Origin of the sequence: Metabacillus sp. 22489, assembly GCF_052044855.1 — a bacterium.
Classification (GTDB): Bacteria; Bacillota; Bacilli; order Bacillales; family Bacillaceae; genus Metabacillus; species Metabacillus niabensis.
The window spans coordinates 57672-112411 of sequence record NZ_JBQENT010000014.1; the positions used below are offsets into that span (position 1 = coordinate 57672).

Below are 54740 nucleotides of genomic sequence, written 5' to 3' on the forward strand. Positions count from 1 at the left end.
TTTTAAAGGACTTTTTTGCCCTTCCCAAAACCGACGACTTAACCTGAATGACATTTGAACTTGACAATGTCTTATTTGTTACCTCAACCTTCAATGTAACCACTCCTATCCAATTTGCAAACGCTGTCATTTACTGATTGCTTAAGCTGATAAGAATGTATCATGAGCTCTTGCCTTTTTGATAGGTACAATTGAAAATGAATGGTACAATCTAGAGTTAATGTGATATCAAAGAAACTACCTTTCTTTGCGTTATCATTTTTTGAGCTTGCAAGGTTATAATTGAGGGAATAGAGACAAAGGTACAATTGAAATTAAAAGGTACAATTCGTTCTTTTCCTTTCAAATTCAGGTAAAAATGAAAAATTCTTCGCAAGGTGCTCCCACTGTATGTAAAGGTTAAACTTTATTGCCTGAACAAAAAAATTCCATAAAGAACAAATAGCTTATCTTCTACTTGTATTTATGGAATGTTCTTACTTCTGTAAATTTACTTCTTCCCTATTGAATTTTCCAGCTTGCCTATAGCCCTTAGGTGTCATATCTAAAACTCGCTTAAAAACTCTGCGAAATGAGTGGGCAGAATTGTATCCGACCTCCATCGCAATCTCCTCAATTGTCATTTCGGTAGAAACGAGAAGTTCTGAAGCTTTATGAATTCGGATTTTTTCAATATAATCCGAAACATATTCCCCTACATGCTCTTTAAAAAGTTGAGAAACAAACTTCTCTGGATGTCCTATTTCTTCTGCGATTCGATACAAACATAGATTTGGGTCACCGTAATTCGCTTCCAAAAACTCAATAATTAATTTAATATGCTGATGATTCTCCTCTTTTTTCCTTTTATTAACATGCGCGCAATATTCAGTTGCTATAAATTCAAACTCTTTCCATACTTGTTGAATTCCAAACTTCAGTTGAACTTGTAATACTTGATTCATTAATCTTCGTAATTCATTAGAATTTTGGTACATCGTAGAGTGTAAGGTTTTTATTAACGTAGATTTAATTTCCATAAGGAATTGCTCAGCTAATATTGGGGATAATTGTCTTTCACAAAAATTCTCATGAAAAACTTGGTTCAATATTTGTTTTACATCACATAATTCACCAATTTTTAGTGCATTTACTAGACGAAGTTCTAGATTCATTGGATAATAAAAAACAGACGTTTCCTTTATAATGTCTTCGTACCAATGAATCTTGCTTTTATTTGATTCAGAAAAATTATAATCTGCAGCTAACCTTGCTTCATGATAGGATTGGCTAATTTCATGATAATTGTGAAATTGGCGTCCCATAAAAGCTGATATAGATATTCGAAATAGATTTGCTGATGAGATAATAAGTAAATTTAAAATATGTTTTATCTCATCAACGTTACTTGAATTCTCTTCTTTTTTAAAATGAAAGATGGCAACAATTTTATCTGAACCTAAATCAGACATCATCATATCCGTCTCTAATTCTGCAAGTTTACGTTTTACAATGAATCGAGCTGCGCTTAACTCATTATGAATCTCTTTATTCTCCAAATCACCATAACCATTTATCTTTAAAACACAAACATATCCATACTTTCCTCGAATGGAGACATTTAATTGGTTAGCCTTATTAATGATTCCTTTTTGGGAATAGAACTCTCCATTCAATAAGCTCTTTACAAAAGAATCCTTTAACAACTCCTGCTGATTTGCCAACTCACTTTTCAATGTATCGTTATTTGCTATCAGTGTTGCAATATTTCCATGTAAAAAGTCATATTCGTTTTTGTGTTTAGATAAATCTGTTCCGATTTGCTCCTTCACCACATTTATTAAGTTATGAATTGGAGTACTATTTCGGTAGGCAAGAAATAAACAAAGTAACATTCCTATCATTAGAGTGGTACAAGTTACAACGAACGTGATTTGTTTAATGGTTTCTGCTTTTTCCATTAAAGCCTGCTTCGGTATGCCCGCTACATAACGCCATCCGTTGAAGTCTGAGTGTAAAGATAATAGGATGGTTTCATTTTCTTGATTTACTGACCGGCTATTCTCATTTAATTTTTTAACTACTTTTTTCGTACTATCCTCACTAATCCCCATCATTGTAAGAGGATTTCCTTCTTTATCTGCAATAAATGTCCATCCTCCATACTGCTTCGATAACTCTTCTAAAAGATTTCCAATTTTCTTCTGATTAATTGTTATCACTACAGTTCCCAACGGTTCGTTAATACTATTTAAAGGTAGTGATTGTACATAGGTTACTACAGAAAGTTCTTTACTATCACTAGTATATTGGCGAACAGGAATAACTTCTCCTTGATGATTTCTCTCCAAGCTTTTCTTCCATTGGTCAAAGGAAAGATCATGATAATGATAAAGATCATAGAAATGATCTAATCTAAAAAAAACGTAACCATCCTTTAAAATAACTTGATCATTTTTTAAATAGATATAAAAGTCCTCTATAAAATCATTTGTATGTGCATAGGTTGAAATATAGCGTGATGTCTCACTCAGGCTATAGAGATTTATAGAATTAGGTTCTGTTCCTGCTATTAGATGTTGATTAAAATCGTCAACGAGTGTTAGTTGTTTTGTAAATCTTTCAACCTCCAACAATCTGCTTTCTAAAATATCTTTACTCTTCTTTAAAATCAACATGCTCGACTCGATTGAACTTTTCTTTGCAACATCCATCGATACTTGGTAAGACACTATTCCAGTAATAAGTGGCAATAAAAGAATAACCAAATATGATAGTAAGAATTTTCTAAAGGTTTTAGTTGTTTTACTCATTAAATGCAAGAACGTCTCCTCCTATCATAAAGATAGCGCTCTCGAAAATATTGCTATATTAAGTTAGTAATCCTAAAAAAGTCAGGGCCATTACCGTTCTGCTATGATAGTCTTTTTCATGTGACTTAGAATGTAAGAATGCTTATTTTGGTCCAAATATATCCTTTTCACTGTAAAATAAGGGACCATATCGTGGTCCCTTTTTGTCTAATTAAAGCAGTGAATTTTAAAGAATTCTTTTTCCCTTTCAGGTAACAAGGTGATGGATAATTAGGAATTTTTTCGTGAAAACCTAACTCTTTTCCAAATTCTAAGATACTTGTCATTTTATGTTCTTTTAATAAAATACTTTTTCCCTTCTTGTGTATCGAATGAAATCCTGTTATTAGTACTTACTTTAATAGGTATAATCTGTCCATCTACTGTCACTTCAATGGATGGTCCAACCACTAAGTGACACGGTCCTCCTAAATGGGAGTAAATTTCACCACTTTCAAATTCATTATTTTCCCACTTAACATTCACTTCAAATCCTCCACGTGCTCGTAATCCCTTCACATATCCATTTGCCCATCCAGAAGGAAGAGCAGGTAATAAATGAATTTCACCGGTATGTGATTGTATCAGCATTTCAGCTAGACCAGCTGTAAATCCAAAGTTTCCATCAATCTGAAATGGAGGGTGTGCATCAAAGAGATTTGAATAAACACCACCCTTTTGATAGTTGAATTCATCCTCTTTCACGAGCTGAAGAAGATTAGAAATTAATTGAAAAGCCCTATCACCATCCTTAAATCGTGCCCACAAGCAAATTTTCCAGGCTAGACTCCACCCTGTACCATTATCCCCCCTTCGTTCAAGAGATTTTCGAGCAGCATTGAACAGTTCACTACTTTCAGAATCATTCAGCTGGCGACCAGGATAAATTCCAAAAAGATGTGAAACATGGCGATGATGGTTATCTTCATCTTCCCAATCATTTACCCATTCTTGAAGCTGTCCATAGCTACCGATTTGCATTGGCTGTAATTTATCACGAGCAGAAATTAATTCATTACGAAAATCCTCATCTATTTTCAATACTTCTGCTGCCTCAATGCAATTAGTAAACAAATCCCAAATTAAGGACATATCCATTGTTGTTGCCATACTTACTGCAGCAAGTTTTCCCTCTGTCGTCATAAATTTATGCTCAGGCGAGGTAGATGGAGCAGTAACCAAAATTCCGTTCTCATCTTCGATTAACCAATCCAAACAGAAAAGAGCTGCTTCTTTCATAATCGGATAGGCAGTTTCCCGAAGATAAGAATGATTTTTTGAAAACGTAAAATGTTCCCAAAGGTGCTGTGATAACCAAGCTCCTCCTAATGGCCAAATAGCCCAAACAGGGTCACCATATCCGTAGTCACCGGCTGGAGCAGATTGACGCCATATATCTGCATTATGGTGTGCTGTCCACCCCCTGCACCCATAATTAACGGATGCTGTCCCCCTTCCGTTTTCTGCCAATTCTTTAATATAGTTCAATAGAGGTTCATGACATTCGGATAAATTACAGATTTCAACTGGCCAATAATTCATTTGAGCATTAATGTTTAAAGTATAGTTGCTACTCCATGGAGGTCTTACCTCTCGATTCCAAATTCCTTGGAGGTTAGCAGGCTGTGTCCCTGGTCTTGAGCTTGCAATCATTAAATAGCGTCCATACTGAAACAACAATTCCACCAACTTTGGATCATTTGCACCATAATGCAATACCCATTGATCTGTGGAGAGATTTTCCGGAGCAATTGCGGGTCCTAAATCGAGCTCAACCCGATCGAATAATGACTTATAGTCTTCAGTATGAGAATGTCTTAACTCTTCAAAAGATTTCGTCATTGCTTTCTCTAGAAATTTCTTTACGGCCAAGGAAGGGTTCTTCCCCTCTTTCCCTGGAGATTTTTCATGGCCGTTAAAGCTAGTCGCAGCACTGAAGTACAGTGTGACTGCTGTAGCTGCAGTCACATGAAGACCGTCATCATCAATATGAATAGAACCATCTTCCAAATTTACACCTAAGCGTCCTTCAAATTTCATAGCATTCGAAGTATCTATGTCCCCATATATGATAGGATGATCCGTGCTATAATAATTAGGATCAACATGCTCTGGACAAGTTCCGCTAAGCACAAGCTGATTTTTGTCTTGAGCAGTATTAAATCTTAACGAACTCCCAAGATTTGCTGAAAAACTTAAAAAGCCTTGTTTACTCGATTTAAGTTGAATAGCAATAACTTGATCCGGAAAGGAGGCAAACATTTCACGTGTATAGTGGACATCACCAATCTTATATTCCACATGACTCGTGCCTGTTTTTAAATCGAGACTTCTCTGATAGGATCGAACAGGTTCTCCATGATAAAATTGAAGGTACAAATCCCCTAATGGAAGATAGGATTGTGTGAATGGCCCCATCATCTCTCTACAAAATTGATCTGCTTCTATATATTTCCCAGCAAAAATCAGCTCTCGAACCTTAGGAAGCACTTCCTTTGCCTTTGAATTATTAAAATCTTTTGGTGATCCTGACCATAATGTATCCTCATTTAATTGCAAATGCTCTTTCTCAATTCCTCCAAAAACCATGGCACCGAGACGCCCATTACCGAGCGGAAGTGCTTCATTCCATGACTTAGCTGGTCGATTATATTGTAGTTTCATAAATAAATCTCTCCCTTTAGCCTGCTACAATCTTTACTATTGGATATTTTTCATCAATCATTTTCATAATTTCTAGCGTATAGTTCTTTGCAGTTAAAACCCATTATGTGTTATGGAGTGCAACTTCATCATCTATTGAATAAGAGAAGACCTGTTTAAAGTACTACTCCCATACAGAATAGCTAGAGATAACATTAGATATGGACATCAACCATTATTTCATACTGTACCTCACTTATTTCACCATCACTGTTAACGCTTACAATATTAACTTAAAAAAACTAGTATTCTTTTAAAATACGTCAGCAAACATAACCTCTTGCTGAAAAAACCAAATTACTTTTTAGTTATCTTCCTTGATATCAATCCTCAATAAATTAATTAGGCTAAGTTTTTGTCAGACAAAGGATGTTTCTGCTCTCCTAATTGTTGATTAATTGTATAGTACCTTCATAATTGCTTCACCTCCATAAGTATATAACAAAAAGTTATCATTATGTTATCGATAACACGATATTAACTCGAATTATTCATTCAAGTCAATTAAAATTGGGCAAATACTCAAAAAAATATAGAAATATACTTTATAGAAAGTAATCTTTAAAAACTATTGCTGAATGGATTGCTTTTAGAAGTTTGTAATCATTGCATTTTATATTTATGTTATCGATAACACAACTATCTTGCCTATTTAGGTTAAATAATCTAAAATATGTAGATAGTCAAAGTAATGATCGGGAGGATTCCTATGGTAACGATTTATGACATCGCCAAAAAAGCGAACGTATCAGCTATGACCGTATCAAGGGTTATTAATAAATCAGGAAAAATCAGTGATGAAACGAAAAAAAAGGTGGAAGCTGTTATTAAAGAATTAAATTATATTCCTAATAATTCAGCAAGAAACCTAATTACGAATAAAACAAACATCTTGTCGTTAATGGTTACAGACATAACAAACCCTTTTTTCACAAATGTTGCCCGTGGTGCGGAAGATAAAGCTATGCAAATGGGCTACCAGCTGCTTTTATGTAATAGTGATGAAAATGTTGAAAAAGAATCAAAATATATGGAAATGCTTATTTCTACTCGAACAGATGGAGTTCTGATTGCACCTGCTAATGACTCCTCAAAAAGAAACATTAGGAAATTAAGTAAGCATGGTATCCCGTTTGTATTAATTGATCGCAACATTCAAGACTTAGAGTGTGATCAAGTGCTTAGTGATAATGAAACAACCACGCGAAAGTTAATGGAGCATCTCATTTCCCAAGGGCATAAAAACATTGCGATCATTAATGGCCCTTTAGAGGTGTCAACTGCTCGCGAAAGATATCAAGCATATACTGATACATTAAAAATACACGGAATTCCACTAAACCGTAACTTAGTGATGGAAAGCGAATTTCGAGATAGTGATGTTTCTAGTGCACTACATCACCTACTAGAATTACCAGAATCTGAACGTCCAACCGCGATTTTTGCAACTAATAACTTTATCGGAATGAGTACGATGAAAACACTAAAGAAACTGAAAATAAAAGTCCCAGAAGGAATAGCTATCGTATCCTACGATGGAATACCAAATTATACAGAAAGTGAATCAATCCTAACAGTTGCAGAACAACCGGCATATAATTTTGGATATCTTGGTATCCAACTGCTAATAGAACGAATTGAAGGAACTGCTCCAGAGAAGGCAAGGAAAATTGTCCTCCCTGCAGACATTCATATCCGAGCATCTTCCATTCATAAAATCGAGTAATACTTAGTCACTCCCACAAGCATTAAGAACACTTTTTGTTAAACTACTGGTTTATAAGTGCTTTAATAGAAAGTGTTTTTTTACCTTCTCATTAGGTTAATCGTCATCTAGTCTAACAAAAATACATGTAAATCCTTACTTTACATACTCGTTGTTTCCACTTGGCCAGGTTTTATTATGAATAGGTTTTAGAATATCTAACACTTTTTCTACTAATTCAACATCCATTGGTTCTTCAGTCCAAACAATATTTTTCATCATATTTTCCTCACTCGCAGTACTTACTAGTGTTGTAGGGATTTGTTTATTTTGGACGGCAAATTGAATCGCAAGCTTCGAAATATCTACTCCATTTTCTAAACAAAAATCCGCAGCTTGTTTACAAATCAACCGAATTTCTTTATCAGCGGGATGCCAATCCGCTACTGGCATCGAACTCAAAAGTCCCATTGATAAAGGAGAAGCATTCATCAAACCTGTTTTTTTCTCTTCCAACAATGGAATAAGAGATAGTAAGGAAGTATCATTTAAACAATAATGGCAATATGATAATATAACATCTACTTCTGATTGATGAAGCACTCTTTCAAAAATTGATAAAGGTAGTCCTGATACACCAAAGAAGCGAATTTTCCCTTCCTGTTTCAATTGCTGTAATGCTGGAATTGCTTCCTCGATAATTTGATCAAATGAGCCAAACTCAATATCATGCAGGAGAAGAATATCTACATAATCAGTTTGTAATCTTGTTAGGCTCTCTTCCAAGCTTCCCATAATACGCTTCTTAGAAAAATCAAAATGTTTTTCCCCGTAGCGTCCAGCTTTCGTCGATAAGATAAATTTATCTCTTGAAATTTCATTTAACGCTTTACCTAATACTGTCTCGGCTTTAGTTAAGCCATAATAAGGTGAAACATCTATTAAATTAATACCATTATCAATAGCTGTATGAACAGTTCTAATTCCTTCTGTTTCATTTATCTCTCTAAAAACAGATCCTAAAGAAGATGCTCCATAACTTAAAACCGACACATCTAAACCGGTATTCCCTAATTTTCTGTATCTCACTGAATATTCCTCCGTTTTATGAGTATGCGTTGCAAAACCACCATATCTTTCATTCTAGGGTTAATCGATAAAAATCGATCGCGTTCTCCCCAAAAATCCTCGCTTCTTCACGTTCTGTTAATTTAGGAAGTGTTTGCAGCAATAGTTCATACACTTCATCATAACTTGCTGCTAGTAAACAAACAGGCCAATCGCTTCCATACATGATGCGATTAATTCCAAAGGTATTAACGATGTGATGTACATAGCTTATGAAATCTCCTTTTTCCCAGTTTGAGTGGTCTGCTTCCGTAACCATACCAGACAGTTTACAATACATGTTAGGATATTTGGCAATTTGTTCAATTTGGCTTTTCCAAGGTTCCATAGTTCCAGCTTTGATATCCGGTTTCGCAATATGATCGATAACTCCATGTATGGGGACTTGCTTTAATAAATTCAATACAGCTGGCAATTGATCCGACTTTACTAAAAGATCTATAGGTAAATCTATTTTTGAAAAATAAGAAAAGGCATCTAAATAGATTGGTTCTAAAATCTTAGTTGCATCCTCCATATCTTGAATCATAATCCGTATGCCAACAAACTTAGTGTTTTCTCTTAATCTATTAAGTTGTTCTTTATAAAATGGATTTTCTATATCGACCCAACCAACGACACCAGCTATCGTTTCCGACTCGTTACTAAGCGCGAGGATAAATTCTGTTTCTTCTAATGTTGGTGCAGCTTGCACGACAATAGTTTTATCAATTTTATGTTTTTCAAGATATGGTTTTAAATCCTTTTCGAGATAATCGCAATATAGTTTCGGAATATCTGGCGTTATCCAGCCATAATCATTTCTGCTTATTTTCCAATAATGCTGGTGAGAATCAATTCGCATAATTTGTTATCCTTTCTTTAAGGTAATCTTTCAATAAACTGATTTGAGCAATTGATGTATTTTTACAGTTCCACGATAGCTTTTATAACACCCTCTTCAGGCTTTAACCATTCTTTAAAGGAATCTATTATTTGATCAAACCCTGACCGATGAGTAATGTAGTCACCTACATCGATTTGCCCGTTCTGAATAGCATTTATCACATAATGAAAGTCCTCCTTTATAGCATTGCGACTTGCCATTAATGTCAGTTCCTTTGCATGAAAATCCGGATCCGAAAAAGAGATATCTGATTTTACCAGGCCTACAAAAACCAATTTACCTCCATTTGCTGGATAACGGAATGAATCTGTCATCGATTTACTATTCCCAGTTGCCTCAAAGACAATCGTCGGCATATCTCCACTTGTAATATCCTTTAATGCATCCATTGGAGATTGTAACGCATTGATGATGTAATCGACATTTGCCCACTTTTGGCAAAATTCTAATCGTTCTTGATTAATATCCATAGCAATTACTCTTGCACCTGCCTGTTTAGCTAATGACATAACCCCTAAACCAATAGGACCTGCCCCAACGACAAGCACAAATTCACCATTTTGAATTTCTGCACGTCTTACAGCATGTGCACCAATACTTAGAGGTTCAATAACAGCAGTCTGATCCAATGATAACCCTTCCGTTTTAATTAAATGACTGTACGGTACAGATATTTTTTCACACATCCCCCCATCTATATGAACGCCCAAAACGTTCATATGTATGCAACAATTTGTCTTTCCTTTCCGGCAAGCAATACATTGCCCGCACCCTAGATAAGGAATAATTGATACTTGGTCTCCCTCTTTTAATCCAAATGAATTTTCATCAATTGAATCAATAATTCCTGCTAATTCATGACCAAGAATCCTTGGGTATTGAAAAAAAGGCTGATTTCCCTTAAATGCGTGTAAATCTGTACCACAAATACCAATTCGTTTAATTGCAACAATTGCTTGTCCTGGTTTTTGAACAGGTAATTCTCTTTCGGTTACTTTCAAAACATTAGGCTGTTCACAAACAATAGATTTCATGTTTTTCCACCTTTTTAGTAATTTTAGAAATAATTTACCCTATCTCAAACATCGTGTTACCGATAACATTAAGATAACACCCGATAATTCAATAAGTCAATACAAATTAAACAGGATAATGTTTATTCAAACCATTTCAAATTTATAACTAAAAAAGCGACCACGAAGGGTCACTTTTTAGCGAAAAATATTATTTTGGAGAAGTAGTTAGCATCAATAAATTGGTATTTCTTTGCTAGTCTTATTCTTACTATTAAAATGACTTTCTGTACCAAGGTAACCTAAAAGTGGAACACTATTAACTGAATAAGGCCCTTTGAAATTGCTAGTGTAAATCCCCGTTCTAGATTGTTAGAGAAACGACTTTGTAACAGGTTCTTGCTTCTTGAATAATCATTCCTCTGGCATCCATATTTTAAAATTACCGCTCAATGCCAACAAACTAAAAAAGTACAAACAATTGTCATAGTATCTACGATTACCGGTCCGTACAGGAGTATTCCAAAATAGCTCTACACATTTCTTTGCATGATGACCTGTTGTAGCAAGTGATGCCATAGCATTTGAAGCGATAAGACCGACAGGATGAAGTGATTTCTCTTCAAACGGTTCTCCGGAAATTTTATAGCGACGATAATCGTCAGGATCTTTATCTACAAAAAACTGTTGAATTCTTTCATTTATTTCTATCGGACATTGTTCATCTTTAAACCATTCATAATCTAAGCCAATGTTGCAAGCTACTCGGTAAGAATCACTGAAAAAATGTCCATATCCATTTTCATTATTTGGAGTTCCATCATAATATGCATACTCTGGTGCTAATCCTGTAACAGGATGACAGGCAATTTTTAAGTATTTTCTACTTGCGTCTGCTGCTTCTTTCCAAAATTGTCGATCTTCTTGATATGCCCATAATGAAAACAGCTCATAAAAATGTGGTAAATGATAGGAAGGATCAGTAAATTCTACATTTGGAATAAACTTTATCAATTTATTCTCGGGATTCCACATCGGAAACCCTTCTCCTGCTTCTCCCTTGTGAATACAGGTTCTCAGTAAGTCCCTTGCTTGTTGTCCGTAATTAAATATTCCTTCACCATCACCCCAGCGATGGGAAGCAAAAAATAATGACAACGCGAAATATTCTTCTCCATCTGGTGCTGGTCCATACGAACGCTTTGAACCATCTGGGTTACAAGACCAAGCGAAATAACCAGCATTCTCTCCTTCTGACATATACATGTTTTTATATGTCCATTTCCATAGACGGTCAAATGTGTTTTTTTGATCCATTTGAACAGCCATCATCATTCCATAAGACATACCTTCTGTTCAGACATCTAAATTTCCAGTATCTAGTATGTATCCTTCATCTTTTCCAACTTGATAATAGATTTGCGTATCAGGATGCTGCTCTGAAAAAAGTTTATTCCATGTATCTTGTACTCTTTCATTAATAGCTTCATCAGAAAATCCATATTCTCGCAAAACGTTTCGATAAGTTCTGTTATATAATAATGACGTGTTCAACATTTTAATTCCTCCCATCTAAACTTTATTTATCACATAAACAAAGTATTTGCAAATTTATCCCTTTTTTACAAGTTCACTAGCTAATAGATGACTAATTTCATTGTCCCCTTTATATTGAACCCAATCAAAAAATGCAGGTGTACTACTCGCTTTTCCATTTCCTGTTGCATATAGACCAAGACATACTCCGGTAAATACACTTCCATATCCGCCATTTTCCTCTTTAGATAAGGATGCCAACTGGCTTTTCCCTAGACACTTCCATTCTTCTCCTTCTTCTGCAAATCTAAAATGGTAATCCTCATCATCAGACATTATGCTTAATTTAATTCTTTTATTTTGAAGTAAACTACGTGTCATTTCTTCTGTATGTCCCTGAATTGTTTTTAATGCAACAACTACTCTCTCTCCATTTATTTGTTTAACCGCGATTTCATAATGTGCGTTTTCATTTAACCTAACTGATAAACCAGCTTCTTCACCATCATTTTCAGGTTCAAACTCAAGCAATGCACTCAATTCCATCTTAATGTGTTTCTGTGGTTTACAAATAAATGTCGGCGTGCCTTTTTCATCACTTAAATTATCTGGTCCACCATGCAAACTTAACCACCCTTTGCGATCAGTTAAGGAGTAGTTTTTCTCACATTTAGCTCTAAGATGAAACCAAGTTAAATCAAGCCTATCCTGTTCAAAATCATCTTTATCTAGAAAGCATTCCTCTAATTTATAATTTCCAGTCAGATTCGTTGTTTCCATAACACCATTAACAATCCCCTCATTGTTATCAATCATTGGCCATCCATCTTCTGTCCAATTTATAGGGGCTAAAAACGTCTCTCTTCCTAAAATCGTATATTTTTGGTTAACAGGGCGTGTCCCAAGAAAAACAGCCCACCAATTCCCATTAGAATCTTCAACAAAATCAGCATGCCCAATGTTTTGTATTGGATGATCGTTCATTTGATTATGTGTCAAGATTGGCGTATTTAACATTTCAAAAGGTCCATAAGGCTGGCTACTTTTCGAGATGATCGCTCTGTGATCTTCTCCTGTTCCACCACATGCACAGAGTAGATAATAGATTCCCCGTATTTTATATAAGTGTGGGGCTTCAGTCCATTGACCACCATCTCCATTCGATATGACAACCGGAGAAGTTAAAGCCTCACCTGTCTGAATATTGATTTCATATTGAATAATATGTGATTCATATCCAGCACCATTTTGAACCGTTACATAAACCTTTCCATCATCATCGAACATGATAGATGGATCAATATTCCCGTATGGAATTTTAATCGGATCTGACCAAGGACCTTGAGGGTCTGTTGCTGTTACATAAAAATTCCCCGTACCTGATACGTCAGTCGAAATTAAATAAAATGTACCATTATCATATCGCAAAGTCGGTGCATATAAACCGCCAGAGCTTCTGCTATTTCTTAGGTTAACTTGACTATCTCTTGTTAGTACACTACCGATTTGCTTCGAATTAAGTAAATCTTTACTGTGGAAAATTGGGATTGCAGGAAAATATTCAAAAGAGCTAGTTACTAAGTAAAAATCATCTTCTCCTACTTTGACGATACTTGGATCTGGATAAAAACCAGGTAAAATCGGATTAAGATATTTCATCCTCCACATCTCCTTCATTCATTTGTACTAAATAAAATCGTTCAAAATTTTTCTTGCCTCTTATCTATTAATCACTTGCCAAAAGGATTGCTTAGGCTGATGATGTTCATCGAATAATAAAGGCCAGTTTTTTCTTCCACGAACAGGAAAATCATCGAGCCATGTGTAATCATCCGCTGCTCCCCAGAAAGTAACGGACGTAATGACGTCTGAATACTCTCTAAATAATTCAAAAAAGCTGTTGTAGCGCTCGGTTTGCTTGATTATCATTTCTTGTGTAGGAACTTTCACATCTGTTCGTTTATCGTCCACATCATATACAGAAACATCCATTTCAGTAATATGAATTTGTAAGCCTAAAGAAGCATAGCGCTCTATGGCTACTCTAATATGATCCAAACTAGGACTATATATATTCCAATGTGCCTGTAAACCAATTCCGTGAATCGGTACACCTTTCTCTACTAAACTTTTTGTCAATGAATAAATTTTTTCTCTTTTTTCTGGATGTGATTCATTATAATCGTTATAAAACAGCGCTGCATTAGGGTCTGCCAAATGAGCATATTCAAAAGCTTTATCGATGAAATCTTCGCCAACAATGTCCTTCCATTTAGAATCTCTTAAAAGGCTAACTCCAGTATCAGCAACAGCTTCATTCACAACATCCCAGCTATAAATTTGCCCTTTGTATCTTTCCATTACGGTAGAAATATGGGTATTCATACGTTCTAAAAGGGTGTATCTATCAGCGATTGTTCCTTTTTTAGTTTTGAAGACCCAATCAGGTGTTTGATTATGCCAAACAAGAGTATGCCCCCTAACACTTTTATGATTTTCGTTAGCAAATGATAGAAGCTGATCTGCTTTATCAAACGTAAAAGTCCCCTCTTCAGGTTGCAAGCTTTCAAACTTCATTTCATTTTCTGCTGTTAAACTATTAAAATGTTTAATAATTAACTCTTTTTGAGAATGTAAAGTTATTGGATTTACGGCTGCACCAACTTTAAAATCATCTTTGTATACTTCGGATAATGATGGGACTACTTTTTGAGCAGAATGTGTCGTCATCTTTTTCTCTCCTTCAATTATAGTTGAATACTATCCTTTACTTAACTGCCCCTAGCGTCATTCCTTTCACAAAATATTTTTGTAGAAACGGGTACACGCAAATAATTGGGAGACTCGCTACAATCGTCATAGTAGCCTGAATGGACTTAGGTGTAACAGCTTGGACGGCACGTTCACCACTAGCCTGAGCAGTATTCCAATCTCCATTTGAAGTTGCCGTATTTTGAAGAATTTTCATTAACTCATATTGTAAGGTTGTTAAATTCGGATTGCTTGAATTATACAAAAATACATCAAACCATTGGTTCCACTGACCAACAGCAACAAATAATGCTACAGTTGCTAAAACCGGTAAGGATAGAGGTAACACAATTTGGAAGAACATTCTAAAGTCTCCTGCACCGTCAATTCGTGCTTGCTCAAATAGACTTTTTGGCAGACCTTCGATAAATGACCGCATAATAATGAGATTGAAGGCACTTATTAAACCAGGTAAAATATAGACCCAAAACGTTCCGATTAAATGTAAATCTTTTATTAATAGATAACCTGGAATTAACCCTCCATTAAAATACATCGTCATAATAAATATGATTGTCACTGATTTTTTTAAAACAAACTTCTCTTGAGCTATCGCATATGCCACCATTGCTGTACATAATAATCCAATCCCTGTACCAACAACAGTTCTAGCAATCGAAACAATTATGGCCTGAATGATCGATGCTTGGCTAAATACATATTCATAGTTTCGCCAAGTAAATTCTCTTGGCCATAAATAGATTCCACCTTTCATCGAATCTGTTGCCGCATTTAATGAAAGGGCAATTTGGTTTAGGAAAGGGTATAGCATAATCACACTAAGCAATAACATAAAAATGATATTAAACGTATCAAAGATTACATCTTCTCTCGTTCTCATCAAACTCTTTCTTTTCATGACTCTTAACATTTTTTCCCCCTCCTAATATAGTCCACCTTGACCCATTTTTTTCGAAAATGAATTAGCAGCTACGAGGAATATCAAGCTTATAACGGTTTTAAACACTCCTGCTGCTGTTGCCAATGAAAAATTGAACATGGAAATTCCATAGTTGATAACAAATACATCAATATTCTCTGAATACTCGATGTTCTGTCCATTACCAAGCAAATATTGTGGTTCAAATCCAGCTTCAATAATGTATCCAATATTCATAATTAATAGGATGACAATTACTTGCTTCATTCCAGGAAGGGTAATATATCGAATCCTCTGTAATCGAGAAGCACCATCAATTTTTGCTGCTTCATATTGCTCTTGGTCAATCATCGATATCGCTGCTAAATAAATAATTGTATTCCACCCTACATTTTTCCAAACCTCTGAGGCACCTAAAATCCCCCAAAAATACTCAGCTTTTCCTAACCAAAGAATTTCATTGTCAATAATATTCAGTCCCATTAATAGTTCATTAATGATTCCATCAATAGACAATACAGAGGAAATAAGCGCAGCTGCTACAACCCAAGAAAGGAAGTGAGGTAAATAGCTAATGGTTTGGACAACTCGTTTAAATTTTAGATTTGTTAATTCATTTATTAATAGAGCTAATCCAATGGCAGTAACAAAGCCTAAAACGAGATTAATAATGCTTTGAGCTAAGGTATTTCTAAGTACTCCTAAGAACCGATCATCTGTAAAGAGAAAGATAAAATGTTTAAAGCCTACCCATTCCTGTTCGGTAAATGAACGAGCTGGTTTGAAATCCTGAAAGGCCATTGACCATCCCCATATTGGGAAATATTTAAAAATAAATACCCAAATAACAAATGGCAATGTCATTAATAATAATGACTTTTGACTACGGCATTTTTTTATAAATGCTTTCATGCCCTTTTCTTGATTTAGCTGAACAATTAAAGGTGCATCTGTTTTCGCCTTTGATTGTGCTTGCATATTTTGACCTCCTTTTCCTATTTGATAAACTCCTTTTAGAATGAAAAGGGCTGAACTTCTTCCTATCGATCATTCAGCCCTCTCATAATGCCTCTTATTTACTCATTAGCTCTGCTTCTTTTTTAACGGATGCCTCGATCACATCTTCGTAGGCTTCGTAAGGCAATTTATCAAATTCCTTTTTAAATTTATTCCACTCTTTTTCAAAGTTAGCTGGATCTGCGAGGATGATGTCAGGGTACGAACGCTTAATAAGATCACGAGATTGTTGGTCATATAGCTGTGCTTCAGAACCAGTCTCAATCGTTGCATCCCAGAATGGGAACCATGGTGCTGGATCTGGCTCTGTAAATAAATCAGTGAACGTTTCTATGTTGTACGCTTTAAGAAACTCTTTATCAACTTCATCATAGGCAAGCTGAGCAACTTCAGGCTGAACAGCTGGATCAACAGAGTTACCGTCATCAAAAGTACCGCTCATGATTGGCCAATACCATCCAAGTGCAGTAAATCCAAATTCGTCTCTAAACTCTTCTTTGCTAACTAAATCAATTTGTTCTTGTGTCCGAATAAAACGACCTTCCTCATTTACTTCATAGGTTTCGCCTTCAATTCCCCATGTAATGAGCTTTTGCGAATCGATTTTTGCCATGTGATCTAAAAATTTTATAATTCTTACCTGATCTTCTTCAGGAGTACCTGTCGTTAGTCCCATTCCTGGAGAGGTTACGAAGGATTCTGGATTTAAGTATTGATCTTTAATTCCATCCTCGAAAACAATAGGGAAGCCCATATAATCATTATAAGGATCATCATCTTGCTCAAGTGTATCTAGAGCTGTACCAGATTCCCAACGTGGCCCAAACCATCCAACAACACGCCCTGAAGATATTTTCGCTAAATACTCATCATAGTTTTGGGTAAACGCCTCTCTATCAAAAAGTCCTTTATCATTTATTTCATTTAATATTTTCAGCCATCTCTTTGTCATGTCTTTATTATGATAAACAGATACCTCTAATGTTTTATCGTCAACAATAATTCCTTCCTGTTCACCTGATAAAAAGGCTGGTGGGTCAAATAGCTGACCAACATGCCAATCATACTGTAATAATGTATATGGAATCGTATCTGCACCATTTGTTTTTGGATGTGCTTTTGCATATTTTTCAACGATTTCAAAAAACTCATCAATTGTTTTAGGGTGTGGATAACCTTGCTCTTTTAATGCGTCCCGTTTAATCCAAAATGCACTTTGTCCAACATTTGGAGGCTTAATATATCCATTTGATACACCAGAAGGAAGAATATAAATATTTCCATCCTCATGTTTCATTTTTTCCCAAATCGGATCATATAATTTTCTAAGGTTTGGAGCATGTTCCTCAATCAGATCATTAAGTGGAACAAATCCACCAGCATCAATTACATCATTTGTTGCGTTTTGCGCGTTTAGTAATTCTGGATATTCTCCACTAGCAATCATTGTACCTATTTTTTGGTTACTATCTCCCACGATATGTTCGATGTTAAAGTTAACCCCTGTTGCTTCCTCGAACATTTTTCCGATTTTTGTATCACCTGTATTGACATCTTTACCTGTAGAAGATGCATTAAAGAATGTGTAAGTAAAAACTTTACCTTCTTCTTGTCCTGAACTTTCTTTGTTTGAACAAGCAGTAACGACGAACAACAGTAACATGAGACTCAAAAACAAAACTAGAGACTTCCTATTTACCACCTTAATTCCCCCTTTTTCGAAGTTAATGATTGCTTCACCCTATTGTTGTAAGCACTTTCATTATAGCTTAGACACCTATTTTAAGTGACCTTACAAAGTATAGTTTTTACTTTGTAAACTATAGTCCTCCTTTCATATAAAGAAAAACCAATGTACACCGTTAAAAACGATACACATTGGTTACTGTTTTTATCGTAATAACTTAAAGAAAGAATAATTAATACTTATGTTCAAAAAATGGGACTTGAATTTTTACAGTTGTTCCGATTCCTTTTTTACTTACGATACTAAAATCAAATTGATTAGAGTAATGTAACTTAAGACGATAGTAGACATTTTTTATCCCCACATGTTCGCCAATGCTGGAAACCTCCTCTAATGATCCGAGAAGCTGTTCATATTCATTTTTTTCCATCCCCTGGCCATTGTCGTTAACCTCAAATACTAATCGATCATTTTCGCGCTTTATTGAAATGCTGATCATCCCTTTGCCTTTAATCGGTTCAATACCATGAATACTAGCATTTTCAACAAAAGGAATGAGCGACATGTTTGGGATAAGACACTTAGAGGCTTCTGGATCAATATTTATTTGATATTGCATTTTATCGTCAAATCGGTAATGCTGTATTTCTAAAAAACATTTAATTAAATAGATTTCTTCGTCAACAGTAACCCAATCCTTCCCCCAAATAAATGACTTTCTAAGCATTTTTGCGATATTTTCGATAATCTTAGCTGTTTCATCTTCATTTTTTAGAATGCTTCTCATTCGAATTGTTTCTAAAACATTAAATAAGAAATGTGGGTTAATTTGGCTTTGTAAAGCACTCAACTGTGCTTGCTTTCGTTGTAATTCTAAATCTTTTTTTTGAATATCAGCCACATACACTTCCTTAATCAGTCTCTTTATTTTAGATGCCATTCTATTAAATGCATGGGTAAGTTCACCTATCTCATCCTGATAATTAACACCTTCTATTAGTTCAAAGTTTTGATCCTCTACTTTCCTCATATGCTTTAAAATACGCAAAATCCGCATATGAAGGGAGCTTGTTATATAAATGATAAAAAGAGATGGGAAAACTAAATTAATAAGTGCTAAATAAAGGATGAAATTACGTGATCCTTTAATATCCTCAAGTAAAACTTGCTCTTCTGTAACAGCAATAACCTTCCACTTATTTAAATATGGAAGATTATATGATTCCTCAAATATGATCTTATCACCAGGCAATGTAACAGAGTCGTATGGAAATTTCCTTTCAGACCAATTTATCGTTGTATTTGTCGTATACTCAATTGTTCCTTTGTCATTTACTAAATATAGCTCTCCAGGAAACGTCACATCATGAAAAATACTAGACATTAATCCTGACTCCAGATTAATTTCAAGGATTTTTTGCGTTGAATTTTTAGAAACAAAATTATCCATCTCTCTGATTAAACTGAACATATCATGTTTCCCTGAATCCCCAACCGTACGGATTAAAACTGGGTAGGAGCTTCTTATTAACTCTGATTCCTTATACCATGTAGAATCTTTAACAAGTGTGTCAATTTTATTAATCCCACCTGCAAAAATGACGGTATCATTATCGGTGTATAATTTTATCGAATGAACAGATGGATAAAGTGACACTTCCTTACTTATATCACCGAAATAATCATGATAGGCGTGGATAAAATCAATCGTTGAGGTGTATTTCGTTTCTAATAGATTGTATAGTTCATAGTCCGTATATATCATAGAGGAAATTCCAACCGCATCATCTATCGCTGTTTGAAAATCGTTAGCTATTTCCTTTACAGTAAGTGATAAATCATTCATTTTCTGATTTCTAACATTATTTGTCGTAACATGATAAAACACAATATGCGTTAATGTGATTGGAATAAAAACAGTAAAAATATAAATGATAAGTAGTTTGTTTCTTAAACTTAAATTATTAAACTTGTAGACCCTCATGGTAGCTCCATTTCATCCATTTTTCTCAATATTTTTTTTCGGTATTGAGTTGGTGTCATACCAGTGATTTTTTCAAATTGAGTGACAAAATAATCCGAATTAGAAAACCCAACGACTTCAGCTACCTGATAAACACGCATATCTGTTTGTCTTAGCTTTTTCTTCGCTTCCTTAATACGAACTTGTAAAAGGTAATCTTTAAAATACATGCCATATGTTTTTTTAAATAGCTGTCCCATATAGACAGGATTCATAAAAAATTGATTTGCAATACTCTTTAATGTAATGTCTTCTTTGTAATGCATATCAACGTATTTTTTAATTCTACGAATATGGACTGTTCCAGATTCTTTGTTCAATTGATTGATTAATGCTGCAGCTTCTAATATAAAATCCAAAAATATCCCCTTTATCACTTGCAACGTTCGAGGCTGATTTTCCCAATTTAACATGATTTGAAGGAAGGATAAATTTTTCTCATCCCCCTCCATTGTCTGAATCGTTTTTATTACTTCATGTACCACCCGATTAATGGATGTTTTTACCGCATCTTTTGCAAACGCCTTGTCTTGAAATTGCTCAAACATTTTATCAATTGCATTTTTTATCTGCGAAGGCTGATTTTCCTCAATGTACTCAAAAAGTGTTTGATAGATAGTTTGGTCAAGCTCGATGTAATTAACATTGGACACTTTTGTTTTACCATATATAATTGGGCTTTCTAAAGATTCCAAATATTTAAATTGTAAAGCTTTTATCGCAGTATCATACGTTTCCTTGATATCATTGGGATTATTGATGATTTTTCCAATATAGAGAGAAACTTCTGTATTCAAGCTGTTCGTTAACTGCTTTTTTAATGCTTCTGAAAAGTGAATGATATTTCCATTAAATTGTTCCATTTCCTCACTTTTGACTAATATGCCGATACGATTATTCCCATGGTCCCGAAACAAAGTACTAGAATGATAATGTTCACCATGGAGCATTTTACTTATAATATCACGCAATTTGGCAACGTTTACAATAATATTATTAATCTCAATAATCATGTAAGCCATTCCTGTTGTTTGGTTGATATTCAACTTTTTCATGCAATCATGACGATGTGCTTCTTCTAATTCTTCGGTTAACAATTCATTAAAAGCAGTAGTAGCAAGTATATTGTTTCTATTTCGGTCAACCTGTAGCTTTCTCTTTTTCTTTTCCGCAACCTTTTTAAGCGTTTCTTCAATCTCATCTTTATCAACTGGCTTCAGTATGAAATCATCCACACTATACTTTACGGCTCTTTGAGCATACTTAAAGTCACTATACCCTGTTATAATGATAAAGTTAGGTGGAGATTTCTTCGTTTCAACAGTCTGCTTAATCAACTCAAGACCGTCTAACACTGGCATCTTAATATCAGTTATAACTAAATCGGGATGATTCGTTTGGATATACTCTAAGGCATCCTCTCCATTATCTGCTTCTGCACAAACTTCAAAGCCACAGCCTTCCCAATCAATTAGATTAATCAATCCTTTGCGAACAAATCGATCATCATCTACTAAGAATACTTTATATGCCATAGCTATTTTCCTCCAATCATGCGACAAATAATGTATGACCTTAAATGCAACACTCTCATTTCATCATATCACACTAAATTCGCGGGTAGAGTCACATTCTTTCATTAGATGTTTGCTGCTTCCCCTCTAATCTCCGAAACCCAACTAAAGCACAACTCATCATGATTAACGCAACTGTGCTGGAAGTTACTAAAGGAATCAAACCTGGTATAAGAAATAGTAGAAAACATAGGAAGGATAATCCAATGACAATTAGAAGTGTCATCATTGGACTAAGAATGCCGATTAAAACAGCATGTTTAAAATATTGTAGAAGTTTCAAATGATAATGTACATACACTGGAATAATATATAAGAAAGAAATAACGTAAATAATCGTTATGAAAATCATCCCTGTTTGAAACACATAAAATGATGCACCTGTCATATTTTGAATAAATTGAAAATCAAGATATAACAAATAACCGATAACTAGGTAGATTACTCCGATAACATTAGACTTGAAAAATTCTTTCCTATAAGTGATAGCAAAAGTTTTCAAAATTTGTTTACCAGTGCCATCCTTAAGAAGTAAGTGCCGAATAACCGCAAACATTGCAACCGTTGCTGGAAATATACCAAAGACAATGAACCCAGCAAGTACACTCCCTATCCAAAGTAAATTTATATAAGCTAACCACATAATCCATTCTAATAAATGATAAAACTTCGAGATATTGAGAACTTTCCCCAATTTTTATGCTCCCTTCACTACATGATCATATGACTTTAAAACTTGCTTTCATAGTTTATAAACAATAGTTCACTCATTATTTTTGTGATAAGCTCAAAATTAATAAGAATACATTTTTACTGAAAAGAAGGTTGAAAAATCGAACTCAACCTTCTTACCTCAGTAAAATTTTAGAATCTTAAATATCAGAGTTATAAATATATATAATAGAAATTTTTGTAAGCACTTTCATTTTAACTTTTAGTTTTCAACTAGGTTACCCTACAAAGTAAAGATTTTACTTTGAAAAACTTAGTCGGTTAGCAAAAAGGAACTATAATCATGTCACTAAACCTCTTATTGTGAAATTGAAGGAAAATAATTTTAGTCCCTAATATAAAAAACTCCAATACCATATAAAGGAATTGGAGTTTCTGAATGTTTTGTACCAAAGCGTACATACCATATATTCATTTTTATAACATAAAGAGGAAAAAAATTAATTTTAGTTAGAATTGCAGATAAACAGAATGCTGTTTAATTAAATAACTAGGCAATGAATCTATCAGCTTTTTCTCCCCCTAATGAGTCCCCGACACATCCAAATTCACCTTACCGACAGCCCTTTTCTGAAATGTCGAATTTCTTATTTTCTCTTGCAGCTTCTCGTAAAAAAGCTCCGCATCAATTGGCAGGTCCACTGGCTCCTTTAACCAGGAGGACAAATAAATCGCATTGGAGATTTCCAGTCCCTTGATTCCCTCTTCCCCTGGAGCCAATAACGGTGTTCCTTTTGTAATCGAATCAATCCAATTTTGCATGATTCCTTGATGTTCGGTATGTCTACCTTTAATCGGGATATCAATTGTCCAGCATTCGGGTCTTCCAAAGCCACCGGTATAGGTTGCATTGAATTCACGCTCAGATTGAGTTAAGCGGTGAAAGGTAAGCTTGCTGTTCTCAACAACTAGCTTTCCGCGGTCACCAGTGATTTCAAAGCGGTTTGTTCCAGGTGCTTCACCAGTTGATGTGATGAATACGCCTGTTGCTCCATTTTCATATTCAACATAGGCGGTAAGATCATCCTCAACTTCAATATCATGATATTTACCATAGCTGCAAAAGGCATGGACCTTTTTCGGCATAAGTCCTGTTGTCCATTGCCATAAATCAAGCTGATGAGGTGCCTGGTTTAATAAAACCCCACCGCCTTCTCCCTGCCAGGTTGCTCGCCACTCACTTGAGTCATAATAGCTTTGTGAGCGGTACCAATCTGTGATAATCCAATTCGTTCTTTTGATTTCTCCTAGCTCACCTGAAAGAATAAGCTCGCGCAGCTTTTGGTAAATTGGGTTACAGCGTTGATTATACATAATCCCAAATACCTTCCCACTTTCCTTTGCCGCAAGATTCATTTCCGCTACATCCTTCGTATAAACACCAGCAGGCTTCTCAATAAGAACATGCAGTCCTTTCGCAAATGCCTTCATTGCCAGTCTTGGATGATCATAATGTGGCGTTGAAATAAGGACTGCATCAAACACAGCTGTGTTAAAAAAATCATCCTCATCTCGAAAAATCTTCACATTATCATCTTGACCCATTATCGATTCAAGCTCGTTTTGAAAAGGATCACATATAGCAGTTAGAATAGCTCCCTTTATTTTCCCTTCACTTAATGCCCTTACATGCGATCGACCCATATTACCAATTCCAATCACGCCAACTTTAATTAAACTCATTTATCTCACTCCATATTATTTAGATCATTTCTCAAAGATGAACCTCTCTACCGACTAGTACTACCGCTTATTTTTTCAGCAAATTGGGTAAGATTTCGTAAACTTGTTTCTAAGCATCTTAATGGCGGACCCTCACAAATATCCTGCTCTACTACATACCATTCGATCCCATTTACTTCCCCCCATTGAAAGATTGGGAGAAAATCGATAACACCTGTGCCGACTTCTGCAAACGTTTGTCGTTCATCATCCGTCATGTCCTTTAAATGAATAATCGGCATCCTTTTCGCATATCGCTTGATATATTCCAACGGTTCGATGCCTGCCTTTTTTATCCAAAACACATCGATTTCAGCTAAAATGCGATTATCATCTAATGGATCAAGGATATAACTTAGTGCATCTTGCCCCTCTATATCAATATCAAACTCAAATGCATGGTTATGATAGGAAAACCGATACTCAGGCTCATCCTTTGCCAATTGGTTTAATAATTTTTTTATTTCCTTGTATTGCTCGCAATTTCTAAATTCAGCTGCTACATGGGGAAGAATAAGATCCTTTGTACCATACAAATTTGCTTCATTTAATACTGCCTTGAGATCATTCTTTAAACGATTCAATGAAACGTGCATTCCTGCTGCTAGTAAATTATTTTCTTTTAATCCCAACGCAATCTCGTTTGGATCATAATCCTTAGGCAGGCCAGATATTTGCACACCTGCCCAGCCCATCTCCTTAATGTTTTTAAAAATTGGACGGATTCCCGTTTTTAATTCTTCTCGTAATGTATACAATTGGACTGCAAATTTATGCTTCAAAATTGACCATTTCCTTTCTCCAAATCGTTTATCAGCTTCCTCTTTCTCATTGCTGTGTTATATTGTTTTATATTGAAACTCGATTCAGATTACCCGAATTTTTTAGACTATTCCAATCTAACTTCATATAATTTGATTAATTAGCAATATTATAGATTGATAGAAGGATCGAATCATGGCTTCATATTGCTTTGTTTTCTCAAAAAAATAACTGATGCTGCCATTTCGTCATCGTAGTGATCCGCTTTTGATTCATAAATAGATTTGTTTCCACATTTTGTTTTAAAGTTCCCACATTTCCCTTTCATGCCACCATATATTTCCCTTGAGTTAGAGGATGAGCATTAACCTCACCAACCGACTTCACAGCTCATTTGTCTATTTGCTTGCTTCCTTGTATAGTTTATTGATTTCTTCAATATAATCGTCTCCACCGGTGCTACGCCATAATTCAATTGCTTCTTTAAATCCCGTTTCATCGATTTGCCCAACGATAAATTTAATTCGTGCATCATTGATAATGTTGTCTAATTGCTGACCTTTTTGGGCATATACTTCAGAAACAAGCGATTCAGTTGGATTTGGAACAACGATTTCTTCATTCTCCTTCATGACCTGTGCTTCTTTGTCTCTTAAAGGTGTTTGGATTGGTTTGATAAAACGTTCTTCTGGGATGTATGGTTGGAATTGGTTAAATCCTGAGCCTTCTTGAGTAAGCGCTTCATTGTCTTTCTTTAAGTCTACATATTGACCGTCTTTTATTTCGTAATGACGCCCTTCAACCCCATTATTTGCTAGCATTTGTGCTTCCTCGTCATTTAATTTATCAATAAACGTTAATACCTTTTTTAGCTCTTCCTCTGTTTTTACACTTGATTTAGGGATGGCAAGCATTCCAGAATATCCTGAAGTTGGAAGGTTATGAAGTCCTGTAGGTCCTTCAACAGCACCAATCACATCGATTGCATCTTTCATATTCGGATCTGCAGCGAGCATATCCTCTTCGGCACGATGGGCATGGTCAACAACATCTACAATCACCCCAGCCTTCCCATTTAGAAGCGGGTCTACCCATTTTTGTGGATCCATGACAGCAAAGTCCTCATTGATTAATTTTTCATCATAAAGCTTTTTGAAAAATTTAAGCGCATTGACATATTCTTCTGTCATAAAATCCGGTTGGAGGTTTCCATCAGCATCCTCTCCCCACTTATTTGGAGCACCGAACCATGTTTGCATAATATCAAATGGACCTGTGTATTTTGAAATAACCATTCCGTAAGTGTCATCCTTGCCATTTCCATCTGGATCCTCTTCTGAAAATGCCTTTAACATCTGATAAAAGTCGTCAATTGTTTTTGGTGTTTCTAGTCCAACCTTCTGCAGCCAATCCTTTCGAAATGTAATGCCGTGTCTCCCTAAAGGACGTGAGCGATAGATCCCGTAAATTTTTCCATCAATTGAGCTATTATTTAATATCATCTCATTTGCTTGACTTAAATTAGGATAATCCTTTAAGTAAGGTCCTAATTCCCAAAACGCCCCATCCTTAACTGCACTGATGAAGCTAGGCTCCTTTCCTGGAATCATCATTATATCTGGGAGATCTCCAGAGGCTAACGTAATGTTTAGTTTTTCTTGATATGAGCTATTCAATGCCCATGTGATTTTTATATCGGTATCTGTATATTCTTCAAGTGCCTTTAAAACCGGATTGTCGTCACCTGGAGGGTCTGTGTCAAATGTTGTTGTCATAATGCTAATCGTATTATTATCCGAACCGCCTTTTTTCGAATCACTGCTTGACGATTCTGAATTGCTGCATGCGACTAATGATGAAGAAAGAAGCACCGTTGAAAGTAAAGGTAGGACTATTTTTTTCCTTAATTCTTTTTTACCTTTTCTCATTTCGATCAATCCCCCTGTAAGTAAATAAATTTATTGGAAACAAGCCATCACTGTGTGAATGGTTTTGCTTCTTCAATCATTTTTTAAGTACCAATCAACCAAACAATCAATTCCATCCCCCGATAAAATTTGCCGTTCATCTGATTTTTCGCTATAATTATATTGGTAACTTATGGGCAAAAATCAGTTAGATATAAACTGCTAATAAATAGCAGCCCAACTTATGTTAGTTGATTCATATTATCATGATCATGTATCTTTAGATTAGAAGGTAAATAATCACCGATTAACTCCAAGGCGATTATCGTATTTAAACACCATTGTGATGTGGTATTCGTCGTTATCGTAGGAACCTCTGTTAACTTTCTCCATGCGTGTATTTCATTTTCCTCCATTGGCAGCTTTACCTGATTTACTTCTTTATTGAGTAGTAAATTCCATGCTTTCGCAGCAATAGACGGGCTCTTTTTCTTTGCAGCTGCATAGGCGACGATGTCAGCGGCTAACATACGATTATTAAATAATTTGTTATGCAGCTTTCCATTGCTTCTTTCTAGCTTTTCCTCCTGACTTAATTCATAAAATTCGCCGAACTCAGCAAGCATCTCTTCCCATTCTTTGTCTTCTAAAACTTCAGCTAGCTCCATCCAAACTTGTGGTCCACCAAAAGCGATAATCATATGATAGCCACCTGCAATGCCATCCCCAATATGATAGAGCTCATTTGTCTTGGGATCATACCGAAAGGTTGGTCCTGACAGCAAACGTAATGGCAATTGTTTGAACGTTTCAATTCCTTTAATGATTTTATTTCGATAATCGATATTCCCTGTTCTCTCCCATTCAGATAACCAATTTGAGCAAAACGCCGCCCAATCCGGCCCTACACGAACATGTGTCTTATATTGATCATCCGGATAAAATTCTCTCATTGGGTCTAAGTTTGCAAGAGCAAATTCTGCATCTTTCACTTCTATTAATAAATCTCTCGTCCGTTCATCTGTTGTGAGAAAATAATAATATTTATGGAGGCCAGCCATACTTATCCTCGCTTCCTTACAGCCACATCCCCAATGGACGACATTATGTCTTGAGCCAAGTCCAGCATATTCTCCAAAATGATAGACATCGACCTCACTTGTATGGCGGGTCATCGCCTCAGCCATTTTGAAGATATCTTCCCGCCCTGAACGTAAGAAGGAAATCCATAGCCACATATTCGGCACGAGCTCAGTATTTTGCCAAGCAAAGCCACCTAAATCATATCTCCATTGATGACGGATCGGGTCATATGTATGCATGACATCTCCATAATTCCAGAATCCATACCATCTACGTTGATCAATCTCACGTTTATAAAAGCAAATCGCTTTATCAAGCTCTTTTTCTAGCTGTGCTTTTACTGGATGACTTGTATCAGGTAAACTCCAAACTCCTAACGCTTTTGTCTCATAATAATATTCCGGCTTACAAACTAAGAGGATTGGTGCTTGCCATTCTTCTACCTTTTCAACGAGCTCTTCGTCTGTTGGAATTGCGCGATAGCATTGCAAAAATACTTCACTAGTGTTAGCAATTCCATATGGGGTTGCCCGCATTTCGTCAAAGCCTTCATAAGCACTTACAACATGCGTTTCTTCACTATAATGCCTTAAATCCATTGCCTCACTGTCAGGTGACCAAAACCATACTTTTAATTTTGTTGCTGCTTGATTTAAACCAGTAATTTCTAAAGTGGAAGGGAACTTCTGCCAAAAGCTTTTTACACCAATGCCAATCCCACCCTTTTCTCCACCTGTATACATCATTCCTTTTGCTCTATTGCCATGTGTTGATTCAATCCATGAATAGCCATTCTTTGTACGTTTGACAATCCGGTAATGGTCTGCTGAATCCTGGGTTAGTTTAAAATCATTCCAAATGGCGTTTTGTTTGACATGCTCAAGGAAATTTTGATCTTTTTGCTCCGAAAAATCGATTACTTCTCCTCTTATTTGTTTTTCATATAGTCCATCAGCATTTCGATGTCTTCTTGTTAACAAAATTTGAGCAGGCTCTGAATAAATTCCTTCATCACAAGCAAATCGACAATGGCGGTTCCACGGTTCACCGCTTAAAGGTAGCGAAAATTCCATTCCTAATCCTTTAATAAAATCTATTTGAGGGTCTCCATCATAGAAAAAGGTATGAACCATTCTTATTGAAGGAGATTGTGCATAAAAGTAGATACGTAAATGGAAAGGAAGCCATGATTTCTTAAGATTTTTTGAGCTACTTACATGCTCACCTTCGATTTTAATGACACATCTTAATGGACCATCTTGTTCAATTTCCACATGGGTAATCTTACTTTCAAATGGGACTTGTTGGATCGACTTTATTTCTGAAGTCTCACCCCTTATCTCTTGAATGGACATCAATCTCCCCTTTTCCCCTAATACAGATGAACCGCTAACAATTTTCTCGATAAAATGGCTGCCTTGCTTGTTTATCGTCCATTGGATTTCTTCTGTATCTACGATTATCTGATTTTCAAGATCTATTACACGCAATGGATTTTTCGGATGTTGATTTTCGCCAACTTTTAGTTCATACCTATTGCCGTTTGGTTGAAAAACAGCGCTGTGACCTGTCCATTTAACACTCCCATCAGGCCAATAAGCCATCGGCCAGCTTTGAATTGGAATTTTCTTACGATCCTCTTCAATGAGCGTTATGTTGTCTTCTTTTTTTAGCTGGCCTTTTTTCCATGGAACTCCCCATGAAACACCCGCTTGTGCTTTAGGACGATGCTTTAACCATTTTAATTTCAAAAAACCACAACCCTTCATTTTGTTTACACAAATGTTTACGACAATTAGAGATCATAGTTGAAAATGAAATCATATTTTATAAAACGCTTACATTTTATTTCATAAAGTAAAACGTAACTTTTCTTTTAAACCTCTACTCTCAATATCCAATATTTCTACTATCAGCTTTGCAAACGCATTTTTCGATACTCACGAGCTGTTACACCAATTTTCTCATTGAAGTATCGACTAAAATGGGAGGCACTTTCAAATCCACACTCATAGGCAATTTCATGAATGGCTTTATTAGGCTCCATTTCTAGTAAATATTTCACCTGTGTTAGGCGACATCCCATAACATATTCCATCACGGTATATCCTGTCATTTCCTTAAATACATGGGAGACATAGGACTTACTCAAATTAAGTGCTTCAGCAATTGTGATGAGTGTTAATTTTTTCATATAATTGTGTTGAATATAATTTGCGATATTCTCTGCATGCTCGATTTTGTCACCCTTTTGATTCGGGATTTTCAGTGAGACAAGCTGTCCTAGCTGATACACTTTGATTAATATTTGGATAAACAAAACCTTCATTTCTGTTTCTGCTAGCTCATCATGATCATCCGTTTTATTCTTAAGCTCTGATAGTTGATAAATCAATCCTTCTAATTTCTTTGATTGGTCACTCTCATATGTTCGAATTAAACAATGATGCAGCTTTTGAAAAACTTCAATTAAATACATACATCCTAGCTCTTCCAATAATCCTTTAATCCACTCTGGTGAAAAATGAAGCAGGCTTCGGACATAATCCATATTCGGATCAAAATTTGGCCTATGCATTGTCAGGCCATCCATAAGCAAAATATCACCAGGCTCTAAGTCATAAATTTTATTATGGATTAAATAGCGGCATGATCCCTTGTGAAAAAAGTAAATTTCATATTCTGGATGGGAATGAAAGTCAAAAGAATAATCATCCTTACCTTTAATCCTATGTTTTACCCGTAATACTTCCTCCTTCAAATCACCATTCCTCCCAGTGAAGCTATTTTCATTTTATCTTAAAAATGTCATCATTTCGTTACCTGAAACTGTCTTGATTATATAGGAAATTGACTGAGAGTGCTTTAAAAAATTGAAGAAAATCTATTATACGAGAAAAGGTTGATTTTCGTAGATTGCTAATGATGAAGTTATTTTTAACAAATTATATGGGAAAACCTTAAATGGCTTTTGCTAAAGAAGTTGTTTACATCTATAAACTCCCTTTGAAGTAGATTCCCTATTGTGAAAAACTTTTCAAAGCGTGCAAAGCCACTGATTATTGCACCCTTAAAAAACACCCACTATAGTAGTAGGTGTGTCTGTTACATATCCAATCCTTATTTAGTTATTAACGAATTCCATGTATTCGCCTCTCGAATAAGAATATTTGCTGCTTCCTTCTTTATCTGTTTTCCTGCTTGAGCCTTAATCTGATGGATAAAAGAAGATAGATTGCGATTTTTTAGTTTCTTTTGGAGGCTGTTCGCAATTCCAACATGATCGATTGTGCCGTCATCGGTAAATGTAGTCACGAGATCCTGTAAAGATAAAAAAGGATCTTTTTGGTCAGCGAGGTAGCCTAACTTATATTTGTAAAGTGGACTAGTTGTTATAGGACGCATAAAGGTTACATCAGGTAAACTGCCATCAGGCTTTCTAGGTGCAGATAATTGGCTTACATCAAGACTATAAAAATCAGTCGTATTGATCTTAATCCCACCATAAGTTGTCCAAGAATTATTCGCTACATTTTCTGGCTGATGATTATCATTTAAAATGGTTGTCCCGATATATGCAATGTTATTGTGTAAAACTTCTCTATAACCAGGGATGTCTTCCACACTAGTCGGACTAACACGCTCAAGCATATTGAAGTTAGCACCATAGGATAAACCATTATTATAGGCTGTGTTATTTATCCAATTAGCTGCTTTTCCTGGCTGATGATTCGCATAAAAGCCGTTAGCTCCGTTATTAACGGCTAAAGAATATCTAACAGTATGAACTGGTATTGGATCTGGCAGACCAGATGTTCGATACGAATATCCACCGACCTTAAAGCCATTTTTGTCACCTATCCCGTTCTGATTACCCCTATTATTGAAAGCCCAACAATGGTCATAAACAACTGCCCCAGTTGAACTAATACTGTCAAATCCATCATCACTATTATTCCATGCCCTGGAGTTAAAGAAGGAAACTGGACCTCCATGAACACCAAAACCATCTGTATTTCCAGCTGATATGTCAGTTGGTCCAATGTTGTTATAAGCATCAGAATTTAATACAATACCTGTCCCTCTTCCAGTATAGTAGAAACCATTTGCTTCATTATCATGTGCAGCCATATTTTCGAAATTGGCTTCACCCCTAATTCGAAACGCTTCAGATTGCTTTTGATTCCCTACTTTAACCCCTACCACATCAAATCCCTTAAATGTGATATCTGTTACACGATCCTCAACGTAAAAGGCTGCCACACGTAAATTCGTTGGCACATGTTTAAAATCAAAGACAGGCCGTTCTCCAGGATATGCCTCATAGGTTATTCCACTCTTCGTCATCACATGGACATAATTATAATTACTATCCGTTTTTGCAATTTCAAACTCATCATAAACCCCTCCCCGTATATAAACGGTATCCCCTGAGGAGGCTACTTCTTGTGCTTTCATCATGCTTTTGAAAGGCGCACTTTTCGTTCCTGGATTGCTATCATTACCAGTCGGAGAAATATAATAGCTTGTCGAGCCTGTCCCTTCTTCAGCATAAACAGCATTTGTCAAAAACAATGCAAAAACGATACAACCGAACACAAACAAACTCCCGATCTTTTTCAACATGATTTCTCCCCTTTCCTTGCATTAAAATAGTTCAATGAATACTTATCTTCGTGAACAAGTAACAATAGATTACAAATAATGTCACCTCCTTTAATGCGTAACGAAAAAGCAGACGTTCTTCCCTATCCTCTAGCCCTTTTGAATTTATTTGCTTCTAGTTCATAAATGAGCCAAATCATATCGTAACCACACTCTTTCTCCCTCAATACACATGATGGACACATCCCCTATAAGATGCTATTGGACGAATTGGAATTTCGTAAATTTAGTTACGGTAGCGATTTTATTAATGTTAGTTTAGGGCATACGCTTAGGAATTTCATGTTCTGATAATGTCTAGTTTTCTTTTAAAATGATCTGAGAATCTTTAAGGCTACTAACTCACATATTTATTGCTATAGTATTTTTGTCTGTAAATATATGAGAGATATTGCCAATCTATGAATGCCCTGATAATCCGAAGGTATGACTATCCCCTAACGAATCAAAATCTGGTAGATTGACAATGTGCTCCAGAACATTATTTTTACCAGAACCACATAATACCACCATTCTCCGCACGATTTATCTATGTCATGTACTTTCCAGATAATCAGGTTGAATGACAGTATCGTTAAGTTGCTTCTCTTCCTTCATCATGGTTCCTAAGAACGCTTCTTCGGCAAATGCTCATTCCTCTTCACCAGCCGTTATGTCAAGCACAAAACCACTAGGAATCGCTCGTCCAGCAGGAAAAGAATTTGTAGATTGCTTGAATTTTTGGAGAGAACGTTCGTTTTCTTGGTTGAGATCAATTTCTTCAACAGTCAGCAACGACTCATTCTCCCAGTTCCTAAGGATCCCAGCTACATAGTTTAGCCTTCGCTTATTATTAGCACAGGCTATTTCCATCGCCTTTAAAATCACAGCTTTTGGCTGTAAAAAGCTAGAATTAGTTAACCACAACAACAACTGCTCTTTTGCATTTAGGTTTGAAAGACCAAATCCATTTTTGTCCCAAAACTCAATAATTTCCTTCACATCATCTGTTTGTACGGTATGCCCTTGAACCACTATGCTTGGAGTGGTATCTAAATCCTGCTCCTTCTCTATAGTTGGCGCAGGTGCTTTTTGTTTTTCTTTTTGTTGTTGTTTTTCTTTTTTATTTTCTTTTTTATTTTCTTTTTGTTTTTCTTTTTCCCCACGTATCGTAAAAAGTTGTAAAGAAGCCTCTTCAGGATCTTCACATTCTGACTCTTCAAAGATATTTTCTTCATTTTGGTTGTCCTCTTCGTTAAGAGATTCTTCAGGCTCACAAAACGAATCATATATATTGCGTATCTCTTCTTTTTCTATTGATTCTGCCACATATTGAATAAGCGAGATGTCCTTGACATCCTTTAATTCCTTCGTTATGCAATCCATCACAGCCTTTCCGCATTTATGTAGGTTTTCTTTGCCCCAGTTTTTAATCGCAAGTTCTCTTGTTTCAGGATTGTAGCGAATGAGCTTATAATGATGGATGAATCGTTCCATTAACAATTGAACACTATCAATTGAGTATCCTAATTCAAACGCAATTTGTTTTTTCGTTATACGATAAATACCAGTTTGTGTCGTACATGGACCCGTTAGAAGATAAACATAAAATAACTTATCCTCAGGAGTCATTTCTTCTAATACAATCGGATCGTTCCATAAATTTGTCCATATCACTCGATATTTTGCCATTTTCATCACTACCCTTTCTTCATAGAAATGTTATCTCATATGTTATATAGAGAGAATTGATGAAAGAGTAGCGTGTGTTTTGTATAAAAGTAAAAAAAGCACAGGATCGGTTTTTCTGCATTTTTAAAGCAAGAAAACCAACCCTATGCTATTCGATTAAAAATGATTGCTAATCTTCACTAAGAGCTTATTCTAAATACACGTAACCTTCATTCAAAGTATAGTAATACAATACACATCGTTATTTGACGATAAACGTATCCATTTCATTTTTCAATTCAATGGCCACACTACTTAGTAGTTCTGCAGAAGAGGCAATTTCTTCATTAGAAGCGGATTGTTCTTCTACGGATGCTGCAACATTTTGTAAGCTTGATGAAACTTGTTCTGTACCACTCGTAATAACTCCAATGATTTCTCTAGTCGTTTTAGCTTTCTCATTCACTTCTAATGTCCTACTAATGACATTTTTGGACTGAATACTTATCTGTTGAACATATTCTCCTATAAGGTGAAAGGCTTGACCACTTTTATTCATCATATTCGTTCCTTCTTCAACGATCGTTGTTCCATTTTTAATTGAACTTACTGCATTAACCGTTTCCTTTTGGATTTCTGTTATCAGCTTACTAATGCTAGCAGCCGCCTCTCTTGATTCCTCTGCCAAATTTCGCACCTCATCCGCTACGACAGAAAAACCTTTACCTGCTTCACCAGCACGTGAAGCTTCTATAGACGCATTTAAAGCGAGAAGATTGGTTTGTTCAGCAATCGATGTAATAAGTGAAACTATTTGACTAATTTTCTTCGATTTATCACCAAGCGAATTAATAATTGCCGACGATTCATTAACAGCTGTCTGTGTTAAATTCATTTTAGAGATGGTATTTTCAATTAACTCAATTCCCGAATTCGCTTGATCATTTGTTTCACTCACTAGTCGATTAACGGATTGAATTGAATCTGTAACGTTATCCATTTCACTCACCACTATTTGTGCTAAGTGTTCTAATTCTGAAATTTTATTTACTTGTTCTTCTGAGCTTGAGGCAATTTCTTGAACAGCGTTTGAAATTAGATTAACTGCTTCGCTTGATTGTTCAGTACTACTTTTTAACTCCTCAGAGTGTGTCGAAACGTGTGTAGTTGTATCATTTGCTTTTTTAATTGCTGAATTTAAGTTGCTTGTCATACTATTAAACGATTTTATTAAACGTCCAATTTCGTCATTGGTATTGTTATCAACCTGAACAGTTAAATCTCCTTGTGATGCTTGTTTGATTGCACTTGATAATCTATTAATTTTGTTAATCACTAAAATCCTTACAACTAAAACAATAGCGAAAGTTGTAAGGATAAAAGAAATAAGATTACTTACAATAAGCCCAACATTACCGTGTATAAAATTTGGTAAGTATACTTTAATCAATACCTCAGAGATTAGCGAAGTAATCATTAAACTAAAGACTACTCCAAGTATAACCTTCACAATTAAACTACTTCGTAAATTGACTTTCTTCGTTATTTTCTCATTGTACATGCGTTATCCTCATTCTATGTTTTTTAATAGTCTTTGTTTTACCACTTAAAAAATCATTGAATTGCATTCCTTTTAGAATAATTCAGGAAAGTAAAACATGATGAATAAATCTCTTCCACCAAAAACATGAATGCTTAGGTGGAAGGGATTATCTCGTTTCTATGTTACTTATCGATTAATCCACCATAAAAATAGCTCAACATTCTTTTTACTTACTTTCCCACCCGTAAAGCGGTCAATCTGTCTAAATGGCATGTTGATAATAAAGTAGACGTTATTTGCTTTTAACGGTTTTCCAATCTTTTTATAGAAATGATGGAAAAACATAATACATTTATAGAGAAGTTTTCCGATCCAGTTTTTATACTGTGCTTGATTAATGGTGTCATTCATTCCTAAATCTTCACGATGGTCCCATTTTTTAGGTGGAAGCTTTCTACCTAATATTTTTTCAAATTCTGAATCAGGGATTTGCTTCACATTTGCCACAGCGTAGTGTGGATATTCATCCTTTAAGAAAACAGATGGAGAAACGCCACCCATTTCAATCGTTTCCTCCAAATGAATCGCTTGAATGGAACTGCCTATTTGAATTTTATAAAATCCTGATTCTATCTCCCAATCGTTTATTTCAGGATTATAGTAAGAGAAATCTCGTTTTGTTAACGTTAGTGTCACTCGCTTCGTTTCACCTGGTTCCAAGTAGACCTTATCAAAGCCTTTCAATTCTTTTTTCGCACGGAAAATCTTTGAATCTACCATTTCAATATACAATTGAGCAATTTCAGCTCCAGCAACTTCACCTGTATTTGTTATATCAAAACCTACAGTTAAGCCATCTATCATCATATTACTATATTCAAAAGTAGTATAAGATAGCCCATAGCCAAATGGATAAAGCACTGGTACTTTTGCCGTTTCATAGTATCTATATCCGATGAATAAGCCCTCTTTATGCTCACTTGTTGCTTGCTGTCCAGGGTAGTATGCTGAGGATGGAACATCAGTATACTGAATTGGGAGTGTTTCACTTAATTTACCACTTGGATTATGTTTACCAAGTAATATATCAGCGATCGCTTCCCCCCCACCTTGTCCAGAAAGATATGTGTGGATAATTCCTTTTACATGATCTGCAAATGGTAATTCAATCGCTCCACCACCAGATAAAACAACAATAACATTTTCATTTACCTTTGCTACAGCTTCAACAAGTTCTAACTGATTTTGAGCTAGCTTTAAATCTTCTCTATCTACACCTTCTGCTTCTCTACTTTCATCAAGTCCAATAAATAAAAGCACTGCTTCAGCAGATTGTGCGAGACTTGTTGCCTCTGTCAAAAGTTTACTGCTTTTACCGCCCATTCGCTTAAAGCCTTGTGCATAGCCTGTAATAGTTAAAGAAGAATTTTGTAAGCTATCAAGTGGATTACTTAATTTATAAGGGTTAATTAAGGAACTCCCTGCTCCTTGATATCTTGGATTTTTTGCAAAGTCACCTATAACTGCTACTTTTGTTCCCGCTTTAAGTGGAAGAATCCTATTTTCATTCTTAAGTAGTACGATAGATTGACGAGCAGCTTCAACTGCCTTCTTGTAGTGCTCTTCATAATCTACTTTTACAGATTCTTTATCATCCAAACGTACTTTAACTACTAGCGAAAGCAATTGATCGACAGCTTCATCTAATATTGATTCATCTAATGTTCCTTCTTTTATCGCATTGACAATTTCTTGATCTGTAATTCCATTAGTAGATGGCATTTCTAACTGATTATGAGCTTTTAACCCATCAACACGGTCATTATTTCCACCCCAGTCAGTTACTATAACACCGTCAAATCCCCATTCTGAATACAAAATGTCATTCGCTAGATGTTGATTTTCATTTGCAAATTCACCATTTACCTTATTATAAGAAGACATCATCGTAAGAGGTTTACTATTCTTTACGACCTTTTCAAATCCTAGTAAATAAATTTCTCTAAGTGAACGTTCATCTACAATTTCATCAATTGTCATTCGCATATGTTCCTGACTATTAACAGCATAATGCTTAGGGCAAGCTGAAATCCCATTAGACTGAATTCCTTTTACCATTTCAGTTGCTAGTTCCCCAGTTAGATAAGGGTCTTCTGAGAAATATTCGAAATTACGTCCACATAATGGATTCCTTTTAATATTTAGACCTGGTCCAAGTAATACACTTACTCCCTCACTACGGGCTTCCTTCCCAATATCTTGTCCTACATTATATAAAAGTGACTTATCCCAACTATTTGCTAACGTTGCTGCTGTTGGGTAACAAGTTGCTGGTAAGCTTTTATTTAATCCAAGGTGATCCGCTTTCCCGCCTTGTTTACGAAGTCCATGTGGTCCGTCCGTTAGCATAATCGATGGAATTCCAAGTCTTTCAATTGCTTTCGTATTCCAAAAGTTTTGTCCTGACATAAGAGAAGCTTTTTCTTCTAGTGTCATTTGTTGTATTAAGTCTTTATGTTTCATTCTTACACCGCCACACTTTATAAATAGTTAGAAAGCGGACATAGTCCGCCTTCGCTTTTCTATATCAAAATAATATTTCTAGTTAAATAGATACGTTTTCAAGGTTGCATATAACGAATTATGCATGCTATTTCGCAGACCTACTGTAATCGCTTCTGGATGCTCATCATATGCTTCTTCTATACTTTTTTTGGTGTTTGGAACCGATAAAATATCTAACATTAAATCATTTCCAGATGTAATTGCTTTTTGCGGTTCCATAAAATTGAATACTGCATCGGAAGATACCACACCTTCAAATCCCCACTCATCTCTTAGTATTCCATTTAATAATTCTGGATTTGCCCATTTTCCATCGATGTAAGAGAAACTAGACATTGCACCCGTTACATCGGCTTCTTTTACAGCTATTTCAAAAGGACGAAGGTGAATTTCTCGCATCGCTTGTTCATTAGACCATACTAGAATCCCAGAGCGTGCATTTGTTTCTTGCTCATTCATGATGAAGTGTTTCATGAACACGATAACCCCTTGATCCTCCGCACCTTTTGACAAATTCGCACCAATCATCCCGTTTAATACAGGGTCTTCAGACATATACTCAAAGTTTCTTCCACCTTGTGCTGTTCGGTGAACATTAAGAGCTGGAGCGTACCAACCATGAATGCCGTATGCTTTCGCTTCTTTTCCAACTACTTCACCCATCTCGTAGGCTAATTCTTTATTCCAAGTTGCTGCAATGACGATTTCAGTAGGGTAAGCACCCGCTTCAAACTTCTTAAAGAAGAAATTAAATCCAGCAGGTCCATCCAAGAGTACTGTATTCGGAATACCTAGCTCTTCAATTCCTTCCGTATGATAGGCACCGTTTGATACATAATCTATCATTTGATCAACAGTTAATTGGTCTAAGAATTTATCCCACTTAGGATCATCAAAATCTAATCCTTTTAAATCTTCTAATTTAAGTCCATTGTCAGCACCTGTGATAGGCATGTCCACATCATCATTAAATTCGTGCTCTTGAACTCTTTCGATAACGAGATCTGAGGCAACTTTTGCATCATCTTGATCCGATGGGTATGTTCCTTCCCAATCGTTACGCGAAAGAACGGTTAATTCGTTTTCTGATTGATTAAAACGATTTTTGTACTCTGTTCCTGTATCAGCGTCTGTGTTATAGATAATATCTTCCGGTAACTCAAAGTTCAGTGTACTGTCAATATCATGAACGTTTTTGCCAAGTTTAATTTCGTATGTTCCTTTTTCTAAAATATAGTTCTCATTTTCCATATCATATGAAGCCATATCTCTTGTATCGTACGTAATTGTTAACGTTTCAGACTCTCCTGGTTCCAGGGATTTTGTTTTGGCGAATGTTGCTAAGTTAATTGCAGATTTTTCAATTCCACCAGGTGTGTATGGAGCAGTGTAGTACACTTGAACGACATCTTTCCCAGCTACATCACCAGTATTTTTTACTTCTACTTTTAATTCGATCGAATCATTAGTAAATTGATGTTCAACGACATTCCAATCAAATGTTGTATAACTTAAACCAGAACCAAAAGGATATTGAACTGCTTTTTTGTATCCCTCTTCATTTCCTTGATAGTATGTTTCATAGAATCTATACCCTACATAAATTCCTTCTTCATAGTTAATGTAAGCTTTATCTAGATTCTCATATTGATAGTCTCCGAAATTCTCACTCGCTGGTGAAGATTCAACATCGTAGACATACGTATCAGTAATGCGTCCAGAAGGATTTAATTCTCCAGATAATACTTTTGCAAGTGCATTTGTTCCAAAAGGTCCAGGTGTTCCAACCCAGAGAACAGATCGAATACTTGGGTAGTCCTCAACAAATCCTAATTCAAACGTATTACCAGCATTCACGACAAGCGTCACATTACTAAAGTTATCAGCTACTTTTTTAATCAAATCAAGCATTTTATCTGTTACCTTCAATTTATCAGTACTTAAATCTGATGCTTCTACCCCTTCACTTTGAATAATGATCATTGCATTATCAGAGTACTCTTTCGCTTGAGCAAGTACAGCGTCTGAAACACCTGGTTCACCAGATGCCTCCTCACCACCAAGCATTCCTTTCATGACTTGAACCAAACCTGTATCAGCTCTACCTGTTGCTTCTTCTAATTCTGGCAATCCCGCATAGTAATCATATAATTCCTGATTGTATTCAATCCCAGCATTCTTAAGCGCATCAAATAAATCGATCGCACGAGTTTGGTCTGAAGCACCAGAACCACCACCACCATATTTAAAGCTAAATGCTGTAGAACCAAATACATTTATTTTTTTATTTGCTAGTGGAAGTGAATCGTTTTCATTTTTCAATAATACTAATCCTTCATTGGCAATTTCTTCTGCAATCGCATCAGCCGCTTCTCTTGCTTTGATACCTTCTTTACTTGTCGTATTTATCACAACATGTTTACCCGTCACATTTGCGGCTATACTTGAAAGTGTCGGACCTACCGTTACACCGACAGTAAGGACCAGCAAAGCAACTACAGACCAGCCTGCGATACGCCTTGGTCTATTTTTGATTTTTTTGTACATTTTTGCTTCTTTTTTCGTTGCTCTTCTTTCTTTACGACTTAACGATTTCAATTCTTCTTTTCTTTGTTGTTTCTGTTCCTTTCGCAATTGCTTATCGCTTACAATTGCAGCCTTTCGTTCAGCTTCCGGCATAGCGGCAATTTCCCGCTTTCTTTTTTTACGCTTTGCCTTATCTTCTCTTACTCGTTGCACGATTTCTTGTTTCTTACTCTTTCTCTTTTTAAAGTAATCAGACATAATGATTCCCCCTAACATTTCAACCTATTATTAAATGTCATCATACACAGCAACCAATAATTGCAAGTGCATTCTTTTATCCAACAAGCAGAAATAGTATCATTCTATATATGATGGCGCTTTCTTCCTGCTAAATTGTAACTCTACTATAATTTTATTTTTCATTTACTACATTCCAATAACATAGAAATTGTATTCCGATTTTTGACTACATAAAAAAAACAAGATACTCGCCTTGTCAAAAAAGGGAATACCTTGGTTTTTTAGTTTGATATAAACTTTGATAACTATTAACTATTCAATAAAACATTTTCGTTTATATAAAAGTGACAAATGTTAATATTTAATACCTTTTTTTAAGTTCAATCAACTGTATCTCATGAGGTAGTAGAACGGTTTGAAGACTGTAGCCACTTTGAACACTGATTTCTTGAAATTTCACACCTGGTTCTGCCTTTCCTTTTAGAAACAATATCGTGTCTTTGTCAATGTTACTTGGTGCTCCAATGTCTACCCAAGCGTCAAATGAAGAGCCTTGTTGTCTATTCACATATTGTTTTTTCATCGTATATTCGCCTTGGATACCATTGATATTTAATTGGTAAGATTTTTTTGACTTATTCTCAAAAATTGAGTATCGATTCGTCATAGACAACTGTGAAAAATCAAATGAACTATAAAGTTTATTTGGATGGTTATAATTATAAATTAATATCTGGTAGTCCTCACCTTTTTTTGTAACAAATACATCATCTTCTTTTAATACCAGTTCTGTCCCAAGCTTACTTAAAAAATAGTATGCATTGTAACTAGCTTTTTTTATTCCGTTAAATGTCATTAAACCGAAGCCACCGTGAAATAAAGGCTGCTCAAAATTAAATTCTTCAAATATATCTGTAATTGTCCAATATCCCATTCCTTCTACTTTCCAATAGTTTTCAATAACATTCTTCACAATAAAAGAAGCCATATAACATGTATCATGAACTAAATCTCTACTATTAACACTAGCATTCCATTCAGTTATCCATAGCTCTTTACTAAGCTGAGGGTAACCTTTCATTATATTTTTGATCGTGTCAATTCTGTAAGTAAAATTGTGTTCATCACCAAACGATGTATTTCCTGACTCTTTTAGCTTTTTAATAATATCCCCTGTTAGATAAACATTACCAAAATCATTAATCGGATTTCTTGTTTCTTTTATTTCTTTTGTAAGATTGTAAACATGAAAAGAGTAAAAATCCAACTCAACATTTTCTTTTACAAGGTATTTGCTAAAATCTTCTAACCAAGACATATTTGACAAAAAGTCAATATTTCCAAAGCCACCTATTTTTAACTCAGAATCAATTTTCTTTATACAACGATAGCTCATCGCAAACAATGCAATGAATTCCTCTCTTGTTCCAGACCAAAAATATTTAACTTCTGGTTCATTCCAAAATTCAAAATACCAACTTCTTACTTCCTCAAGTCCATAACGGTTAATTAAATGCCTAATAAATGCTTCCAACAACTCTATCCAGCGATTGATGTCTTTAGGTGGCGAAACGTGAGCGTTCCACCTAAAAATTGTATCTGATGTACTAGCTAAATCTTTTGGCATAAACCCGATTTCAATGAATGGCTTTATCTTATTTGCAAGCAGAATATCTAATAACGAGTCTATATGGTTAAAATTAAAGAAGTAAGATCCGTCTACTTGCTCATTGTAAACGAGTAAATCATCTGAAAAAATCCCATGAAATCTAATGAACTCAAAGCCAATTTCCTTTTGAACAAGCTTGAGCTGATCATAAAATTCCTTTCTTAAAGCATGTGGAGCATAGCCGAAAGTAGTCAATTTTTTAAAGGATTGCCTTATAGGCTCTGTATCTCCGGCGAGGTTCATATCATATTGCTTATCTACGATTATTTCTTCATTGCTTGGCTGTTTACGTTCCAAATATTTAAATAAACTTTTTAGTGATTCTCGACTATTAATACTTAAATAATCCTTCGGAACATTTTGCTCTACTTCTATTAAATATTGTTCACGATACTCGGAAGGTGTCATTCCCATCAATTCTTTAAAGACTCGGTAATAGGCTTTGCTGTCAGGGAAACCGTATTTAAATACGATATCCGTTATCTTTTCATCTGTCGTTTGTAATGTCATTAAAGATTTGTTCAAGCGCATACTATCTAATTTCTTTTTAAATGAAATACCTACTTTTGCTTTAAAATAACGGGACAAGTATTGTGGATTTAAAGAAAATTCTTTAGCGATATCCTGCAAACCAAAGTCTGTGTCTGTACAATGATTGTTCATATACTTAAGTATTTCTAATAGCCTTTGGTCATTATCTATATCATGATGTTCGTTTTCTCGTTTTGGTACCTCAAAATGCTCCAAAAGAATAACAACTAAGTCTAGTAAGTGCTTTTCTATTTTTAAATCATATAAGTTTTGTCTGTTCAGAATTAAATCCATCATTTTCGCAAGGATATACTTCATTTCATTTACAATTCGTAAATTTACCGTTCCAACTTCACTTGAATTTAAATAGAATCTTTTGTTCTCAATATTAATACGATGTTTCTTTAAGTATTCACTTTGAATTTGAAGTGCCAACACTTGAGTTTTTCCAAATGCTGTTCTTGTATTTATAAAATGAAGTTCATTGCTATTTACAAGGAACATTTCCCCTTCTTCAACCATATAGCTGTCTCGGTTCACTCTTACTTCTAATGCACCTTTAAGGACAAAAAGAATCTCAATATCCTCATGCCAATGATATGGAAACCGTTCTAAAGTATGAGTGAAAATATTAATTGGTAAGTCCACTTGATAGTCTATTTGTTCATAATCATAACGCATACTCTTCCCCCACAAGTACATAATAAATTAAACTTTATCAAATAATGAAAAGAGAAGAAAGAATTCATTATTATAGTTAAGTAGTTAACCTTTGTAGTAAAATTAACATTTAAAGGTTATCGATTTTGAAAATCTCTCCATTCATTCGGCAATAATCTCTGATATTTCTCCATTAAAAAACGGTCATCAACTAGGACAATCACACCCGAATCTGTCTCGGATCGGATTAAGCGCCCTCCTGCTTGGAGGACCTTGTTTATTCCTGGAAAGGTATATGCGTAATCATAGCCATTTTTCCCCGTAGCTTGAAAGTAGTCCTTCATAATATTTCGTTCCAGGGAGAGTTGTGGCAAGCCTACTCCAACAACAATCACTCCGTTTAGCCTGTCTCCTTTTATGTCAACACCTTCTGAGAAAATACCGCCTAATACAGCAAAGCCAATGAAAGCATCATGATTACCCGCTTTAAACTCCTCTAAAAATTGTTCCCGCTCCTCCTCACTCATCCGATGATTTTGAATAATGGTCCGAATTTCCGGAAAGTTAAATAAAAAATCTTCATAGACACTTTTCATATATAGATAGGAAGGAAAGAAGATGAAATAATTTCCACCTCGCTCTCTTACAAGGGTTGAAAGCATTTCAATAATCTGTTTTTTCGTATTCTCTCTGTCATGATATCTAGTTGATAATGGTTGAATGAATACCTCTGTTTGTTCTTTGGAAAATGGTGATGGGACTGAAAGTGTATAATCCTCTGGTGTGCCACCTAGCATATTCATAAAATACTGGAGTGGTAATAGAGTCGCAGAAAAATAAACTGTCGCTCGGAACTTTTTACTAGTTTGTCGCAAAAGAAAAGATGGATCTAAGCAAAACATTTTAATATGGACTTCGTTCTTCTCAGCTTCGACATATGTCACATACCGCTCATCATAAAGCTTTGCGATTCGACAAAATCCCGTTGCTGCAAAATATGTGTCAAGTAACAATGCTTGATCAGTTGATTTCGTTTGCTGTAGTAACTCGATCTCAGCACTATAAACAAATTGCTCGAGCATTTCAATTAAATCCTCTTGTAGCTCCTTAAGTACTAAATGCCCTTTCTCTAAGCACTTTTTCTTTAGTTCAATAAAGTATTTATTAAGTTTATTTGCCGATTCATACAAATTGGTTCCCTTATATTCACGCTTTATGGTAAGAAAACTTGATTTTTGTAATTGTGCTGAAAACATCTCACGCGCACGGTCAACAAGATTATGGGCTTCATCAATTAGTAATGCAGACTGTCGCTTATGTTCATCGAAAAATCGTTTCAGCGATACCTTCGGATCAAAAATATAGTTGTAATCACAAATAATCGCATCCGCAACAAAAGCTAAATCCAAGGAAAATTCAAAAGGACAAAGCGTATGCTTTCTTGCATATTTCTCGATTATTGTTCGATTGATGAACGTTTCGTTCGAAAATATGTCTAAAAACGCTTCATTAACACGGTCATAATAGCCATTCGCAAACTCGCAATACTCCTTCTGACAAATTGTTTCTTCTTTAAAACATATTTTATCTTTAGCCGTTATCGTTACTGCACTCATACAAAGACCTTTGTTTTTCATTAGTGAAAAAGCCTCTTCAGCCGTCTGCCTTGTAATCGTTTTCGCCGTTAGATAAAACATTCGTTCTAGCTTTCCTTCCCCCATCGCTTTAACTGTTGGGAATATCGTCGAAATCGTTTTTCCAATTCCAGTAGGTGCATTTGCAAAAATATTTTTTTCCTCTGCGATTGTTTTATAAATCGCACCAGCAAGCTTTCGTTGGCCCTCTCGATAGGCCTCAAATGGGAATTGTAGGTCTTGGATACTTTGATCTCGACGTATGTGATGCTCATTCATGAGGGATGCGTAAGGGTAATAGTCATGCACTAGCTCGTCTACAAACAGCTTAAGCTCCTGAAATGAAAAACGTTTTAGAAATTTCTTTTGCTCTTCTGTGACGACATGAATATATGTTAGTTGAACACTCATTTCTTCTAGGTCATGGTCTTTTGCATACATATAAGCATAAACCTTCGCTTGTGCCCAGTGTACAGGGTTGGAATCTTCCTTTATTTCAGCTAAATCCCTAGAGGTTGACTTAATTTCATCGATAAGTAATTCATCATAACGAACAATTAACCCGTCACAGCGGCCTTCAACGATGAATATCATCTCTTTATACTCCAATTCAGTCTTTAGAAACACTTCCTTCTGATCGGTTTCCTGATACGTACTTTGAATAACCTTATGAGCCTTGGTCCCTTCTGTAAGTGTTGTAGCCGTTCGAAATTTATTATCAATACTCCCACTCCGATAAACATATTCAACTAATGCACGTACAGAAATCTTCACTTCGGGTAGCATGTCATCACCTTATCTCTTCGTTTCAAGTAGTTACCTAGTACAAATTATAACAAAAAATAGTGGGGACAGTCCCCCATCACGTTAACTTAATAAAGCATTAAGAGGGGATTCACCTCTACTATAGTTGCTAGTTTGTAAAAATCCCCTTAAGAAAACGCTGTTTTTCGAGTGAAATCTTCTGTAGTTAAAGTAAAAAAGCATTCGGGGGACTGTCCCCGAATGCAACTGAAATATTAAGAGTGAATTTCCTTTACTCGCCCAATCTGCCCATCAGTTAGTCTTACTTTGATGCCATGGGGATGTGTGGCTGAGTTTGTTAGAACATCTTTCACGATGCCTCTAGTAAGCTTTCCTGTTTTTTGGTCCTTTTTTAACACAATATCAACCGTGATGCCAGGTATGATATCCTTCCGATTTTGTCCATTCATTAGACACCCATTTTTCTTCTCGTATTGCTTGTTTTCTTCGTTTGTTGGCTTTTCATTTTCTTTGGTGAAAGGTCGGCATTCATTTTGCCTTTGCCGGACTGGGACTGGGCCTGTTTCTTCTTGTTTTCAAGCTGCTGTTTAATCGCCTCTTGCAGACTAATTTTCTTTTTTGGTGCTTCTGATTGGTGATTCTCGGTCATAGGAAATTCCTCCATTGTTTTTATTGATTAGTCCAAATATAAACTATTTCACTAATTTTTGAAAGAGGAAACAGAGGGAAGGTCCTTTTCTTCCAACAATGAATGTTGAAGAACCGCCCCTCTATATTTTCTGTTTACGTCCAGCGAATGGAATCAAATTCACCATGTGGATGAAATTGCTTTTGGATTTTTTTATATTCTGCTTGTAATGATGAGAGTGATACTTCATAAAGCTGTTTACCATCAATTTTATATATATTAAACATCACAAGTTTATTTATAAGTTTTTGTCTTCTTTTTTCTATGCTATTTCTCATATGAAACACTCCTTTAATCATTTTGCTTCATGTAACATGATTATAAGATCTGAATTTAGAAACCCATCACTTTGGAATAGAACCTTCTATAAAACAATCGCACTTTCCTATATATTTATCATATACCTAACAATTCCGATGCGTCAAGTATGAATTAGCATTTCAAATGCCCGTTTTCTCTTTAATAATCCCTTTTTAATAAAAAGACAAGTCTAAGAAGATTTTATCGATATACCTTTAATGACTAAGTAATGTTAAATCAAAAACATCAAAACTTGGTAGTATTTATTGATAAAAATAAAAGGAGAAAACCAAAAGCTATTAGGTCCTCTCCTCCTACTTTATTTATATATAATCAATTCAATCCTCTTCTGTCAGATACGAACAACAATAATCGACAACAGAATAAACCTTTAAAAGAAAGCTTTCATTTGCAGGCACATAAAACACTCCACTATTTTCGATTTTCTTCCATTCCTGTCCATTTACTTTATATTCGAGAATACCTGCTTGGATATCCATTTCTTCCTTTTGAGATGTTGAGAATTTGTATTCACCAGGAAGCATGATTCCTAAAGTTTTTCGTGTTCCATCTTGAAATTCTACCGTTCTACTTGTTACCTTTCCATCAAAATAAATATTTGCCTTTGTATTGATGTTGACATTTGTAAATTGCGTCATTTGCTTCATCCTCTCTCTTTTCTGTCCTCATTTAATCATAAAAACTTATAATTGAAAACGAAAAATTCAGATAATTATTAAAAATAGCCACCAATTATGGTAGCTATTTTTAAAGAAACTCTGAAAAGTTCCTCAAAACCTATCTTAAACCCTCATATTTCAATGTTCACTAAAGATTGTTTTATCTGTAAAATAATGCTTTAAGGTGTCCTTCATCTGTCAATTTTTTCAAAATGCACAATCACTATTGTCGGCTTTTCTTTTCATAAAAATTACATAATCTTTCTAAACGGAGCAATGCTTTTTCCCCATATTATAGAGATTCCCCATTCTTCCCTAGCTGGTTGATAAAACAATGCAGCTTTCTTGTATTCAATTATGCCAATATTCCCAACCATAAGCATCTAAATAGAGGCGATAATAAATCATATCAAAAGAGCTATCTCTTACGACTGTCATTCCCTCAACGCAATTGTGCGTTTACCTATATCATCTTTACAATCTACGGAGTGTGAAGCTAAGTAAACACTAGACGACTTCATCTAACAGTTTATATAGTTGCTCCCTTTCAAGCTCCATTTCCTCTAATTTAATAAAATGCCCTTGAATTATTTCGACATCCGTCTCGTTTTCCATTACTTTTTTTAGCAAATGAATTTGTTCTTCAAGTTCTTCTAACCTTATTTCAATGTCATCAAGGTTCATGTTTTTGTTTGTTTTTTTCGGTTTTTCTGGACTAACCTTCACCTGTACAGGTTTTTCCACTGGTGGTATTATCTTTAATTTCTCCCTTGCCCAATCATAATTTCCGTCAAAGAAATGGACAGTACCATTTTTTAGCCAATAAATTTTCGTAAACAATTTATTTAGGAAATAACGGTCATGGGAAACGGCAAGGATTGTACCGTTAAAGTCCTCCAATGCCTCTTCCAATACCTCACAGGAATCTATGTCCAAATGGTTCGTCGGTTCATCTAGAATGAGCAGATTAATGTCCTGGTACATCAGCTGTGCGAGGCGCAGACGCATCCGCTCACCACCGCTTAGCTGATTGACCTTTCGAAAAACGGCTGGACCGTAAAACAAGAACTTAGCTAAGATATGTCTTGCTTCCCCTTCATTCACGGATACTTCTGAACGAAACACATCAATCAGTTTTTCATCACCGATGTTATGAAAAACATGTTGTGATAAATAACCGACTTTTACATTACTTCCAACCTTCACCATTCCATTGTCTGGTTCATATTCTTGGAGAATTAGCTTTAAAAGAGTCGACTTTCCAGTACCGTTTTCACCAACGATTGCAGCTCGATCTTTGTATTGAACAAGCATATTCACATTTTCAAACAAGGAACGACTACCAAAGCCTTTCGAAACACCTTTAAGCACTATGACATCTTTTCCGCTGCGGTCATTCGCCTCAAAATCTATCCCCATCTTTTTAACTTCGATTTTTGGTCGTTCAAGCTTTTCCATTCGATCGAGTGCACGCTGCATGTTGGTGGCGCGCTTATGAAGAGCGGCACTTGGCGGGTTTGAACGATTCGCCCAATCGCGCAGACGTTTAATCGCTTCCTTCATTTTTTTCATTTTACGCTGCTGCTCTTGATACTCCTGAAATTCTCTTAAAAGTCTTTCTTCTTTTTCCTTTACATAGCCGCTGAAGTTCGTATGATAAAGGTCAATTTCACCATCTTCCATGTCTAATACCTTTGTCACGACCTCATCCAAGAAATAACGGTCATGTGATATTAAGATAATCGTCCCATTATATTCCTCTAAAAACTGAGCTAACCACTCAATTGCCATCAAATCCAAATGGTTCGTCGGTTCATCCAGCAGTAAAAGGTCTGGTTTCTTTAGCAAGCTTAATGCGAGGCCTACTTTCGTTTTTTCTCCCCCACTTAATAGGGAAAATGGTTTATCGAGTAGTTCAGTGATCTTCAACCCATTGGCGACACGCTCCATTTGAGTATCCATTTCATAACCGCCATTTAAAATAAAATCATCCTGGAGCTTGCCGTATTGCTCCATTAATTTTTGTAAATCTCTTGGAGCGATTTCCTGACCCATTTCCACTTCCAATTTTCTTAACTTTGATTCAGTTGAAACTAATTGTTCAAAGGCTGTTTTTAAAACATCCTTTACGATTAAGTTTTGATAATCAGCAGGTATTTGTGCTAGATATCCTATTCTTAACCCTTTTTTCCAATGAATAGCCCCCTCATCTACCGTATCTTGATTAGCAATCAGTCGTAATAAAGTGGTTTTCCCACTGCCGTTTCTCCCAACTAACCCAATGCGGCTGCCTTCATGTATTTCGAACGATAAATCCTTAAAAATAAGATTTCCGCCAAATGATTTTGCTATATGATTAACACTACATACGATCATGTTCTTCTCCTTTTTCATGAACACTCGCTTTACCAAATAAAAAAACTGCGTGCATCTAAAGATACCGCAGTAAAAAAAGCATGAAAAAAGAGTGCATCAAAGCACTCCCTTACTACCTTTTTTAATTTGGGTAAAGAGATGTGTTTCGTTCTAGTTCATTATGCAATTTTTCTAAAAAAGGGCAGACTACCCCCTTGGAAAACTGCATCATGAAAAATTGCACGGCACAAATAAAGGACCTTTAACCACTGTACACGTACAAACATAGAACTCTCCATCTCTTTACACCTCCGTTTCCATAAAAAGTTACTTTTATTGTAATGATAATAGAAACAGAATGCAAGCCCTATAATCTGATTAATCTAACTACTTAATGCAAGTATTTTTTCCTCGTACTGAATCTTCGCCGGTAAACAAACTTTCAGTTTTCCATCATAATAGGCAAACAATAATGATTGATACTCGGGATAGTGCTCCATAACAAAAAGAGCAAACGCCTTGCGCTCCCCGATAAATTGTTTCTTAAACTCGTCATTTTCTACAATGTCATTAAGTTGTTTTTGATAAAATGCCATCGTATTCTCCCAATTTTGCTTCCGGTTCTCTAAAATGTCCCGGGCAAACACTGGGAGCTTATCAATCACTTGATCGATATAGCCTTCAGACCACATAACCATTTTATCCTTCTCAGTTAGCTCCATGACCATTTTCATCAGTTCAACATCATCAACGTTTTCACTTGTTGCATATCTTCCGACTTGATTCACTGTCTTCACCTCATTAACGCGATGCCTTTATTGAAGTATAGAACCCAGTTTAACAACATTATTTTTTTACTTCCCAATGTTCATAGCACTCTACATCTAAGCCTAAGTCACCATTTTTTAACCATTCAAAAGCTTTAAGCACCAATGGAGAAGCATTATTTAAAGTTACTTCACTCTCCGAAACCCAGAAAGCACCAAGTGAATCTTGTCCATCAAATTGTTTAGGATTAACAATCTGTCCACCGATTCTATCAACTAAATAATACACTGCAATATGATGAACGTGACTATATTGTTCCCAATCCCACGGCAACATAAAGTCGGTAACACCTAAATTCCTGACTACTTCTATCTCAAACCCTGTCTCTTCAAGAAATTCCCTTTTCATGGCATTTGTTAGGCTTTCGGATTCCTCAAGACTTCCCCCTGGAAGGTCAAAACGATTTATGTATGGACCTCCATTTTTATTTATCACTAAGAGTTTTCCATCTTTAAAGTAAAGACCATACACACCAAATGCACGATGGAACTTATCTTTCTCCACTTAGTTACCTCCTCTATCTTGCTTGTATCTCTTATTTTTAATTTCTGCACTTGTCTTTAGTTAGTTGAATAATAAATGCGATACCTCTTTATAGAAGCATCGCACCCGACAGTTTTCGCAATCTCTTGACTCTATCCGAACAATGGCATAATATGCTTTCTAATCAATTCAATTCGATCCTTTGCTCGTGGCATAAAGCGAGATGCAATCGCAACGACCATTTCCTTTTTAGGGTTTATGAAAATTACATTTCCACCATCACCTAAAGCTGCATAGCAATCATCAACAATCCACCACAAGTAACCATATGACAACTCTCCCCATCGACTTTTTTCCTTTGTGCTTTCCTCTATCCATTTAGAAGATAGAATTTGATTACCGTTCCATAACCCGCCACTTAAATATAACTGACCTATTTTTGCCATATCCCGTGGCGTTAAAGTAAGCCCCCAGCCGGCGGTATTTATACCTTTAGGGTCTACTATCCAACCAGTTACATATTTATCCTTAAGAAAAGCTAAATAGGCTTCTTTATTTTGTATAAATACATGGTTAGGAGCATTGATTCCAAGAGGTTTAAATAAGTTCTCTGTAGCAAAATCAATCACAGATTGACCAGTTGCATTTGCAAGAACACCTGACAAAACATGTGTCCCAACGGTAGTGTATTTAAACTCTCCAATACCACCTTTTCCCCCTAGCAAATCCAATGTAGCTTTTACCCAATCATCACTTGTATAAATCTTTGTATATGGCTCAGACTTGTATTTATATGGTGCAGTCATTGTCATTAAATTTTTTATGGTGATATTTTGGATTGTTTTTTCGCCACGCTTTACTGTGTAATCCGGAAAAAATTCTAATACTTTCTGTTCTATATTTTTAATATATCCTTTATCTATTGCAATACCAATAAGAGCTGATGTAATACTTTTTGTTACAGATGCTATATGCAATCCATCCGCTTTCGTGTAACCATCAAAATATTTTTCATAAATCAAATGTTCATCTTTTATAATCGCAATGCCTGCTATATTGGAATAATCTTTTTTTATTAAATCTTCAAAGTTCCAAATAGGATTATTATTCATTTTTATATTTTCGGATTGACACATTGACGTCAAATATATCAATTCATTCCTTTCGTCAAAATGATTGATCAATATTGATGTAATAAAGATAATTTATTATAAAATTATTATCAATTCTTTTTTTACAAATATATGGTAATTTCAAAAAAGAATGATCGAATCACTTTTCAAAGCGAAATATTGATTATTTTAGGTAAATTTAATACTTAGCGTTAAAAATAGTCCACAAAAACATATGTCGCTAAAAATCTTATATTTTTATAAGATTTCTTATTAGGCTGTCCTTCCGCTTTTGTTCAACAAAAAATACGATACCTCTTTATTGAAGTATCGCTACCCGTTAATTTTAGTACATTCGTCATAATCTTGAAATTCAAGGCAATATAGGTTTTCTTTTATTACATCAGTTTATATGATCTATGCCTTACTCTGAAAATTTTTATATTTCTCCAATACATTCAGCAACATTTTTTTATCATATTTTGTCTTTTGGTATATTTTCTCTACCATCTCTTCTAAACTTTCTAATTTCGGTTCAATAAATAAGCCTTCGCTTGTACTTAAAAAACTCTCCCAATTGTAAAATTCCCAATGAGCAATCTCATTTTTGTAAGGTATTCTACATTCTACTAAGGGTTTTGGATTAATTAGGCTTTGGGAATACTCAGCAGCCTGCAAAAAATCATCCATTTCTATTGGCAGCGTATTATAAATTTGTCTAGAAATCTTTCCGTTTGGTCGATAATAAAGTATTTCCGTGTTATGTTCATAATTTTTCACCTGTACCTTTGCAGCTGGGAAAAAGCCACTCAATTGCTCATTAACAAAATCTTCACTATGTGTATCTATTAAAATTGGATTTAACCATTGGTCTCCTAAATCACACAAGAAACGATGACCATTTTCACTAATTGCTACTACAGCTACATGGGCAGCTTCTTTTTTCAAACTATGACCAATAGGATAAGCATCAACTCCATCTTTTTTAAATTCATCTAACAACCAAATAGCAAGGTCAAAACAGTTACCCGTTATTCCATACTGTTGTCTATGTTCCCGCATGAGAGAGACATCTCGTTGTTTTTTATATCTTCCTTCGTTATATATCCAGACTTTTGTTAGTGTTTCCATAGGGAAGTCGATAAACTTCTCCCAAGTAGCTAGAATACTTTGTGTTGGTAGCATTTTTTCACCTACTTTTCTTTACTATTAAATTACATGAGTAGGTACTGCTTCGGCAGTCTTAGATAGGAATCCTTCTTGAAATACACTGTTTCTGTAGTTGATTTAAAAAATATTGCATCACATTAATCCCCTCTTTTTTGCCTAAGAGGAACAAGAATAGTTTCAAATGACAAAATTCCTTTTCTATTTATCCATTTACACAAGATATTCTACGCACTCAATATATAAAGAGTTTGATAATATATTTACTTTTTAAAAAATTAATTAGCAATTATAGTATAATAAAAGAAAATGGTAATATTAGGGTTTTTTGGATTTAGAAAACAGTGGAACTATTATTAGCTATATTTAAATAAACAACAGCAGTTAAAAAGGAGAATAAAATTGAAAATATTCAATGAAGAATTATCTAAAACAGTAAATATTATCCCCTATTGTTTTTTAAATTTAGTAGTTTCTTCTTTCTTTTTCTTTCTTTTTTTAAGTATTCCAGAGGGAGAATACCTTTATTTCCTATTAATATCAATCATTTCCGTAATTCCTGTGTATTGCAAAATAGAAGTGCAGACCTTTGCAAGAGAAAAATGCAAAGTCCTGCACTTTATTTGATAGGTGCATAAAAAAAGACTTGCCAGTCACCCCAAGTCCCACTACATTAATT

37 protein-coding genes and 1 pseudogene (1 of these 38 only partly in view) are annotated in these 54740 nt (G+C 35.3%); 1 reads left to right on the forward strand and 37 read right to left on the reverse strand.

What is annotated here, in order from left to right:
• From ACTJJ9_RS10665 to ACTJJ9_RS10675, 3 genes are all read right to left on the reverse strand, one after another.
• Positions 1-94 carry the beginning of an ABC transporter permease gene (locus ACTJJ9_RS10665; RefSeq protein ID WP_370877257.1) on the reverse strand. 878 nt of this gene lie to the left of the window's left edge, so the window shows 94 of its 972 coding nt (coding positions 1-94); it begins with the start codon at positions 92-94; its stop codon lies beyond the left edge, outside the window.
• Positions 95-476: 382 nt separating this feature from the next.
• Positions 477-2792 (reverse strand): helix-turn-helix domain-containing protein, encoded by a 2316-nt coding sequence (locus tag ACTJJ9_RS10670; protein ID WP_440768657.1) that lies wholly within the window; start codon positions 2790-2792, stop codon positions 477-479.
• Between the two features lie 327 nt (positions 2793-3119).
• Positions 3120-5495, reverse strand: a complete 2376-nt coding sequence (locus ACTJJ9_RS10675) for a glycoside hydrolase family 95 protein (RefSeq protein ID WP_440768656.1) — start codon at positions 5493-5495, stop codon at positions 3120-3122.
• Positions 5496-6243: 748 nt separating this feature from the next.
• Between ACTJJ9_RS10675 and ACTJJ9_RS10680 the strand changes: the two genes are divergently transcribed.
• Positions 6244-7260, forward strand: coding sequence for a LacI family DNA-binding transcriptional regulator (locus tag ACTJJ9_RS10680; protein WP_145583623.1), 1017 nt, complete (start codon positions 6244-6246; stop codon positions 7258-7260).
• Positions 7261-7395: 135 nt separating this feature from the next.
• Here ACTJJ9_RS10680 and ACTJJ9_RS10685 read toward each other — a convergent pair whose 3' ends face one another.
• The 34 genes and pseudogenes from ACTJJ9_RS10685 to ACTJJ9_RS10850 all read right to left on the reverse strand — a co-directional run bounded on the left by ACTJJ9_RS10685 (position 7396) and on the right by ACTJJ9_RS10850 (position 54079).
• Positions 7396-8328: an aldo/keto reductase gene (locus ACTJJ9_RS10685; RefSeq protein WP_145583621.1), complete on the reverse strand. Its 933-nt coding sequence runs from the start codon at positions 8326-8328 to the stop codon at positions 7396-7398.
• A gap of 49 nt (positions 8329-8377) precedes the next feature.
• The gene (locus ACTJJ9_RS10690; RefSeq protein WP_145583619.1) at positions 8378-9211 is read right to left on the reverse strand and encodes an amidohydrolase family protein; all 834 of its coding nucleotides are present in this window, start codon (positions 9209-9211) and stop codon (positions 8378-8380) included.
• A gap of 62 nt (positions 9212-9273) precedes the next feature.
• Positions 9274-10287 (reverse strand): zinc-binding alcohol dehydrogenase family protein, encoded by a 1014-nt coding sequence (locus ACTJJ9_RS10695; RefSeq protein ID WP_145583617.1) that lies wholly within the window; start codon positions 10285-10287, stop codon positions 9274-9276.
• 393 nt (positions 10288-10680) lie between these two features.
• Positions 10681-11823 (reverse strand): annotated as a pseudogene (locus ACTJJ9_RS10700) (glycosyl hydrolase family 8).
• Positions 11824-11877: 54 nt separating this feature from the next.
• Positions 11878-13461 (reverse strand): glycoside hydrolase family 43 protein, encoded by a 1584-nt coding sequence (locus ACTJJ9_RS10705; RefSeq protein ID WP_145583615.1) that lies wholly within the window; start codon positions 13459-13461, stop codon positions 11878-11880.
• Between the two features lie 60 nt (positions 13462-13521).
• Complete coding sequence (locus ACTJJ9_RS10710) at positions 13522-14532, reverse strand: endo-1,4-beta-xylanase (protein ID WP_145583613.1); 1011 nt, start codon at positions 14530-14532, stop codon at positions 13522-13524.
• Between the two features lie 37 nt (positions 14533-14569).
• On the reverse strand, positions 14570-15484 hold the full coding sequence (locus ACTJJ9_RS10715) for a carbohydrate ABC transporter permease (RefSeq protein ID WP_249922032.1): 915 nt from the start codon (positions 15482-15484) through the stop codon (positions 14570-14572).
• A 12-nt stretch (positions 15485-15496) separates the two neighbouring features.
• Positions 15497-16471 carry an ABC transporter permease gene (locus ACTJJ9_RS10720; RefSeq protein WP_095301910.1) on the reverse strand — a complete coding sequence of 325 codons (975 nt, stop codon included), beginning with the start codon at positions 16469-16471 and terminating at the stop codon, positions 15497-15499.
• A gap of 94 nt (positions 16472-16565) precedes the next feature.
• A complete protein-coding gene (locus ACTJJ9_RS10725; RefSeq protein ID WP_249922033.1) occupies positions 16566-18212 on the reverse strand; it encodes an extracellular solute-binding protein in 1647 nt (548 codons plus the stop codon).
• A 217-nt stretch (positions 18213-18429) separates the two neighbouring features.
• On the reverse strand, positions 18430-20181 hold the full coding sequence (locus ACTJJ9_RS10730) for a sensor histidine kinase (protein ID WP_145583611.1): 1752 nt from the start codon (positions 20179-20181) through the stop codon (positions 18430-18432).
• On the reverse strand, positions 20178-21755 hold the full coding sequence (locus tag ACTJJ9_RS10735) for a response regulator (RefSeq protein ID WP_145583609.1): 1578 nt from the start codon (positions 21753-21755) through the stop codon (positions 20178-20180). The genes ACTJJ9_RS10730 and ACTJJ9_RS10735 overlap by 4 nt, the downstream gene beginning before the upstream one ends.
• Before the next feature lie 91 nt (positions 21756-21846).
• Positions 21847-22488, reverse strand: coding sequence for a YesL family protein (locus ACTJJ9_RS10740; protein WP_145583607.1), 642 nt, complete (start codon positions 22486-22488; stop codon positions 21847-21849).
• 560 nt (positions 22489-23048) lie between these two features.
• Complete coding sequence (locus ACTJJ9_RS10745; RefSeq protein WP_145583604.1) at positions 23049-24209, reverse strand: Gfo/Idh/MocA family protein; 1161 nt, start codon at positions 24207-24209, stop codon at positions 23049-23051.
• A 47-nt stretch (positions 24210-24256) separates the two neighbouring features.
• Entirely contained in the window at positions 24257-25030 is a 774-nt protein-coding gene (locus ACTJJ9_RS10750) for a sugar phosphate isomerase/epimerase family protein (RefSeq protein ID WP_145583602.1), read from the reverse strand.
• Positions 25031-25408: 378 nt separating this feature from the next.
• Entirely contained in the window at positions 25409-26938 is a 1530-nt protein-coding gene (locus ACTJJ9_RS10755) for an extracellular solute-binding protein (protein ID WP_145583600.1), read from the reverse strand.
• A gap of 221 nt (positions 26939-27159) precedes the next feature.
• Positions 27160-29769 carry an exo-rhamnogalacturonan lyase family protein gene (locus tag ACTJJ9_RS10760; RefSeq protein ID WP_145583598.1) on the reverse strand — a complete coding sequence of 870 codons (2610 nt, stop codon included), beginning with the start codon at positions 29767-29769 and terminating at the stop codon, positions 27160-27162.
• A gap of 143 nt (positions 29770-29912) precedes the next feature.
• Entirely contained in the window at positions 29913-30761 is an 849-nt protein-coding gene (locus tag ACTJJ9_RS10765; protein ID WP_145583596.1) for an AraC family transcriptional regulator, read from the reverse strand.
• 359 nt (positions 30762-31120) lie between these two features.
• On the reverse strand, positions 31121-32626 hold the full coding sequence (locus ACTJJ9_RS10770) for a right-handed parallel beta-helix repeat-containing protein (protein ID WP_145583594.1): 1506 nt from the start codon (positions 32624-32626) through the stop codon (positions 31121-31123).
• Positions 32627-33295: 669 nt separating this feature from the next.
• The gene (locus tag ACTJJ9_RS10775) at positions 33296-34336 is read right to left on the reverse strand and encodes a DnaD domain protein (protein ID WP_255451975.1); all 1041 of its coding nucleotides are present in this window, start codon (positions 34334-34336) and stop codon (positions 33296-33298) included.
• Positions 34337-34577: 241 nt separating this feature from the next.
• A complete protein-coding gene (locus tag ACTJJ9_RS10780) occupies positions 34578-35876 on the reverse strand; it encodes a methyl-accepting chemotaxis protein (RefSeq protein ID WP_145583590.1) in 1299 nt (432 codons plus the stop codon).
• A gap of 168 nt (positions 35877-36044) precedes the next feature.
• Positions 36045-38381, reverse strand: coding sequence for a glycoside hydrolase family 3 C-terminal domain-containing protein (locus tag ACTJJ9_RS10785; protein WP_145583588.1), 2337 nt, complete (start codon positions 38379-38381; stop codon positions 36045-36047).
• A gap of 78 nt (positions 38382-38459) precedes the next feature.
• Positions 38460-41207 carry a glycoside hydrolase family 3 protein gene (locus ACTJJ9_RS10790; RefSeq protein ID WP_186324268.1) on the reverse strand — a complete coding sequence of 916 codons (2748 nt, stop codon included), beginning with the start codon at positions 41205-41207 and terminating at the stop codon, positions 38460-38462.
• Between the two features lie 343 nt (positions 41208-41550).
• The gene (locus tag ACTJJ9_RS10795) at positions 41551-44070 is read right to left on the reverse strand and encodes a GH39 family glycosyl hydrolase (protein WP_170944427.1); all 2520 of its coding nucleotides are present in this window, start codon (positions 44068-44070) and stop codon (positions 41551-41553) included.
• Positions 44071-44186: 116 nt separating this feature from the next.
• Entirely contained in the window at positions 44187-46469 is a 2283-nt protein-coding gene (locus ACTJJ9_RS10800; RefSeq protein ID WP_145582144.1) for an ATP-dependent DNA helicase, read from the reverse strand.
• Positions 46470-46702: 233 nt separating this feature from the next.
• Positions 46703-46897 carry a YwbE family protein gene (locus tag ACTJJ9_RS10805; protein ID WP_145582143.1) on the reverse strand — a complete coding sequence of 65 codons (195 nt, stop codon included), beginning with the start codon at positions 46895-46897 and terminating at the stop codon, positions 46703-46705.
• Entirely contained in the window at positions 46897-47097 is a 201-nt protein-coding gene (locus ACTJJ9_RS10810) for a hypothetical protein (protein ID WP_145582142.1), read from the reverse strand. Before ACTJJ9_RS10810 ends, ACTJJ9_RS10805 begins: the two co-directional genes overlap by 1 nt.
• A gap of 134 nt (positions 47098-47231) precedes the next feature.
• On the reverse strand, positions 47232-47414 hold the full coding sequence (locus tag ACTJJ9_RS10815) for a Fur-regulated basic protein FbpA (RefSeq protein WP_145582141.1): 183 nt from the start codon (positions 47412-47414) through the stop codon (positions 47232-47234).
• A 360-nt stretch (positions 47415-47774) separates the two neighbouring features.
• A complete protein-coding gene (locus tag ACTJJ9_RS10820; protein ID WP_145582140.1) occupies positions 47775-48095 on the reverse strand; it encodes a pyrimidine/purine nucleoside phosphorylase in 321 nt (106 codons plus the stop codon).
• Between the two features lie 528 nt (positions 48096-48623).
• A complete protein-coding gene (gene abc-f / locus ACTJJ9_RS10825) occupies positions 48624-50492 on the reverse strand; it encodes a ribosomal protection-like ABC-F family protein (RefSeq protein ID WP_145582139.1) in 1869 nt (622 codons plus the stop codon).
• A 158-nt stretch (positions 50493-50650) separates the two neighbouring features.
• On the reverse strand, positions 50651-50770 hold the full coding sequence (locus tag ACTJJ9_RS10830) for an RAxF-45 family protein (protein WP_095301931.1): 120 nt from the start codon (positions 50768-50770) through the stop codon (positions 50651-50653).
• Between the two features lie 84 nt (positions 50771-50854).
• Positions 50855-51259: a hypothetical protein gene (locus ACTJJ9_RS10835; protein ID WP_255451896.1), complete on the reverse strand. Its 405-nt coding sequence runs from the start codon at positions 51257-51259 to the stop codon at positions 50855-50857.
• A gap of 58 nt (positions 51260-51317) precedes the next feature.
• Positions 51318-51803 carry an NUDIX hydrolase gene (locus tag ACTJJ9_RS10840; protein ID WP_145582138.1) on the reverse strand — a complete coding sequence of 162 codons (486 nt, stop codon included), beginning with the start codon at positions 51801-51803 and terminating at the stop codon, positions 51318-51320.
• Positions 51804-51934: 131 nt separating this feature from the next.
• Positions 51935-52894: a serine hydrolase domain-containing protein gene (locus ACTJJ9_RS10845; protein ID WP_255451895.1), complete on the reverse strand. Its 960-nt coding sequence runs from the start codon at positions 52892-52894 to the stop codon at positions 51935-51937.
• A 417-nt stretch (positions 52895-53311) separates the two neighbouring features.
• Positions 53312-54079 carry a hypothetical protein gene (locus ACTJJ9_RS10850; protein WP_145582137.1) on the reverse strand — a complete coding sequence of 256 codons (768 nt, stop codon included), beginning with the start codon at positions 54077-54079 and terminating at the stop codon, positions 53312-53314.
• Positions 54080-54740: the final 661 nt, after the last annotated feature.

What these genes read in the sequence shown, in the direction of transcription:
- ACTJJ9_RS10670 (WP_440768657.1), bottom strand. Translation starts at nt 2,792, where the DNA reads ATGAGTAAAACAACTAAAACCTTTAGAAAATTCTTACTATCATATTTG.
- ACTJJ9_RS10675 (WP_440768656.1), bottom strand. Translation starts at nt 5,495, where the DNA reads ATGAAACTACAATATAATCGACCAGCTAAGTCATGGAATGAAGCACTT.
- ACTJJ9_RS10680 (WP_145583623.1), top strand. Translation starts at nt 6,244, where the DNA reads ATGGTAACGATTTATGACATCGCCAAAAAAGCGAACGTATCAGCTATG.
- ACTJJ9_RS10690 (WP_145583619.1), bottom strand. Translation starts at nt 9,211, where the DNA reads ATGCGAATTGATTCTCACCAGCATTATTGGAAAATAAGCAGAAATGAT.
- ACTJJ9_RS10695 (WP_145583617.1), bottom strand. Translation starts at nt 10,287, where the DNA reads ATGAAATCTATTGTTTGTGAACAGCCTAATGTTTTGAAAGTAACCGAA.
- ACTJJ9_RS10705 (WP_145583615.1), bottom strand. Translation starts at nt 13,461, where the DNA reads ATGAAATATCTTAATCCGATTTTACCTGGTTTTTATCCAGATCCAAGT.
- ACTJJ9_RS10710 (WP_145583613.1), bottom strand. Translation starts at nt 14,532, where the DNA reads ATGACGACACATTCTGCTCAAAAAGTAGTCCCATCATTATCCGAAGTA.
- ACTJJ9_RS10715 (WP_249922032.1), bottom strand. Translation starts at nt 15,484, where the DNA reads ATGTTAAGAGTCATGAAAAGAAAGAGTTTGATGAGAACGAGAGAAGAT.
- ACTJJ9_RS10720 (WP_095301910.1), bottom strand. Translation starts at nt 16,471, where the DNA reads ATGCAAGCACAATCAAAGGCGAAAACAGATGCACCTTTAATTGTTCAG.
- ACTJJ9_RS10730 (WP_145583611.1), bottom strand. Translation starts at nt 20,181, where the DNA reads ATGAGGGTCTACAAGTTTAATAATTTAAGTTTAAGAAACAAACTACTT.
- ACTJJ9_RS10735 (WP_145583609.1), bottom strand. Translation starts at nt 21,755, where the DNA reads ATGGCATATAAAGTATTCTTAGTAGATGATGATCGATTTGTTCGCAAA.
- ACTJJ9_RS10745 (WP_145583604.1), bottom strand. Translation starts at nt 24,209, where the DNA reads ATGAGTTTAATTAAAGTTGGCGTGATTGGAATTGGTAATATGGGTCGA.
- ACTJJ9_RS10755 (WP_145583600.1), bottom strand. Translation starts at nt 26,938, where the DNA reads ATGAGAAAAGGTAAAAAAGAATTAAGGAAAAAAATAGTCCTACCTTTA.
- ACTJJ9_RS10760 (WP_145583598.1), bottom strand. Translation starts at nt 29,769, where the DNA reads ATGAAGGGTTGTGGTTTTTTGAAATTAAAATGGTTAAAGCATCGTCCT.
- ACTJJ9_RS10770 (WP_145583594.1), bottom strand. Translation starts at nt 32,626, where the DNA reads ATGTTGAAAAAGATCGGGAGTTTGTTTGTGTTCGGTTGTATCGTTTTT.
- ACTJJ9_RS10775 (WP_255451975.1), bottom strand. Translation starts at nt 34,336, where the DNA reads ATGGCAAAATATCGAGTGATATGGACAAATTTATGGAACGATCCGATT.
- ACTJJ9_RS10780 (WP_145583590.1), bottom strand. Translation starts at nt 35,876, where the DNA reads ATGTACAATGAGAAAATAACGAAGAAAGTCAATTTACGAAGTAGTTTA.
- ACTJJ9_RS10785 (WP_145583588.1), bottom strand. Translation starts at nt 38,381, where the DNA reads ATGAAACATAAAGACTTAATACAACAAATGACACTAGAAGAAAAAGCT.
- ACTJJ9_RS10790 (WP_186324268.1), bottom strand. Translation starts at nt 41,207, where the DNA reads ATGTCTGATTACTTTAAAAAGAGAAAGAGTAAGAAACAAGAAATCGTG.
- ACTJJ9_RS10795 (WP_170944427.1), bottom strand. Translation starts at nt 44,070, where the DNA reads ATGCGTTATGATTATGAACAAATAGACTATCAAGTGGACTTACCAATT.
- ACTJJ9_RS10800 (WP_145582144.1), bottom strand. Translation starts at nt 46,469, where the DNA reads ATGCTACCCGAAGTGAAGATTTCTGTACGTGCATTAGTTGAATATGTT.
- ACTJJ9_RS10805 (WP_145582143.1), bottom strand. Translation starts at nt 46,897, where the DNA reads ATGAATGGACAAAATCGGAAGGATATCATACCTGGCATCACGGTTGAT.
- ACTJJ9_RS10810 (WP_145582142.1), bottom strand. Translation starts at nt 47,097, where the DNA reads ATGACCGAGAATCACCAATCAGAAGCACCAAAAAAGAAAATTAGTCTG.
- ACTJJ9_RS10815 (WP_145582141.1), bottom strand. Translation starts at nt 47,414, where the DNA reads ATGAGAAATAGCATAGAAAAAAGAAGACAAAAACTTATAAATAAACTT.
- ACTJJ9_RS10820 (WP_145582140.1), bottom strand. Translation starts at nt 48,095, where the DNA reads ATGACGCAATTTACAAATGTCAACATCAATACAAAGGCAAATATTTAT.
- abc-f (WP_145582139.1), bottom strand. Translation starts at nt 50,492, where the DNA reads ATGATCGTATGTAGTGTTAATCATATAGCAAAATCATTTGGCGGAAAT.
- ACTJJ9_RS10830 (WP_095301931.1), bottom strand. Translation starts at nt 50,770, where the DNA reads ATGGAGAGTTCTATGTTTGTACGTGTACAGTGGTTAAAGGTCCTTTAT.
- ACTJJ9_RS10845 (WP_255451895.1), bottom strand. Translation starts at nt 52,894, where the DNA reads ATGAATAATAATCCTATTTGGAACTTTGAAGATTTAATAAAAAAAGAT.
- ACTJJ9_RS10850 (WP_145582137.1), bottom strand. Translation starts at nt 54,079, where the DNA reads ATGCTACCAACACAAAGTATTCTAGCTACTTGGGAGAAGTTTATCGAC.